This is a genomic window from Nocardia miyunensis NBRC 108239 (assembly GCF_001613065.1).
Lineage (GTDB): Bacteria > Actinomycetota > Actinomycetes > Mycobacteriales > Mycobacteriaceae > Nocardia > Nocardia miyunensis.
This window is the reverse complement of record NZ_BDBQ01000089.1, coordinates 1-56363: the sequence shown is the minus strand read 5'-3', so window position 1 is coordinate 56363 and position 56363 is coordinate 1. Positions and strand designations below refer to the sequence as shown.

Annotated in this window: 61 protein-coding genes and 1 pseudogene (1 of these 62 running past the window's edge); 28 read left to right on the top strand and 34 right to left on the bottom strand. The window is 67.5% G+C overall.

Features of this window, described 5'->3' with window-relative positions:
- The 5 genes from NM2_RS35575 to NM2_RS35555 all read right to left on the bottom strand — a co-directional run.
- Positions 1-237, bottom strand: partial view of an ABC transporter substrate-binding protein gene (locus NM2_RS35575; protein ID WP_067678396.1) — the 5' end (the start) only. The gene continues 1383 nt to the left of window position 1, outside the view; the window shows 237 of its 1620 coding nt (coding positions 1-237); it begins with the start codon at positions 235-237; its stop codon lies off the left edge, out of view.
- Between the two features lie 33 nt (positions 238-270).
- Positions 271-1566, bottom strand: a complete 1296-nt coding sequence (locus NM2_RS35570; RefSeq protein ID WP_067678393.1) for an LLM class flavin-dependent oxidoreductase — start codon at positions 1564-1566, stop codon at positions 271-273.
- Between the two features lie 23 nt (positions 1567-1589).
- The gene (locus NM2_RS35565; RefSeq protein WP_067678390.1) at positions 1590-2468 is read right to left on the bottom strand and encodes an LLM class flavin-dependent oxidoreductase; all 879 of its coding nucleotides are present in this window, start codon (positions 2466-2468) and stop codon (positions 1590-1592) included.
- A 28-nt stretch (positions 2469-2496) separates the two neighbouring features.
- A complete protein-coding gene (locus NM2_RS35560) occupies positions 2497-3453 on the bottom strand; it encodes a TauD/TfdA dioxygenase family protein (RefSeq protein ID WP_067678475.1) in 957 nt (318 codons plus the stop codon).
- Between the two features lie 162 nt (positions 3454-3615).
- Positions 3616-5580 carry a heavy metal translocating P-type ATPase gene (locus NM2_RS35555; RefSeq protein WP_067678387.1) on the bottom strand — a complete coding sequence of 655 codons (1965 nt, stop codon included), beginning with the start codon at positions 5578-5580 and terminating at the stop codon, positions 3616-3618.
- A 96-nt stretch (positions 5581-5676) separates the two neighbouring features.
- Here NM2_RS35555 and NM2_RS35550 point away from each other — a divergent pair, with 96 nt between their 5' ends.
- Both NM2_RS35550 and NM2_RS35545 read left to right on the top strand, forming a co-directional pair.
- On the top strand, positions 5677-6039 hold the full coding sequence (locus NM2_RS35550; protein WP_067678384.1) for an ArsR/SmtB family transcription factor: 363 nt from the start codon (positions 5677-5679) through the stop codon (positions 6037-6039).
- A 49-nt stretch (positions 6040-6088) separates the two neighbouring features.
- Positions 6089-6535, top strand: a complete 447-nt coding sequence (locus NM2_RS35545; RefSeq protein WP_067678471.1) for a peroxiredoxin — start codon at positions 6089-6091, stop codon at positions 6533-6535.
- A gap of 81 nt (positions 6536-6616) precedes the next feature.
- Here NM2_RS35545 and NM2_RS35540 read toward each other — a convergent pair whose 3' ends face one another.
- From NM2_RS35540 to NM2_RS35530, 3 genes are all read right to left on the bottom strand, one after another.
- Positions 6617-7177, bottom strand: coding sequence for a DUF2165 domain-containing protein (locus NM2_RS35540; protein WP_084531897.1), 561 nt, complete (start codon positions 7175-7177; stop codon positions 6617-6619).
- A 122-nt stretch (positions 7178-7299) separates the two neighbouring features.
- The gene (locus tag NM2_RS35535; protein ID WP_084531896.1) at positions 7300-8592 is read right to left on the bottom strand and encodes a cytochrome P450 family protein; all 1293 of its coding nucleotides are present in this window, start codon (positions 8590-8592) and stop codon (positions 7300-7302) included.
- A 381-nt stretch (positions 8593-8973) separates the two neighbouring features.
- Entirely contained in the window at positions 8974-9687 is a 714-nt protein-coding gene (locus tag NM2_RS35530) for a GntR family transcriptional regulator (RefSeq protein WP_084531895.1), read from the bottom strand.
- Between the two features lie 171 nt (positions 9688-9858).
- Between NM2_RS35530 and NM2_RS35525 the strand changes: the two genes are divergently transcribed.
- The 7 genes from NM2_RS35525 (at position 9859) to NM2_RS35495 (ending at position 16527) form a co-directional block, all read left to right on the top strand.
- On the top strand, positions 9859-10800 hold the full coding sequence (locus NM2_RS35525) for a polysaccharide deacetylase family protein (protein WP_067678378.1): 942 nt from the start codon (positions 9859-9861) through the stop codon (positions 10798-10800).
- Positions 10797-12119 (top strand): MFS transporter, encoded by a 1323-nt coding sequence (locus NM2_RS35520; protein WP_169816296.1) that lies wholly within the window; start codon positions 10797-10799, stop codon positions 12117-12119. Before NM2_RS35525 ends, NM2_RS35520 begins: the two co-directional genes overlap by 4 nt.
- Entirely contained in the window at positions 12116-12544 is a 429-nt protein-coding gene (locus NM2_RS35515; protein ID WP_067678375.1) for a GAF domain-containing protein, read from the top strand. The genes NM2_RS35520 and NM2_RS35515 overlap by 4 nt, the downstream gene beginning before the upstream one ends.
- A 14-nt stretch (positions 12545-12558) precedes the next feature.
- A complete protein-coding gene (locus NM2_RS35510) occupies positions 12559-14001 on the top strand; it encodes an NCS1 family nucleobase:cation symporter-1 (protein WP_067678373.1) in 1443 nt (480 codons plus the stop codon).
- Entirely contained in the window at positions 13994-14935 is a 942-nt protein-coding gene (locus NM2_RS35505) for a polysaccharide deacetylase family protein (RefSeq protein ID WP_067678370.1), read from the top strand. Before NM2_RS35510 ends, NM2_RS35505 begins: the two co-directional genes overlap by 8 nt.
- Before the next feature lie 301 nt (positions 14936-15236).
- Positions 15237-16067, top strand: coding sequence for an SDR family NAD(P)-dependent oxidoreductase (locus tag NM2_RS35500; RefSeq protein WP_067678365.1), 831 nt, complete (start codon positions 15237-15239; stop codon positions 16065-16067).
- A complete protein-coding gene (locus NM2_RS35495; protein ID WP_067678360.1) occupies positions 16060-16527 on the top strand; it encodes a nuclear transport factor 2 family protein in 468 nt (155 codons plus the stop codon). The genes NM2_RS35500 and NM2_RS35495 overlap by 8 nt, the downstream gene beginning before the upstream one ends.
- 45 nt (positions 16528-16572) lie before the next feature.
- On the opposite strand, the gene NM2_RS35490 is transcribed toward NM2_RS35495, so the two are convergent.
- The 3 genes from NM2_RS35490 to NM2_RS35480 all read right to left on the bottom strand — a co-directional run bounded on the left by NM2_RS35490 (position 16573) and on the right by NM2_RS35480 (position 19263).
- Complete coding sequence (locus NM2_RS35490) at positions 16573-17445, bottom strand: TIGR03619 family F420-dependent LLM class oxidoreductase (RefSeq protein WP_084531903.1); 873 nt, start codon at positions 17443-17445, stop codon at positions 16573-16575.
- 232 nt (positions 17446-17677) lie between these two features.
- A complete protein-coding gene (locus NM2_RS35485; protein WP_245718363.1) occupies positions 17678-18370 on the bottom strand; it encodes an SDR family NAD(P)-dependent oxidoreductase in 693 nt (230 codons plus the stop codon).
- Positions 18367-19263 carry an NmrA family NAD(P)-binding protein gene (locus NM2_RS35480; protein WP_067678350.1) on the bottom strand — a complete coding sequence of 299 codons (897 nt, stop codon included), beginning with the start codon at positions 19261-19263 and terminating at the stop codon, positions 18367-18369. Before NM2_RS35480 ends, NM2_RS35485 begins: the two co-directional genes overlap by 4 nt.
- A gap of 67 nt (positions 19264-19330) precedes the next feature.
- On the opposite strand from NM2_RS35480, the gene NM2_RS35475 reads away from it, so the two are divergent.
- Positions 19331-20140, top strand: a complete 810-nt coding sequence (locus NM2_RS35475) for a LysR family transcriptional regulator (RefSeq protein ID WP_067678347.1) — start codon at positions 19331-19333, stop codon at positions 20138-20140.
- An 86-nt stretch (positions 20141-20226) separates the two neighbouring features.
- Here NM2_RS35475 and NM2_RS35470 read toward each other — a convergent pair whose 3' ends face one another.
- Both NM2_RS35470 and NM2_RS52070 read right to left on the bottom strand, forming a co-directional pair.
- Positions 20227-21120 carry a TIGR03621 family F420-dependent LLM class oxidoreductase gene (locus tag NM2_RS35470; RefSeq protein ID WP_245718362.1) on the bottom strand — a complete coding sequence of 298 codons (894 nt, stop codon included), beginning with the start codon at positions 21118-21120 and terminating at the stop codon, positions 20227-20229.
- 41 nt (positions 21121-21161) lie between these two features.
- Positions 21162-21434, bottom strand: coding sequence for a hypothetical protein (locus tag NM2_RS52070; RefSeq protein ID WP_067678340.1), 273 nt, complete (start codon positions 21432-21434; stop codon positions 21162-21164).
- A gap of 706 nt (positions 21435-22140) precedes the next feature.
- On the opposite strand from NM2_RS52070, the gene NM2_RS35460 reads away from it, so the two are divergent.
- A complete protein-coding gene (locus tag NM2_RS35460; RefSeq protein ID WP_067678337.1) occupies positions 22141-22833 on the top strand; it encodes a type 1 glutamine amidotransferase domain-containing protein in 693 nt (230 codons plus the stop codon).
- Positions 22834-22869: 36 nt separating this feature from the next.
- On the opposite strand, the gene NM2_RS35455 is transcribed toward NM2_RS35460, so the two are convergent.
- A complete protein-coding gene (locus NM2_RS35455) occupies positions 22870-23649 on the bottom strand; it encodes an AraC family transcriptional regulator (RefSeq protein ID WP_218026051.1) in 780 nt (259 codons plus the stop codon).
- A gap of 54 nt (positions 23650-23703) precedes the next feature.
- Between NM2_RS35455 and NM2_RS35450 the strand changes: the two genes are divergently transcribed.
- Positions 23704-24732 carry a zinc-binding dehydrogenase gene (locus NM2_RS35450; RefSeq protein ID WP_084531892.1) on the top strand — a complete coding sequence of 343 codons (1029 nt, stop codon included), beginning with the start codon at positions 23704-23706 and terminating at the stop codon, positions 24730-24732.
- Here NM2_RS35450 and NM2_RS35445 read toward each other — a convergent pair.
- Positions 24729-24965 carry an MmyB family transcriptional regulator gene (locus tag NM2_RS35445; RefSeq protein ID WP_067678329.1) on the bottom strand — a complete coding sequence of 79 codons (237 nt, stop codon included), beginning with the start codon at positions 24963-24965 and terminating at the stop codon, positions 24729-24731. The genes NM2_RS35450 and NM2_RS35445 overlap by 4 nt on opposite strands.
- Before the next feature lie 188 nt (positions 24966-25153).
- On the opposite strand from NM2_RS35445, the gene NM2_RS35440 reads away from it, so the two are divergent.
- From NM2_RS35440 to NM2_RS35430, 3 genes are all read left to right on the top strand, one after another.
- Positions 25154-25468 (top strand): SDR family NAD(P)-dependent oxidoreductase, encoded by a 315-nt coding sequence (locus NM2_RS35440; RefSeq protein WP_174575721.1) that lies wholly within the window; start codon positions 25154-25156, stop codon positions 25466-25468.
- Between the two features lie 160 nt (positions 25469-25628).
- On the top strand, positions 25629-25916 hold the full coding sequence (locus NM2_RS35435; RefSeq protein WP_067678323.1) for a hypothetical protein: 288 nt from the start codon (positions 25629-25631) through the stop codon (positions 25914-25916).
- A 159-nt stretch (positions 25917-26075) separates the two neighbouring features.
- Positions 26076-27398 carry a DUF1003 domain-containing protein gene (locus NM2_RS35430; RefSeq protein ID WP_157121527.1) on the top strand — a complete coding sequence of 441 codons (1323 nt, stop codon included), beginning with the start codon at positions 26076-26078 and terminating at the stop codon, positions 27396-27398.
- Positions 27399-27408: 10 nt separating this feature from the next.
- On the opposite strand, the gene NM2_RS35425 is transcribed toward NM2_RS35430, so the two are convergent.
- On the bottom strand, positions 27409-28386 hold the full coding sequence (locus tag NM2_RS35425) for a helix-turn-helix transcriptional regulator (protein ID WP_067678316.1): 978 nt from the start codon (positions 28384-28386) through the stop codon (positions 27409-27411).
- A gap of 61 nt (positions 28387-28447) precedes the next feature.
- On the opposite strand from NM2_RS35425, the gene NM2_RS35420 reads away from it, so the two are divergent.
- Positions 28448-29023, top strand: coding sequence for a DinB family protein (locus tag NM2_RS35420; RefSeq protein WP_067678313.1), 576 nt, complete (start codon positions 28448-28450; stop codon positions 29021-29023).
- Positions 29020-29481, top strand: a complete 462-nt coding sequence (locus NM2_RS35415) for a VOC family protein (protein WP_067678310.1) — start codon at positions 29020-29022, stop codon at positions 29479-29481. Before NM2_RS35420 ends, NM2_RS35415 begins: the two co-directional genes overlap by 4 nt.
- Before the next feature lie 202 nt (positions 29482-29683).
- Here NM2_RS35415 and NM2_RS35410 read toward each other — a convergent pair whose 3' ends face one another.
- On the bottom strand, positions 29684-30574 hold the full coding sequence (locus NM2_RS35410) for an SDR family NAD(P)-dependent oxidoreductase (protein ID WP_245718361.1): 891 nt from the start codon (positions 30572-30574) through the stop codon (positions 29684-29686).
- An 82-nt stretch (positions 30575-30656) separates the two neighbouring features.
- On the opposite strand from NM2_RS35410, the gene NM2_RS35405 reads away from it, so the two are divergent.
- Entirely contained in the window at positions 30657-31055 is a 399-nt protein-coding gene (locus NM2_RS35405; protein WP_067678304.1) for a winged helix-turn-helix transcriptional regulator, read from the top strand.
- Between the two features lie 461 nt (positions 31056-31516).
- On the opposite strand, the gene NM2_RS49620 is transcribed toward NM2_RS35405, so the two are convergent.
- The 5 genes from NM2_RS49620 to NM2_RS35380 all read right to left on the bottom strand — a co-directional run bounded on the left by NM2_RS49620 (position 31517) and on the right by NM2_RS35380 (position 36033).
- Positions 31517-31753 carry a winged helix DNA-binding protein gene (locus NM2_RS49620; protein WP_067678301.1) on the bottom strand — a complete coding sequence of 79 codons (237 nt, stop codon included), beginning with the start codon at positions 31751-31753 and terminating at the stop codon, positions 31517-31519.
- A gap of 311 nt (positions 31754-32064) precedes the next feature.
- A complete protein-coding gene (locus tag NM2_RS35395; RefSeq protein WP_067678299.1) occupies positions 32065-33030 on the bottom strand; it encodes an ABC transporter substrate-binding protein in 966 nt (321 codons plus the stop codon).
- Positions 33027-33815: an ABC transporter ATP-binding protein gene (locus NM2_RS35390; protein WP_067678297.1), complete on the bottom strand. Its 789-nt coding sequence runs from the start codon at positions 33813-33815 to the stop codon at positions 33027-33029. The genes NM2_RS35395 and NM2_RS35390 overlap by 4 nt, the downstream gene beginning before the upstream one ends.
- Before the next feature lies 1 nt (position 33816).
- Positions 33817-34680, bottom strand: coding sequence for an ABC transporter permease (locus tag NM2_RS35385; RefSeq protein ID WP_067678294.1), 864 nt, complete (start codon positions 34678-34680; stop codon positions 33817-33819).
- Between the two features lie 21 nt (positions 34681-34701).
- Positions 34702-36033: an arylsulfotransferase family protein gene (locus NM2_RS35380; RefSeq protein WP_067678291.1), complete on the bottom strand. Its 1332-nt coding sequence runs from the start codon at positions 36031-36033 to the stop codon at positions 34702-34704.
- Positions 36034-36188: 155 nt separating this feature from the next.
- Between NM2_RS35380 and NM2_RS35375 the strand changes: the two genes are divergently transcribed.
- The gene (locus NM2_RS35375) at positions 36189-37232 is read left to right on the top strand and encodes a LacI family DNA-binding transcriptional regulator (protein ID WP_245718360.1); all 1044 of its coding nucleotides are present in this window, start codon (positions 36189-36191) and stop codon (positions 37230-37232) included.
- A gap of 7 nt (positions 37233-37239) precedes the next feature.
- Here NM2_RS35375 and NM2_RS35370 read toward each other — a convergent pair whose 3' ends face one another.
- Entirely contained in the window at positions 37240-37752 is a 513-nt protein-coding gene (locus NM2_RS35370) for a DMT family transporter (RefSeq protein ID WP_067678288.1), read from the bottom strand.
- A complete protein-coding gene (locus NM2_RS35365; RefSeq protein WP_067678285.1) occupies positions 37749-38267 on the bottom strand; it encodes a DMT family transporter in 519 nt (172 codons plus the stop codon). Before NM2_RS35365 ends, NM2_RS35370 begins: the two co-directional genes overlap by 4 nt.
- Positions 38268-38584: 317 nt before the next feature.
- On the opposite strand from NM2_RS35365, the gene NM2_RS35360 reads away from it, so the two are divergent.
- Positions 38585-39025, top strand: coding sequence for a hypothetical protein (locus tag NM2_RS35360; RefSeq protein WP_067678282.1), 441 nt, complete (start codon positions 38585-38587; stop codon positions 39023-39025).
- Positions 39026-39242: 217 nt separating this feature from the next.
- The gene (locus tag NM2_RS35355) at positions 39243-40061 is read left to right on the top strand and encodes a TetR/AcrR family transcriptional regulator (RefSeq protein ID WP_067678447.1); all 819 of its coding nucleotides are present in this window, start codon (positions 39243-39245) and stop codon (positions 40059-40061) included.
- Between the two features lie 181 nt (positions 40062-40242).
- On the opposite strand, the gene NM2_RS35350 is transcribed toward NM2_RS35355, so the two are convergent.
- From NM2_RS35350 to NM2_RS35320, 7 genes are all read right to left on the bottom strand, one after another.
- Positions 40243-41220, bottom strand: coding sequence for a glycine betaine ABC transporter substrate-binding protein (locus NM2_RS35350; protein WP_067678279.1), 978 nt, complete (start codon positions 41218-41220; stop codon positions 40243-40245).
- Positions 41217-41954 (bottom strand): ABC transporter permease, encoded by a 738-nt coding sequence (locus NM2_RS35345; protein WP_067678276.1) that lies wholly within the window; start codon positions 41952-41954, stop codon positions 41217-41219. Before NM2_RS35345 ends, NM2_RS35350 begins: the two co-directional genes overlap by 4 nt.
- A complete protein-coding gene (locus tag NM2_RS35340; RefSeq protein WP_067678273.1) occupies positions 41951-43237 on the bottom strand; it encodes an ABC transporter ATP-binding protein in 1287 nt (428 codons plus the stop codon). Before NM2_RS35340 ends, NM2_RS35345 begins: the two co-directional genes overlap by 4 nt.
- On the bottom strand, positions 43234-43878 hold the full coding sequence (locus tag NM2_RS35335) for an ABC transporter permease (RefSeq protein ID WP_067678271.1): 645 nt from the start codon (positions 43876-43878) through the stop codon (positions 43234-43236). Before NM2_RS35335 ends, NM2_RS35340 begins: the two co-directional genes overlap by 4 nt.
- A gap of 274 nt (positions 43879-44152) precedes the next feature.
- Positions 44153-45091: a TauD/TfdA dioxygenase family protein gene (locus NM2_RS35330; RefSeq protein ID WP_067678268.1), complete on the bottom strand. Its 939-nt coding sequence runs from the start codon at positions 45089-45091 to the stop codon at positions 44153-44155.
- 152 nt (positions 45092-45243) lie between these two features.
- The gene (locus tag NM2_RS35325) at positions 45244-45894 is read right to left on the bottom strand and encodes a hypothetical protein (protein ID WP_157121523.1); all 651 of its coding nucleotides are present in this window, start codon (positions 45892-45894) and stop codon (positions 45244-45246) included.
- A 179-nt stretch (positions 45895-46073) separates the two neighbouring features.
- Positions 46074-46703 carry a TetR/AcrR family transcriptional regulator gene (locus NM2_RS35320; protein ID WP_067678262.1) on the bottom strand — a complete coding sequence of 210 codons (630 nt, stop codon included), beginning with the start codon at positions 46701-46703 and terminating at the stop codon, positions 46074-46076.
- A gap of 566 nt (positions 46704-47269) precedes the next feature.
- On the opposite strand from NM2_RS35320, the gene msrB reads away from it, so the two are divergent.
- The 6 genes and pseudogenes from msrB to NM2_RS35295 all read left to right on the top strand — a co-directional run bounded on the left by msrB (position 47270) and on the right by NM2_RS35295 (position 52399).
- A complete protein-coding gene (gene msrB, locus NM2_RS35315; protein ID WP_067678254.1) occupies positions 47270-47725 on the top strand; it encodes a peptide-methionine (R)-S-oxide reductase MsrB in 456 nt (151 codons plus the stop codon).
- Positions 47722-48237 (top strand): peptide-methionine (S)-S-oxide reductase MsrA, encoded by a 516-nt coding sequence (gene msrA, locus NM2_RS35310; protein WP_067678251.1) that lies wholly within the window; start codon positions 47722-47724, stop codon positions 48235-48237. Before msrB ends, msrA begins: the two co-directional genes overlap by 4 nt.
- 132 nt (positions 48238-48369) lie before the next feature.
- On the top strand, positions 48370-49905 hold the full coding sequence (locus NM2_RS35305; RefSeq protein ID WP_067678248.1) for an aldehyde dehydrogenase family protein: 1536 nt from the start codon (positions 48370-48372) through the stop codon (positions 49903-49905).
- A 16-nt stretch (positions 49906-49921) separates the two neighbouring features.
- Positions 49922-50842, top strand: coding sequence for an alpha/beta hydrolase (locus NM2_RS35300; protein ID WP_067678245.1), 921 nt, complete (start codon positions 49922-49924; stop codon positions 50840-50842).
- Positions 50843-50880: 38 nt separating this feature from the next.
- Positions 50881-51030, top strand: a pseudogene (locus NM2_RS52065) (glycosyltransferase family 39 protein); the annotation flags it as partial.
- Positions 51031-51088: 58 nt separating this feature from the next.
- Positions 51089-52399: a mannosyltransferase YkcB-related protein gene (locus NM2_RS35295; protein WP_067678242.1), complete on the top strand. Its 1311-nt coding sequence runs from the start codon at positions 51089-51091 to the stop codon at positions 52397-52399.
- 151 nt (positions 52400-52550) lie between these two features.
- Here NM2_RS35295 and NM2_RS35290 read toward each other — a convergent pair whose 3' ends face one another.
- Complete coding sequence (locus NM2_RS35290; RefSeq protein ID WP_169816295.1) at positions 52551-53378, bottom strand: SAM-dependent methyltransferase; 828 nt, start codon at positions 53376-53378, stop codon at positions 52551-52553.
- A 133-nt stretch (positions 53379-53511) separates the two neighbouring features.
- The gene (locus NM2_RS35285) at positions 53512-53715 is read right to left on the bottom strand and encodes an SDR family oxidoreductase (protein WP_281182640.1); all 204 of its coding nucleotides are present in this window, start codon (positions 53713-53715) and stop codon (positions 53512-53514) included.
- A 464-nt stretch (positions 53716-54179) separates the two neighbouring features.
- Here NM2_RS35285 and NM2_RS35280 point away from each other — a divergent pair, with 464 nt between their 5' ends.
- Complete coding sequence (locus NM2_RS35280) at positions 54180-55244, top strand: enoyl-CoA hydratase/isomerase family protein (RefSeq protein WP_084531889.1); 1065 nt, start codon at positions 54180-54182, stop codon at positions 55242-55244.
- A gap of 242 nt (positions 55245-55486) precedes the next feature.
- Here the strand turns inward: NM2_RS35280 and NM2_RS35275 are convergent, their stop codons facing one another.
- On the bottom strand, positions 55487-56107 hold the full coding sequence (locus NM2_RS35275; protein WP_067678239.1) for a TetR/AcrR family transcriptional regulator: 621 nt from the start codon (positions 56105-56107) through the stop codon (positions 55487-55489).
- Positions 56108-56363 lie beyond the last annotated feature (256 nt).

Sequence of the window (56363 nt, the reverse complement as noted above, 5' to 3'; positions counted from 1 at the left end):
CACCGAACCGTCGCTGTCCCGGTAGAGCAGCGTGTCCACGATCTGACTCCAGACCTGTCCGGAGTACCAGTCGCTGGTCTCCTGCTGCTGCCACGATCCGCGCAATTGCGCGAGCAGCACCGTCACGCTGTTTCCGGAGCGGGTCGCGGCGGGTGTCCGGTTCGGCGCGCACCCGGCGAGCAGCACCGCGGCCAGCAGTATCGCCACCCAGGCGCGCATCCGTACGTATCGGCTCATCGTCTGTCGCACTTCATCTTTCGTTCAGTCCGCTCAGACCGGAGCTGCCGCGGCTACGGGCACCGGCAGTCCGAATCGTTCGCGCAGTGTCGATTCCGCGTATTCGTGCCGGAACAGCCCGCGACGTCGCAGAATCGGAACCACCTCATCGACGAAGGTGGTCAGGCCGGAAGGGAAGGCATCCGGCATGAGGTTGAATCCGTCCGCCGCGCCGTGACGGAACCAGTCCTCGATCGTGTCGGCCACGTCCACGGGCGTCCCGATCACCGCGCGATGCCCTGCGCCGCCGTGCAATTCGCGGATCAGCTGCCGCAGCGTCAGATCGCGTTCGCGCGCCAGTTCCACGATCGATTCGCGGAATCCGAGCGAGGCGGAGAAGGTGCTAGGGTCCGGCGGGCCGGCCAGTACGGCCTCGGGCAGCGGGCGGTCGAAGTCCAAGGAGTCCAACCGAACTCCGAGTGTGGATTCGAGCCGGGCTCGCTCGGGACCGGTGTCGACCGACCGGAACAGTCGCTCGAACCGTTGTGCCGCTTCGGCTTCCGTGGATCCGATGATCGTCGTCAGTCCGGGCAGGATCTTGACCTGGTCCGGATCGCGGCCCGCCTCGCGAGCCACCGACTTGACGTGCTCGTAGTGCCGCAGCCCCGCGGACAGGGTCAGTTCGGCGGAGAACACCGCGTGGGCGCTGCGCCCGGCCAGAATCCGGCCGGCCGGCGACCCTCCGGCCTGCACGAACAACGGGTAGCCCTGGGCCGACGGCGGCACACGCACACCGTGCTCGAGGTCGAAGAATTCACCGTGGTGCCGCACGACTCCGCCGTCCAGCGAGCTGTCCCACAGCGCGCCAACCACCTCGACGAATTCCTCGGCGCGGCGGTAGCGAGCGTCGCGGTCGGGCATCTCGGACAATCCGAAATTGCCCGCTGCCGCAGGCGAATACGTGGTCACCACGTTCCATCCCAGCCGTCCCCCGCTGGCGTGATCGAGTGACAGCAGGCGTTCGGCCAACTCGACCGGATCATTGAAGGTGGTGGACAGGGTGCCGATCAGGCCGAGATGTTCGGTCGCGGCGGCGACGGTCGCCAGGATCACGCTGGGCTCGAGTGCGCGGCCGGGTTTGAAGCGCGGATCCTCGCGCAGCGCCGGGCCGTCGGCGAGGAACAGCGCGTCCAGGGTGCCGCGTTCGGCGGTCCGGGCGGCCTGCGCGAAATGCTCCGGATCGACGAAGGCATCGGCCCGGATGTCGTCGAGAGTCCATGCGCCGGGGGCGATTCCGGCATCGAGGACGTTGACGTTCAAGATCACGTGCCGCGCTGGTGTGGTGCTCATGAAATTCTCCTCCTCGGGCCGGATCAGGCGGTGGGAAAGGCGCTGCGCGGCTCACCCGAGAGCACAGGCGTCGCCGCGGCGAGCCCGAGACGAGTGCGCAGAGTCGTGCCGGGCGGCGGCGCGGCCGCGGTGACATGACGACCGGCCGCGGTGACGATCTCGGTTGGTGACCCCTCATCGGCCACCACAACTCCCGCGACACCCACGCCGGGCGCATTCGGCGCTTCGGAGACGTTGCGCCACTGCAAGATCGGCGCCGAGCCGGGCACATGACTCCCGCCGAGGACGACATCGGCCCGTTCGGCGAGCGCGGGGGGAACCGGTGACTCCACGAAGATCGGCGGTTTGACCTGAGGCGGTTCGGGAATGTTCAGTGGACCCGAAATGCTGTGTGCCCCAGCGTGGTCGATATATCGAATGCGCGCGGAGTCGGTGAACACCCCGCGTTCGCGATCGTCGAGGACGGTGTCCGGCGGCCAGCTCTCCCACAGCTCGCGCACCGCGAGCACCCCGTCGAGGGCGATGTCCTCGCGCGACGCGGCGGTCCACACGCTGCGCCCGTCGGCGGCGTCATCGTCGGTCAGTATCAGCCAGCCGACGCGTCCGGCGCTCACATGATCGATCGAGCCGAGTCGCCGCGCCAGGTTGTACGGGTGGTCCCGCAACACCGAACCGCCCACCACCAACCCCACCGAACGGGTGTGCCGCGCGAGAATCGTCGCGGCGATGGAGGGATCGAACCGGGTATCGCCGGAGGCCGGGCGCAGCAGGAGGAAATCGATACCCGACGCGTCCAGCGCAGCGCCGAAATCCTCCGGGCCGCCGGGGGTGACCGCGCGGTCGAAAATCGCGGCCACCTGCGCAGCGTCCAGGGCGACGCCGACATTATGCGTGTCTGTCACGGTAATTCGGCTCTCGTCGGCGATCTGTTCAGGATCCGTAGAAGGGATCGCCCTCCAGCGATTCCGACCGCCGACCGTCCACCCCCTCCGGGATGTCACCTTCGATCGTGACCCGATACAGCACCCGGTCGTAGCCGAGATGGCCCGCGTCGGCAATGGCGAGGTGTGCGGTGGCCCGGTTGTCCCAGAATGCGACGCTGCCCGGTTGCCACCGGAACCGGACGGTGTATTCGGTGCGAGTCGCCTCCTCCCACAACGCTTCCAGAATGTGCGAACTCAGCCGGGGTGTCAGATTGCGCAGATTCTTCGTGCGCCGAGTGAACCCGGGGCTGACGAACAGCGCCCGCTCACCCGTCTCGGGATGCACCCGCACCACCGGATGGAATGTGCGCAGCGGCTTGTTCTCGAAGGCCGCGGCACGGCTGCTGCCCTGTGCCGCACGATTCTCGAAGGTGTGCTCGGCGTCCAGGCGGTCCACGAAGTCGCGCAGCTCGGATGGCAGATTCTGGTATGCGGCAACAAGATTCGTCCAGGTGGTATCGCCGCCGAAGGGCGGCAGGATGTCCGCGCGCAGAATCGAGAACGACGGCGGATTGATCAGTGCCGTGACATCGGTGTGCCAGCTCGAATCGTACGAGGTGCGTTTGCGGCCGTATTGCTGATTGTAACGACGGCTGTCGATCGGGAAGATCTCCGGAAAGCCCTCCGGCGGATTGTCTTCGTACGGGTGGGCGGGAGTCACCCTGCCGAATCGGCGAGCGAACGCGATCTGCTCGGCATGTCCGATGGTCTGATCGCGGAAGAATACGACCTTCCATTCCAGCAGGGCTTGCCGGATGGCGGCCACGTCCTCGTCGGAAAGGTTCTCGGACAGGTCGACGCCGGAGATTTCCGCTCCGGTGTATCCGGACAACGGCGACACCACTATTGTCGATGCGGACGACGAATTCTCCGTCGGAACAGCTGCTACGGATTCGACAGTCATCGGGCCGACCACCTGATCAGTTGGGGATGGGATTTCCCCAGGCTATGCGCGAGTGCGGATTTCACCTCCGGTTTGAATCGGCAAGATTTACTACACCGTCGATACAGTTCGGCTTGAAATAGCGGGTTTGCGGGCCCGTCGCGCACGGGGCCTGATCGTGGGTCACGGTCGGCCGGTGCGGACCGCCCGTTTCCATGCGGCATCCCGCAGTAGCCGCAGACCGTTGAGACCGACGATGACGGTGGAGCCTTCGTGTCCCGCCACACCGAGTGGCAGGGGCAGGGTGCCGAACAGGTCCCACAGCACCAGGATGCCGATGAACGTGGCCGCGATGATCAGGTTGGCGACCACGACGCGACGCGCTCGCCGGGACAGCGCGATGACGGCCGGGACGGTGGTGAGATCGTCCCGGACCACCACGGCGTCCGCGGTCTGCAAGGTGAGATCCGATCCCGCACCGCCCATGGCGATGCCCGAGTCCGCCGTCGCGAGAGCGGGAGCGTCGTTGATGCCGTCGCCGACCATGGCGATCTTCGCCCCTTCGGCCTGCAGCGCGCGGATCGCCTCGACCTTGCCTTCGGGAAGCAGGTCGGCGCGGATGTCGGTGATGCCGAGCTGTCGGGCCAGACGCCCGGCGGTGGCGGAGTTGTCGCCGGTCAACAGAACCGGGGGACCCCCGGTCACCCGCGCGGCGGCGGTCACGGCGGTTTCGGCTTCGGGGCGTGGCTGGTCGCTGAGGGCGAGCACGCCGGTCGGCCGGGCATCGCAGGTCACCACAACGGCGGTGTAGCCGCGGGCCTGCATGTTCGCCACCGTGGCATCGAGATCGCCTCGCCCGGCAGACAGTGACGCCGGTGATCCGACGCCGACGCGCTGTCCGGTCACCAGGGCCGAGACTCCCCTACCGGGGTGAGCGGTGAACTCGTCCACCGCGGGCAGCTCGAGCCCCCGGGCACGCGCTGCCCGGACGACAGCCGCGGCGAGCGGATGTTCGCTGGGATGTTCGACCGCCGCCGCGAGCCGCAGAATCTCGTCCTCGGTGAAAGCCGGTTCCAGACTATGGATTTCGGCCAACTCGGGGGTGCCTCGGGTCAGGGTGCCGGTCTTGTCGAACACCACCCGGTCGACGCTGCCGAGATGTTCCATGACCACCGCGGATTTGGCCAGTACGCCGTGGCGACCGGCGTTGGCGACCGCGGCCAGCAGCGGCGGCATCGTCGCCAGCACCACCGCGCACGGCGAGGCGACGATCATGAACGTCATCGCCCGCAACAGCGCTCGCTGCACGGAATCCCCTGCCAGCAGCGGGATCACGAATACCGCGATCGTCACCGCCACCATGCCGAGCGAATATCGTTGCTCGACTTTCTCGATGAACAGCTGGGTGCGGGCCTTGGTCCCGGCGGCCTGTTCGACCAGGGCGGCGATCCGCGCGACCACCGAATCCCGCGCGCGCCGATCCACGCGGATGCGCAATGTGCCTGTGCCGTTGAGGGTTCCGGCGAACACCTCGTCGCCGGCGGTCTTGTCCACCGGCAGTGGCTCGCCGGTGATGGTGGCCTGATCGACCTCGCTGCCGCCGCCGATCACGGTGGCGTCAGCGGCTATTCGCTCGCCCGGACGCACCAACAGCAGATCGCCGACCTCCAGGTCGGCCACGGCCACCGCGACCTCGAAACCGTCGGAGTCGACGCGGGTCGCGGTCTCGGGCGCCAGATCCAGCAGCCCGCGCACGGAGTCCTCGGTGCGCGCGGTCGCCAGGGCTTCCAGCGCGCCGGAGGTGGCGAAGATGACGATCAGCAGCGCGCCGTCGGTGATCTGCCCGATCCCGGCCGCCCCGATCGCGGCGACCACCATCAGCAGGTCCACATCGAGGGTCTTCTCCCGCAGTGCCCGCAGCCCGGCAAGTCCGGGTTCCCACCCGCCCGCGGCATAGCAGGCCAGGTAGAGACCCCACCACGACCAGGACGGCGCGCCCGCCAGCTGCGCGACCAAGCCCAGCAGGAAAAGCACCAAAGAAGCTGCGGCCCAACGCATCTCCGGCAATGCGAACAGTCTCGTGCGACGCACCGGCGCCCGGACTACGGCCGGGGCCGTGCGATGCGGGACAAGGATCGGTGCGGCCACGGATCACCTCCAGGAACGGGTACTGCCGACCGCCCCACAATAACAGAACATATGAAGATGTCTTCACGTATCCTGGACGCGGTAAACTGCCGCGTCATGGGACACGGAGTCGAAGGACGCGACCGGCCCGTGACGCGTCTGGACGCCGATGCCGCCGCCCACGTGGCCAACACCCTGCAAGCCCTGGCGACTCCCAGCAGGCTGCTGATCCTCACCCAGCTGCGCCAGGGCCCGCTTCCGGTGACCGAACTCGCCGACGCGGTCGGCATGGAGCAGTCCGCGGTCTCCCATCAACTCCGCCTGCTGCGCAACCTGGGGCTGGTCGTGGGTACCCGGGCCGGACGCAGCATCATCTACAGCCTCTACGACAACCACGTCGCACAACTGCTCGACGAAGCCGTCTACCACAGCGAACATCTTCGCCTCGGACTCAGCGACCGTCCCGAAACGGCCGGCTGAACGTCCGTCGCGCGCCCGATCACAACCGAAATCTCAGGAGAATCCGATGCTGCAAGCAGGCGACACCGCGCCCGATTTCGAACTTTCCGATCAGCACGGTGAATCCGTTCGACTCGGAACGGCTTTGGAGAAGGGCCCCGTCGTGCTGTTCTTCTATCCGGCCGCGCTCAGTCCCGGATGCACGCGGGAGGCGTGCCACTTCCGCGATATCGTCAGCGAATTCGCCGACCGCGGTGCGACCATCCTGGGTATCAGCGCCGACGACGTGGCCAAGCAGAAGCGATTCGACGACACCCACAAGCTGGGCTATCCGCTGCTGGCCGATGTCGGCGGGGCCGTCGCGCGAGAGTTCGGGATCAAGCGCCTGATTCCCGGTCTGCCCGCCAAGCGCGCCACCTTCGTCATAGGGCCGGACCGGAAGATCCTGGCCGCGGTGCACAGCGAGGTCAACATGAACGTCCACGCCGATAAAGCCCTTGCCGCCCTTGCGAAGTAACCGCCTCGCCCGGTGATCGGGATTGTCGCCGCGCGGCCGAACAGCTGATGTCTGCACCTCGCGGCCGCACGGCGACTTCGTCTACTTGCCGGATTCTGTTGAGCTGGAAAGTGTTTCGCGGCGCTCGGGCAGATGCACCAGGATCAGGCCGACGGCGGCGACGAGAAAGTTCTGCAACGCCGCCGAGGATGCGTCGACCTGCTTGTTCGCCCACATCCGGAACCACTCCCCCGCGACGGTCAGGAATCCGCCGACGAACAGCAGTGTCACCATGATCCAGCCCAGGCTCGCCAGCTTCGCCGAGATCACCAGGGCCGCTCGTCGACGGCGGCCGAACCCCCACCAGCCGTTCGCCGCGGCGGCGAGCAGTACGAAGGCGATCAGGTACTCCCACACGACGATCAGAATGTAGGCGATCAGCGCGACGGTGCCGTTGGTCATCGACCGCCAGTCGGTTCCCGGGTTGTGGATCGTCCGGCGCATGGAGAACACCTCGGCCACCCCGCGCCGGTTGGTGTCGGTGTCGGTGCAGTTGGTCACCGCGACGATGAGGTAGTACACCCCGGTTATCGTCGCCAGCACCACCACCGCCATGTCACGGCTACTCACCACATCCAGAAATCGCTTGCCGGGCAGGCTCATTCGTTCCCCTTCGGATCGCTTGTCGGAACTTGCGGTGGGATCGTAGCCGCGCGTCGGCACTCTCACCGTCGCTGACGACAGCACGTGTCCGCCGGCCGGGCGACCGGCCGGTTATGGCCGAGTCACGGCATCCTGAAATGCTCGTTTCGCACGTTCAGGGGGGCGGTGGCCGGGAAGACGACCGGGAGGGCGGTGAGGGCTCGATAGAACGGGCCGGGTCGCCAGGTGGGCTCGCCCTCGCTGGTATCGAGGCGGATCTCGGGGAGGGCATCGAGGAGTTGGTCGATGGCGTCCTGGGCGATCAGGTAGGCCAGCGACTGGGCCGGGCAGGCGTGCGAGCCGATGCCCCAGGCCAGGTGCGAGCGGTTGCCGGTGAGGTGGGTGGTGCGGATGGCCGGATCGTTGTTGCAGGCGGCCATGCTGATCACGACCGGTCGATGCGCCGGTAGCCACACGTCCTCGATCAGGATCGGCTGGCGCGGATAGGTGACCAGGAGATTCGCCAGCGGCGGGTTGTTGAACAGCACCTCGTCCAGCGCATCGCGCGAGGATAGATTCCCGCCCAGTACAACGCCCCCGAAACGGTCGTCCGCCAGGACCAACAGCAGGGTGTTGGCGATGAAATTGAGCTCGTACTCGATCCCGGTCTCGTACACCTGCGAGACGTGGTGCGAGACCTCCACGTCGTCCAGGCCCGCCGGGTGCTGCTGCAACTTCGAGGTGATGTCGTCACCCGGCGTGGATCGCTTGAGCGTCACCAGATTCATCAGCGCCCGGCCGAGCAACTCGCTTCCCTTGTCCGCATCCACGCCGTCGAGCATGGCGGCGGAGCCTGCGGCGACCTGCTGACCGATCTCCGGCGGGCACCCCAGCATCTCGTTGACCACCTCGAATACCAGGGGGTACACGTACTGGCCGATCAACTCCGCGCGGCCGTCCTGGCAGAAGCCGTTGATCAACGGTATCGCGATCTCCTCGACGATGTCGTGCATGGCGTACAGATCCACCGACTGCACGCTGGAAGTTATCGCCCGCCGGTACCGATCGAATTCCGCTCCCGCGCAACGACTCGCCATCGGACGCCACTCCATCAGCGGCAGGATCGGGGAGTCCTGCGGCACCGTCTGCTGCCAGGTCCGCGGGTCGGCGGGAAAGTGCTCGGGATCGTTCAGGATGCGCACCGCTGCGCGATAACTGATCACCAGCGTCGCCGGGACGCCCGGGGCCAGTTCGACCGGGGCCAGTGAACCGTACCGCTGGCGCATCTCGGCATAGGCGCGATGCGGGTCCTCGGCGAATTCCGGTGCGTGCAAGGGAATTCGGGGGCCGTCGGAATCGGTCGGTGAGCCGTGGGCGAGCGAATCGTGGGCGACAGGGCACGATCGGCCGCGCACTTGGGACTGCGGCGTACTCAAAGATCACTCCAGACATTTCGAATTACACATTTGCTGCAGTACTGCACCGTGTCGAATCGCTACTGGGGTGATCACCGTCGAACGTTCCTCGGCAACGACCGGTTGATGGTACAACCGCTCTCGCAACCGCGTACGGACGCATGAAAACCGGCCTGCCGGAATCTTTTTCCGAGTTGTCGTGTCATATCAGCAAATATGCAGGTAACGGTGTCGCAGAGTCACTCACCCGACCCGGCGGCTGTCCTCAATGTGACTCGTGGCCGATATGCGCAGGGGCACAAGATCTTTACGGCGAACGAGACATTCGGCACAGCTGGCCACTACGAATTCCACTCCTGCACAGGGGAATCCTGCGACGAAGAGTTCCCGCCGCGGGTCCGCTCAGCCGGGCAGGTGCGCGAGAATTTCCTGCCCCGTGGCGCGCATATGCGTCGCGGCGAGTTCGGCCGCGCGTGCGGCGTCGCCGGTCGCGACGGCCTCGGTGATGGCTACGTGCTCGTCGAAGATGCGGTGCCCGTCGTCGCTGTGCCGCAACAGGCATTGCACCCGCCCGCGCAGCGGAGCGAGCACACTGTCCAGGACGTCGTTGCCCGACAGTCGTGAAATCTCCTCGTGCAGTGACATGTTCACCCCGTCGGCCACCGGACGTCCACCTCCGGTGAGCCCGGCGCGGCCGACCTCGAGCAGTTCGCGCAACCGCCGCGCGCCCGCCGGGGTGATCGACTGCGCCGCCTGTCGCGCGGCCAGCGCCTCGAGGGTTTCGCAGACGTCGAACAGATGGGCCACCGAGACCGGGTCCAGGGTGCGCACCCGCACCTGTCGCCCGTGCACCGCGACATAGCCCTCCGACTCCAGCAAGCGCACCGCCTCCCGGATCGGCACCCGCGAAATCCCCAGTGCCGCAGCGATATCCTGCTCGTACAGTCGCATTCCGGGGGACAGCAGCCCCTCCACGATCCACTCCCGCAGCACATCACGCACCCGGGCGCGCAACGGCGGCGAGCCCGGACCGCACCGATGCAGCGCGCCGCGCAGTGCCGGCGGCACCTCCGGAAGCGGCGCATGGCCGGGAACGACTGCCGCGGGAAAATCCATATCCCATTGTTAACACCGGAATGCTAATTGTTTGCGCCATTCGTGTTTCCGCCATGTTTCCGGCTTCGTATACCTGCCGAAGTATACGTTGCGATTCATTGACTTCGGCGATTCGCAATTCCCAGAATATCGGCATCGAATCACGCGGACCGATACCGGAGGAACAGTTTCATGAGTCCCGACTCAATCGCCCGATCCGGTCCCGGCCGCGATTTCATCGGTTATGGACGCCGCGGCGCGCCGGTGCGCTGGCCCGGCGACGCCCGGGTCGCGATATGCCTGATCGTCAATTACGAGTCCGGTGCGGAACGCTCGTACTGGGCCGGTGACGGCGGCAACGAACCGCCCCAGGAATTCGGCTATCCACCGCCGCCGATCCGCGATCTGGGCAACGAGTCGATCTTCGAGTACGGCAGCCGGACCGGCGTGTGGCGGTTGCAGCGCATCCTCGATCAATACCGGCTGCCGGCCACGTTCCACGGCTGTGCCCGCGCCTTCGAACTGGTTCCCGAGGTCGGCGCCTATATCGCCGAGGCCGGACACGAGGTGTGCGCGCACGGGTGGCGATGGGAGGAGGTCAGCCGGTTGCCGCGCGAGGTGGAGCGCGAGCACATCGCGCTGGCGGTGGCCTCGATCCACCGGACCTGCGGGCAGCGGCCGGTCGGCTGGTACAGCAAATGCCCACCGTCGCTGAGCACCCGCGAATTACTCGTCGAGGAAGGCGGATTCCGCTATGACAGTGATTCGTTCGCGGACGACGTTCCGTATTTCACCCGGGTCGGCGACAAGCGTCATCTGGTGATTCCGTACACCTTCGTCACCAACGATTCGCTGTTCCATCCCGGGCAGGCCTATTCGTCCCCGGCGGATTTCCTGGACAGTTGTCGACGCACCTTCGACATGCTGTGGGACGAGGGCGAGCGGCGACCACAGATGATGTCGGTCGGGCTGCATCCGCGCCTGGCCGGCCAACCGGGTCGAGCGCATGCCCTGCGTGCCTTCCTGGAGCACTGCCTGGACCGCGGCGAGGTCTGGTTCGCCCGCAAGGCCGATATCGCCCGCTGGTGCTACGACAACGTCGCGCAATTCGAACCAGCCGGGGAGACAGCGTGATTCGCACATCCGCACCGGCCGACGAGACGGTTTTCGCGCCGCTGACCCGACGCCGGGTGGCCTACACGACCGCGGTGGCATTCCTGGCCTGGACGCTGGCGGTCTACGACCAGATCACCTTCGGCAATCTGCTGCCGGTGATCGGTGACGACTTCTCGTGGTCGTCGAGCACGAGATCCTATGTGGCCACGGCGGTTTCGGCGGGATCGGTGCTGATCGCGCTCACCGTCGGGCCGGTGATCGACCGGCTCGGGCGACGCCCCGCACTGTTGATCACCACCTCAGGCGCGGCGATCAGCTCGGGCCTGGCCGCCGTGGCGATCGGGCCGATCAGCCTGGTGCTCACGCGTGCGCTGTCCGGCTTCGGCGCGGCCGAGCAGTCGGTCAACGCCGCGTATCTCAATGAGATCTACGGGTCCCGGCGCAAGGGTCTGATATACGCGATGGTGCAGGCGGGGTGGCCGGTCGGGGTGATGCTGTCCGCCGGCTTGGCGGCGGTGTTGGAGCCGGTCGTCGGCTGGCGCGGGGTGTTCGCGGTGGCGACGTTCCCGCTGTTGGTGATCCTGTTGCTGCGCACCGGATTACGCGAGTCACCGCATTTTCTGAAGGTGCGGCGGCTGCGTGAATTGCAGTCCGCCGGAGCGAGTTCCGAGGCACGGGCCCTGGCCCGGCGCTGGGGAATCGAACAGCCGGGCGCGGGCCGGGTCACCTATGCCGAACTGCTGCGCGGGCGGCTGTTGCGGCCGACGCTGGCGCTGTGCCTGGCGTTCTTCGTCAAGCTGATCGCCGACTCGCAGTTGACCGTGCTGGCGACGACGGTGCTGCGCGATGTCAAAGGCGTGTCGATCACCGGTGCGCTGTGGATGGTCGTCGCCGCGAATCTCGTTGCCGTCGCCGGATATCTGGCGCTCGGACATCTCGGCGACCGGATCGGACGTCGGGAGACGGTGATCCTCGCGCAGTGCGCCGCGGCCGTGTCCACCGCCTGGCTGATCTTCGCCGCGCACGGCACGGTGAGCGTGCTGATCGCCTACTCCGCCACGCTGTTCTTCGCTCAAGGTGCTGCCGCGCCGCTGTTCACCTATCTCGGCGAGGTGTTCCCGACCCGGGTGCGCGGCAGCGGCGCGGCCCTGGTCGGTGCGGTCGGACCGCTCGGCGGGATCGTCGGGCCGCTGCTGTACGGCGGCTTGCAGGACGCCGGATGGACCGCCACGGCCGCGGCCGGATCCGGGGTGGTTGCCTGCGCCCTCGCCGCTGTGCTGATGTTCGGTTCACCGCGGGTGCCTCCCGGGGCAGTGCTCGAGGCGGGTGTGCGATGACCCTCGATCACTCGGACCGATGCCGCCGGCTGCTCGCGGACGTCGCGGCCTCCCGGGTCACCGTCCGGCTCGTCGACGAGACCGGGTTTCCCGAGCTCGTCACCGAGGAATGCGCCGCGGACGTGCCCTCCATGCGCACCGCGACCCGGATCAATCCGGCGGACTTCCCCACCTACCGGTATCTGGTCGAGACCGGCGAGATGCTGATCCAGTCCGACACCAGAACCCATCCGATCCGCCCGCCGCAATCGCTCATCGACGAATTGCACGTCTACGCACAGATATTGGCGCCGATCAGGAAGAGCGGGGAGATCGTCGGCACCCTCTCGGTCCATTTCCAGGACCGGCCCCGGCGATTCTGCGCCGCCGACATCGCGGCCGTGCGCGGCTGCCGGGACCACATCGAAGCCACCCTCGCCGAGTAGATCCAGGAGTTCTCATGTCCACCTCACCACCGCCGAGTCCCCGGCTGCACAACCCGGATCTGGCGCCCGCGACCAACCGGGAGTGGAACGGGTACAGCGTGTTCGCACTGTGGATGTCGGTGCTGCACAACGTCGGCGCGTACACCTTCGCCATCGGTTTCTTCTTCCGCGGCCTGAACACCTGGACGGTGCTGGCCGCGATGGCGGTGGCCCTGGTCGTGGTCTACGTGCTGATGAATCTCAGTGGCACGATCGGCCAGCGCACCGGTGTGCCGTATCCGGTCGTGGCGCGCATCTCGTTCGGGGTCTTCGGGGCCAATCTGCCCGCGCTGATCCGCGGGGTTCTGGCCGTGTTCTGGTACGGAGTGCAGACCTATCTGGGCTCGGTGGCGGTCTCGGCGCTGGCGCTGCGGCTCGTGCCGGGCCTGTCGGCCTGGAACGCGCACCGGCTGCTGGGCCTGTCGGCGCTGGGCTGGTGCTGCTTCCTGGCGCTGTGGGTGCTGCAACTGCTGGTCGTGCGGCACGGCATGGAAGCCGTTCGCAGATACCAGAATTGGGCCGGACCGGCGGTGTATCTGGTGATGTTCGTGCTGTTGGCCTGGGTGCTGATCCGCACGGGCGGCGCACCGGGTGTCGAGGTCTCCCCCGATCGGGTGCACGGCGGGTCGGCGGTTCTGCAGTTCGCCTCGATCGTCGGGCTGATCGTGGCGTTCTTCGGCACCTTCCTGCTCAATATCAGCGATTTCACCCGATCGAGTCCGTCACCGCGGTCCATGCGCCGGGCGAATCTGTGGGGCCTGCCGGTGAACTTCCTGGTCTTCGCGGTGACGGTGGCGGTGGTCACCACCGGGAGCGCGAGGCTGTTCGGACATCCGGTGACCGATCCGATCGAACTGGTCCAGCGCATCGACAACACCCCTGTGCTGATCTTCGCCACGATCGTGTTCACCATCGCCACGATCGGTGTCAACGTCGCCGCCAACGTGGTCTCCCCGGCCTTCGACTTCTCCAATATCGCACCGCGGTACATCACCTTCGAGCGCGGCGGGATTATCGCGGCGATCGGCTCGATCCTGGTGTGCCCGTGGGCGTTGTACTCGAGCCCGGTGGTCGTCGACTATTTCATCGGCGGGCTCGGCGCGTTGCTCGGACCGCTGTTCGGGGTGATCGCCACCGATTTCCATCTCGTGCGCCGAGGGCGCGTCGAGGTCGACGCCCTGTATATCGAGGGCCGCGGCCCGTATTGGTATCGGCGCGGGGTGAATCCGCGGGCGATGATCTCGGCCGCGATCGGCGCGGTGATCGCGATACCCGTCGCACTGATCCCGGCATGGCATGCGGCAGCGCCGTTCTCGTGGGCGTTGGGCGCGGGCATCGCCGCGGCGGTGTATGTCGTACTGTCGCGTGGCGGCGTAGCCGATCCGATCGCCACCGGACGGGAGCCCGCGCATGCCTGAACCGAAGGATCCGGCCCCAGCCGCCGGGCCGCGGCGCGATTTCGTCGGCTACGGTCCGGTGCCGCCCCGCGTGGTGTGGCCCGGCGGCGCGCGGGTGGCGGTGAGCCTGGTGATCAACTACGAGGCCGGCGCCGAATACAGCTTCGCCGCGGGCGACGGCCGCCGGGAGGCGGTGGGCGAGTTCGGTGTGGCGATCAATCCGACGCGTCCGGGAATCCGCGATCTGTGCGTGGAATCGTCCTTCGAATACGAAAGCCGTTCCGGCACCTGGCGATTGGCCCGAATACTGGACGAATACGGACTTCCCGCCACCGTCAATTGCTGCGGGCGCGCGCTGACGGAGAATCCCGCACTGGGCGAATACATCCGCACGAGCGGACACGAACCGATGGCACACGGCTGGCGATGGGAGGAACCCTGGCGACTGTCCGAAGAGCAGGAGCGCGAGGATATCGCCCGCGCCGTCGCGACCATCGAAACACTCTGCGGGACAAGGCCGGTCGGCTGGCACTCGCGCTGCACCCCGTCGGTCCACACGCGCGAGCTGGTCGCCGCGGAGGGCGGATTCCTCTACGACTCGGACGCCTACAACGACGATCTGCCGTATTTCACCGACACCGCCGCGGGCTCGCATCTGGTCGTGCCGTACTCACTGACGTTCAACGACATGCGCTTCGCCTTCCCCGGATACGCCGACCCCACCTCCTTCACGCGCTACCTCACCATGGGCTTCGACGATCTGTGGGAGGAGGGTGCGACGCACCCCCGGATGATGACGATCGGCCTGCACGGCCGCTGGGCCGGAATGCCCGGCCGGGCCCGCGCGCTGCGCGAATTCCTCGACCACGCCCTGGCCCGCGGGGACGTCTGGTTCGCCCGGCGCGCCGATATCGCGCGATGGTGGCTGGCCCACCACACCGAGTTCGAACCCTGAGCCCGCCTCGAAGTTCGAGAGTTTACTCCTCGCTCGGATCCGCTGTCCGGCAGACCAATTCGTCGATCGACAGCTGTGCCACCGCCGAGCGGTCCGTAATGGTCGACAGTATGCCGAACGAGGCCGGATCCCATCACCGGCCGACGAGCTCGCCCGGTTCGGCGAGCACCCGCTGACGCGGCGCGTCCCGCACCGAGATCCTCGGTGCTCTGCCGAACCGATTCGCTGTGACCGGCTGCCCGGGTCCCGTTCACCGGAACGCAGGCGGTCCGAGAGGGTTCGCCGCGCGATACTGGCGCTCATGACCGATGACGCAGCTGTCCCACCCGATCCCGACCTGTCGAAATACGGTCCGTGGGCGGTGATCGCCGGTGGTTCGGAGGGCGTCGGAGCCGAATTCGCGCGGCGGCTCGCGCGGGGCGGCGTGAACGTGGTGCTGGTCGCGCGCAAGCCGGGGCCGCTGACGGAGGTCGCGCAGGCCTGCCGGGACCTCGGCGTCGAAGTACGCGTGCTCGCGGTCGATCTCACCGACGGCGGAGTCGAGGCGATCGTCGAGGCCACCGCGGATGTCGAGGTGGGCCTGCTGGTCTGCAATGCCGGGGCAAATACGCACGGCATGGAATTCCTGGACGGCGATCCGCGCGAGTTCCAGCGCGTGATCGATCTGAATCTCACCGCGACGCTGGCGCTGGTCCATCATTACGGACGTCTCATGCGCGACCGGCAGCGCGGCGGAATTCTGCTGGTCGGGTCGCTGTCGGAGTACGCGGGTTCGGTGCGGCACACCGTCTACGGCGGGGTCAAGGCCTTCGTGCGGATCTTCGGCGAGGGGTTGTGGCTGGAGTTGCGTGACCACGGCGTGGATGTGCTGACGCTGGTCCTGGGCGTGACTCGCACACCCGCCATGGCGCGCGCCGGGCTGAACTTCGACGCGCCGGGCATGGTCGTCTCCGAGCCCGCGGATGTCGCGCGAGAAGGGTTGGCGCATCTGGCACACGGCCCGGTACACGTGATCAGCGGGAACGAGAAGTCCGTCGCCTGGCGCACCGGCCCGGACCGCACGAAGGTCGTACTGACCACGCACAAGGCCATGACGGGTCTGCTGAACCGCGAGCAGTCGCACAATGGATGACGCACTGGCCCGCCTCGAACAACGCCTCCAGCGCGTCGAGGACGAACTCGCGGTGCTGCGCCTGCTGACCTCCTACGGACCGCTCGCCGACGCCGGAAGCACCGACGCCGCCGAACTCTGGTCCGAGGACGGCGAATACGACGTCGACGGCTGGCGCATGCGCGGCCGGGACGAGGTGCGCGACATGATCCGATCCGATGCGCATCAGCGGATCATCGGCACCGGCAGCGCGCACTTCTTCGGCCCGCCCAGTATCGATATCGACGGTGACGAGGCCGTCGCGGTCTGTCAATCGATCCTGGTGCGCCACAACGACGACGGGTGCTACATCTGGCGCGCCGGAGCGCACCGCATCCGGCTGCGGCGCACCGCCGAGGGCTGGCGCATCGCGCATCGCATCAGCCGCCCGCTGGACGGCAGCGAGGCCACCCGGCAGGTCCTCACCGGCCGGGACGACTGAGCCTGTTCGGCCGCGATATTGTGCCGCAAGGCATCTCATCGCGGCCTACGCGGGCTGGAAGCACTCCAGCCGGGACAGCGCCTCGAGCTGTTCGAGGTACTCGACCAGCGACCGGTGCCGCAGACGTGGCTGCACGATGGTGGCCCCCGCCGCGCCGAGTTCACCGATCACCTCTTCGGCCCGCGCGGGCGCGGTGATCGGATCGAGCTCCTCCGCCGTACTCACCACCACCTCGAACTCCGGTGCGGCAGGCTGATATTCGCGCAGTCTTTCGCGCAGCGCCGGGGCGGTGAGGGCGGCGGGGATCCAGCCGTCGCCGAGCCGGGTGGCCCGTCTCAGCGCGGCGTCGCTGACACCGCCCACCCAGATCGGCATGCGCTCCTGGATCGCGCACGGATCGACCACCAGATCGGCGAATCGGAAGTACTGTCCGTCGAATTCGGGCGTCCGGTGTCCGAGTGCGGCTCGCAATGCCGCGATCGACTCGTCCGCGCGCCGCCCCCGATCGGTGAACGACGCGCCCAGCAGATCGAATTCCTCGCGGGCCGTGCCGACTCCGACACCCAGCACCACTCGCCCGCCGCTGATGCGATCCAGGGTCCCGTACCGCTTCGCCAACGCGAGCGGATGATGGTATCCGAGCACGATCACGCTGGTACACAGCCGGATTCGCCGCGTCCGGGCCGCCACATACGACAGCGTGGCCAGCGGATCCCAATACCGTGTTCCGCGTTTGCCTTTCAGCATGGCCGACGCGGAATGCTCGGCGAGCGCGACGTGCTCACTACAGGTGAGGTGATCGAACCCCAGCCGATCACCGGCCTCGGCGACTCGCGCGATCTCCTCGATCCCGGCGTCGCGCTCCCACGCCGCCGAACGCCCCGGAATGTCCAGCACCACCGGGGTACTGATCCCCATCCTCACCGCCACACCGTCTCCCGCGCTCTGTTCACCCGCTCGGCGGACCGGCCGCCACATACGCGGACATCTCCGCAGGGCACACGCTACCGCCGCACGCCCGTCCACCAGCGGGTTCGTCCGGTCAGCGGGACGATCCAACGATCAGCGCCGGCAGGACGACGGTCGCCGCCCGCGCCTGCCGATGACTTGCCGACGATTGCCTTGCAGCACAGCCGTATTCACCGACTGCCTACCAGGCTACGGGTTCGTCCCGATAGTTCACGAATCGCAGTCCCCCTTCGCCCCTGTGACGTTCGAGCGTGTCGACCACACGCGGGATGGACTCGTCGATACTCAGCGGGGCATCCGGGCCGCCGAGTCCCGTGTGCACATGACCGGGACACATCAGCACCAGCGTGTGCGCGGCATCGGCGTAACGGGCGGCGTAACTGCGCATCAGCTGATTCAATGCCGACTTACTGGCACGGTAGACGTCCTGCCCGCCATTGACATTCAGCGCGATACTGCCCTGACGCGAGGACATGACCCCGATCGTCCCGGTCGGCGCGACCAGTGCGCGCAGGGATTCGACCGCGCGCATCGGACTCAGCGCGTTGGTGACCATCACCTCGACGAACATCTCCTCGGGCACCTCGCCGATCGGGATGTTTCCACGGGTCACAGCGGCATTGACGAACAACAGATCCAGAGTCCGATCGGACAGACGTTCGCCCAATGCCGAAACCTGCTGTGGTTCGGTGATATCCACCGTCTCGATCGTGACCCGTCCGGCCGATTTCTCGGCCAGTTCGTGTAGTCCGGTGCGCTGCTCGCCCCGGACCGTCCCGATGACGTGCCAACCGCGCCGCGCGTATTCGGCGGCCAATGCCCGTCCCAGACCGCGTGACGCTCCGACGATGAGCGCCGTCCCCGGCCCGCTCACGCCCGCACCGCCGGTGCCAGCACGTATTCGCACCATTCGCGGAAGGTGGTCGGGGTCGTATTCTCCGGAGTCCGGGGCACTCCCTCGTCGATGCCGTCGTTCACCGCGCGCATCATGTCCAGGTAGCCCCGCACGATCGGCTCCGGGAGCCCGTATCCGAGCAGCGAGTCCCGGAACTGGTCGAAGGTCTGCCGTTCGTACCGGATCGGACGGCCCAGTACCTCGGACATGATGTGCGCCATATCATTCGGCGACAGATCCGCCGTCCCGAGCACCGGGACCTCGCCCGTTCCGGTCCAGGAGCGGTCGAGCAGCAGGCGCGCGCCGACCGCGCCGATATCGCGGGTGGCGGCGGTGGGCAGCCGGTGGTCCGGAGCGAGGGTGTCGGTGAACACGCCCTGATCGCGGATCGAATTCACTTGGCGCAGAAGGTTGTCCATGAAGGTGGGGTTCGCCAGCGCGCGATACGCGACGCCGCTGCCCGCGATCAGGTCGTCCATGGCCAGCGAGGCGGTCACGTGTCCCGCGCGGCCCGCAGCGGCGGTGCCGCGCCCGAGCGCCGAGACCCCGACGACGTGTCCGACTCCGTGCGCCGCGAACGCCTCGACCGCGGGCCGGGTGAACCCGGAGTACATGGCCTCGAGGCTGGGCGCCCGCGGGTCCGACGGAACCACCCAGAACACCGCGTCCGCACCCGCGAAGGCACGGTCCAGCACCTCGCGGTCACCGTGCGATCCGGTGACGACCTCGACCCGATCGCGGATCCGCTCGGACAGCCCGCTCGGATCGCGCACGATGACGCGCACCTTTTCCCCGCTCGTATCCTGCTGGGCGACAACGATTTCCAGAACCCTACTGCCGATCTTGCCGGTGGGAGTGGTGATGACGATCATGCTTCGAGTCTGGTGATCCTCGCGCGAACGGTCCAATACCCTTACCGGAAATTGATACCCTGAGGGCATGGATTTCGATCTGCGCAAGCTCCGCTATTTCGTCGCGGTGGCCGAGCAGCGGCACTTCGGCCGGGCGGCCGAGCGGCTGTACATCGCCCAGCCGGTGCTCAGCCGCCAGATCAGGGCGTTCGAGCAGGAGCTGTCGTGCACACTGCTCGAGCGCACCACCCGCAGTGTCGCGCTGACACCCGCCGGTGAGCAGCTCTATCGGGAGGCACAGGGACTGCTCGCCGCGGTCGACGCCGCGGTGCGGCGGGTGCACGACGTCGACCGCGACGTGCAGCGGCTCGTGGTGGCCTTCTCCCCCGGACTCCATGTGTCCGAGGCGATTCGGGCGTTCAGCGCGCGTCATCCGGACGTCGAGACCGACCTGATCCCGGTGCGCTGGTGGGAGCCGGACATACCGCTGCGGGACGGCCGCGCGCAGGTCGGCTATCTGCGTCGCCCGTTCGACGATTCGGGAATGCGCACGATCCCCATCGGTCACGAATCCCGGGTCGCCTGTATGCCCGCGACGCACCCGCTCGCAGCCCGCGGCGAACTGACCCGCGCGGACCTCGACGGCGAGCACATGCTCGACGCCACAACGCGCCGCACCGCCTCGCTCGAGGAGAAGTTCGAACTCATCGCCGCCGGGCACGGCATCGCGATCGTCCCGCTGAGCGTCGCGCGCGCCTACTCCCGCGCCGATCTGGTGCACCTGCCGCTCACCGACATTCCGGCCATCGAGACCTGTCTGGTCGTCCCGGCGGACCGCCGGGAGAAGCCGGTACGCGAATTCCTCGACATCGCCGCCGCGACGCTCCGGGCGAGCTGACCGGCGACGAAACATCCACCACGACGGTCGGATTCGACGAGGCCGAACTCGTCCAGCCGCTCCCCAGCCGAGAGTGCGGTTGGGGCTCAGCGCAGCTCGGCGATCACCTCCGCGAGACCGGGCATGCGTGACTCCGAGACCGAATAGTGGGTGATGGAGTAGGCGTCGCGATAGTGCCGCAGGGTGTCGGCGATATCGCGGGCCGTACCGTGCAGAACGCCGGGCAGATAGCGGTACTGCTCCTCGGTCAGGTCCGGATTGAACCGGCGCACCATCACCAGATCGGACTTGTGACCGTCCACCTCGACCCCCTGCACGGTCAGGCCCAGTTCCAGATCGGCGAAACGATCTCCGGCGGCCTCGCGAACGAACTCCACGCGCCGGGCGAGCGCGGCCTCGCCGGCGGCGTCGGAATCGATGTCCGCGCCGACGCGCACCCCGGCCATGGCAACCGTATCGGCATACTCCGCGGCCACTCGGATCAAACGGTCACCGGACCCTGCCACCAATACCGGAATCGGGTGCGGCAGCGGCGGCTGATGATCGTTCGCGAACAGCTTCCGGATCTCGGTGAGGGTCTGGGCGAGGTTCTCGATCCGCTGCCGCCCGCCCGGGAAAGGCAGTCCGGCGACCTCGAATTCGGGCTTGGCGAAATCCGGTCCCGCACCGATTCCGAAATCGAACCGCCCGTCGGTGAGCAGACCCATACTCGCCACGTCACGGGCCAGCAGGGCGGGGCGGTAGAAGCCGGAGTTGAGCACCATCGTCCCGACGCGCACCCGGCTGGTCGCCTCGGCCATGGTGACCAGTGCGGGGAACGGGGAAACCATCCCCAGATGGTCGGCGACCTGGACCACGTCGAAGCCCAGATCCTCGGCCTTGCGGGCCCGGTCCCGCCACTCACTGCCCGAGCCGGTGGTGTTTATCCCGACCGCGAACCGAAAAGGACGCGGTGTCAGGTCATTTCGATTATCTTCCACATTCGCCCACCGTAGTCTCGGGCCGGGGCGAGGGCATCCGATTAGTTTCGACGCCACCGCCACCACCGCGAACCGCAGCGACCGTGCCCGATACGAACCGCGCTGATCGGCCGGGTGAGCGCACCCATCGCGGGCAGCGTTCCGTCGATCAGCCGACCCGCGGCAACCGCTACCGCCAGCGGCGTCACCACCGCGATCAGGCACACCGTCATCCGGCCCCAGGGCGGCGTCGCAGGCGCGGGCCGCACCACCTCCACCAGCCAGCCGGGCGCGAGATCCGCGACCGCGCGCCGCGAGCCCCGCTGCCTGCCCATACCTGCATCCTCGCCCTCGGAAACCGAAAACCGCACAGCATCGCAACGATAACCAACCGCCGCCCGCCTGTCCGGCGAGATCGACACTCACGGCAGCAATTGGACAGCGAAGCATTTCCACAGCGGCGCGCGCCGTAACGGCATCGCGCGCGAATTCCCACAGGGCGGTGGGTACGGCGAAGCGTCAGGACGCGACACTGCTGACCGACAGGCGTGGCGCGGCGATCAGCTCGGACTCCTCGAACATGTTGTGCTACAACATGTTTACGACGTGATCGATCTGATAAGCCGCTTCTCGCGCCGAATCTCACAGGCCGACGATGACGTATCCGTCAGTTCCGACCGCGAACGCACCCAGCGACAAGATCGCGGTCCGGGCCCGCCACCCCGCCGACGAGGCCGCCGAACGGCGCCCACCACGGCAGGAAGATAACGTTCGTTATCCTTCTGGTCAATCGCTGTCCGACTCCACCTCGAACGACCAAACCCGATCCGCGCCTTACATATTCGGCAGTCGCGTCTCGTCCACGTCCGGCACTCGCGCCGGACCGATTCACGCATCCCCATCGGCACTGCGATGGGCACCGTAGCCGGGCCTAGTGGTTCGTCACCGCGACGCGGCACTAGCGTGGTGTCGTCCGCACACCGACGTCCCGGACGCACTGTGTCGGCCGGTCGTCATCTCGGATCTACGAGAGGAGTTCCGTTGTCGAAAATCCTGTTCGTCATGACCGGCGCCGATCATTGGACGCTCGCAGACGGCACCAAGCATCCCACCGGCTACTGGGCCGAGGAGTTCGTCGCGCCGTATCGGGCGTTCACCGCGGCGGGACACGAGATCACCGTCGCCACGCCGGGGGCGGTCGAACCGGTCGTCGATCGCGGCAGCCTGACGCCGGAGGTCAATGGCGGGGACGAGGGCGCCGCAGAGGTCGCGGCCACTCTCGACGCCGCGACCGAGCTGAAACACCCGATCGATCTGGCCACCGCGCGACCGGCCGAGTACCACGCGGTCTACTACCCGGGCGGACACGGCCCGATGGAGGATCTCGCGGTGAACGCCGATTCCGCGCGGGTGCTCACCGAGACGCTCGCCTCGGGCAAACCCCTGGGCGTGGTGTGCCATGCCCCCGCGGCGCTGTTGGCCACCGAGGCCGCGGCGGGATCCCCGTTCGCCGGTTATCGCCTCACCGGATTCACCAATGCCGAGGAGAGCCAGGCCGGATTCGCCGACAGGGCCAAGTGGCTGCTACAGAACCGGCTGGTGGCTCTGGGCGCCGACTTCCGCGAGGGCGCGCCGTGGGCCCCGCACATCGAGGTGGACCGCAACCTGTACACCGGACAGAATCCGGCCTCCTCGCAGCCCCTCGCCGACGAAATACTCACTGCCCTGGGCTGATTCGACGCCGACGCCGCCGCATGGGCCGCTGCGTGGTCACTCGTCGGTCCCGCCTGCTCGGTAGCGGCCGGGGGTGGTGCCGACGACTCCGGTGAAGGCCGCGATGAAACCGCTGGGGTTGGCCCATCCGCAGGCGTGGGCCACGTGGGTGACGTCGTGGCCCTCGGCGAGCAGGACCAGCGCGTGATGGATGCGCACCTGCGTGCGCCACTCGTAGAAGGTCATGCCGAGCTCATCGCGGAACAGGCGGCTCAGCGTGCGAGCGCCGGCGCCCACCGTGCGGCCCAGTTCGGCCAATGATGTGTTGTCCGAAGGCATTTCGTACAGCAGTCGAGCGACGCCGCGCAGTCTGTCATCGACCGGTTCGGGCAGTTGCAGCGGTTGCTCGCGCGCCTCGCGCAGTTCGTCGACCAGGACCCGATCCAGGCGTGCGCGCGCCGCGCGGTCGTACTCGCGGCGACCGGTCAGACCCAGTACCACCCCGCGGGCCAGGCCCGAGGCGGTGAAGACGGCGGGACGCTCGGGCATGAGTCGTGCCAGGGATGGCGGCAGGAATACGATCCGCATGTCGGTATCCCCGTGGGCCCGGTGGCTGTGCGTGAATCCGGCTGGGGTCCAAGCGATTCGGTTGGCCGGAATGATCGATGTGCCACGCTCGGTACGCACCGACAGCACGCCCCGCGCCGCGTACACCAGATGTCCGCGCCGATGGGCGTGTACCGAACTCATCGCCCCCGTCGGCCACAGATGCGCGCCGCCGGACGGCCACAGCCGCGATGTAGCGCCCGGCCGGGCAGGTTGGCGGGCAATGGGCACAACCCGGCATTCTATCGGTGGTCGGCCACCTCGCCACGGCGCGACAGTGGCCATATGAGTGACAACCTTCCAGTGAGCACACCGGGACAGGCGAGCGGAACCACGATGCGGGCGGCGGTCTGCGTCGGGGCGGGTGGCCCGGACATGCTCGAGATCCACGACCTGCCGATTCCGAGCATCCGAGAGGGCTGGAGTCTGGTTCGGGTGCGGGGTGCGGGCCTGAACCGCTCCGAACTCAGAACTCGCCAGGGCCATTCCCCCGGCGTGAGGTTCCCGCGCGTACTCGGTATCGAATGCGTGGGCAGCGTGGCGGCCTCGGCCGATCCGGCACTGCCCGAGGGGACGACCGTCGCCGCGGTGATGGGTGAGATGGGACGCGAATTCGACGGCGGCTACGCACAATACGCGCTGCTGCCCGACGCGCTGCTGATGCCGGTCACCACCACACTGCCCTGGGACGTACTGGCCGCCCTGCCCGAGACGTACCTCACCGCACAGGGCGCACTCGACGCGGCGGGGCTCGCGCCGGACGCCGGGGGCCGGTTGCTGATCCGCGGCGGAACCTCCTCGGTGGGCATGGCCGCGATATCGATCGCCGCCGCCCATGGCGTCGAGATCGCCGCCACGACCCGGCGACGGGACAGGATCGACGCACTCGTAGCGGCGGGCGTCGCACACGCGCTCATCCACGACGGTGCATCGCTCGCCGACGATGTGCGCGCGGTGTGGCCCGAGGGCCCCGATCACGTGCTGGATCTGGTGGGTGCCGCCACCGCGGTGGACTCGCTGAGACTGGCCCGCCGCGGCGGAACGGTGTGCGTGGCGGGCTCGCTGAGCGGCTGGACACTCCCCGACTTCGAACCGATCGCGATGATCCCGTCCGGGACCAGGCTGACCGCCTTCCACAGCGACAACCTTCGAGGCCGAGCGGGCAGAGACGTTCTGCAACGGATCATCCAGCAGGTGGAAGCCGGGGTCTACCGCCCCGCCCTCGACCGTGTCGTGAACCTCGACGAGATCGCCGAGGCCCACCGATACATGGAGAACAACGCGGCCATCGGCAAGATCGTCGTGCTGCCCTAACCGGACGTGGGCGAATCGGCGGTATCCGGGTTCACCTCGGCATCGTGAACGGGGACGGCCAGGGAGGCCAGCAGGGCGAGACGTTCGGCGTTGGGGCTGCCGGGCTCCGCGTGAGAGATCACCAGAAGCTGGCGGTCGGCGTCGGGAACGGCCACCTTCTCGTGACGCAGTTCCAGCGGACCCACCTGCGCGAGCGGATTCGCGGCCAGCACGTCGAACAGGCGCCCCTGCACGGCGGAGTTTCCGTCCGGTTCTCACTGGCCATCAGACCACGGTACGTGCGCGCGGATTCGACTTCCGCCCGTACGACCCGTATCTCACGTACGGGCAGTCCAAGACCGCCAATATCCTGTTCGCCGTCGCCGCGGCCGCACGCTGGACCCAGGATGGCGTCGCGGTCAACGCCGTCGCTCCCGGTTCGGTGCCGACCAATCTGACCCGGCATCTGGGCAGGCCCGCCGACGTCACCCTCGCGGACGACCTGCGCAAGACCGTCGAGCAGGGCGCGGCGACCTCGATCCTGCTGGCCGTTTCACCACTGGTGGGCGGCGTCAGCGGGCGATACTTCGCCGATTGCACCGAGGCCGTGCCGCTCAGGAGACGGCCCGCCATGACCCCGGTCACCGCGGAGTTCATGAACGGCGTCGCCCCCTACGCCCTCGATCCGGCGGCCGCGGAACGGCTGTGGGAGGAGTCACTGCGCATGATAGATCTCGTCTCGGTGGACGGGCACTGACCTTTCCCTGCCGAACCACTCACCCCTCATGCCCCAACGCTGCCTCTACCAGCGTTGCAGGGCAACGACGTTCGATCCGTTGGCAATCAATCCCGCTCTGCCACTAAGATTCTCACGACAGTTACCGGGCAAGCTTCACGATTGCGAAAAGAGCCTCGTCATGATTCTCGTGGCCCTTCACCTTCACGACGCCGTTCTCGCGCAGGTCGGCAACCCCACACCCGAGACTCCGCCCGTGGCGGACAAACTGATGAAGCTCGTGCGGTACTTCACCTGGTTCGTCATCATGTCCGGGATCCTCGCAATCGTCTATGCCGGAGGCCATTTCGCCTGGGAGAAGTGGACCGGCGGCGGCTCGCAGTCACCGAAGATGGTGGCGGGAGCCATGATCGGCGGCCTCGTCGCGACCAGCGCGGGAACGATCATGAACGCCGTCATCGGGACGTGAGCGGCGTTCCGGCCGCCGCGCTCCCGATGTCGGGGGCGCCCACCGCTACATCGAGATCAGCGCCTTTCTGATCTCCCCCACCGTCCGGACCCCTCCCGATGCGCCGATATACCGTTGTGGCATAGCCGATCCGGTTTCGCATCCGAGGAGACTGAACTGTTGAACAGCGCTAGCCACCCGTCCGACCAGCAGCGATCTCCGGTGTTGATGGCCGACGAGCGGATCGGCGTGAACGACGCGGTGGCGGCCGCGGTGACGCGGTCGGTGGGCTCGATGCCCACGCTGTATCTGGTGCTGGTGGCGTTCACCGTCTATGCGGCGCTGGCGACCTGGTGGCCGCCGCTGCATCGGGCCGATCCGTATCCGTTCCAGTTCCTGCTGTTCCTGAACAATGTCGCGCAGCTGGTGTTGTGCCTGGTCATCCTGGTGGGCCAGCGGGTCCTGAGCGCCGCGGCGGACCGTCGCTCGGTGCAGACCTACGAGAACACCGAGATGGTGTTCCGGCAGGTCGCGGATCTGCAGGCGCATCTGGACCGGCAGGATCGGGAGTTGAGCCGCGGTCTGAGCCTGCTCGAGTCCAGTCCGCATCCGTGGATCGAACAGCATCGGGTGCAGGATCCGCCGCAGGCCGCCGATCAGGCGGTCACGCTCAACGACCGGATCGCGGCATGGCTGACCACCCGGTTGGGCAGCGTGTGGGCGTTCTATCTGGCGGCAGGAACACAGGTCGTGTGGATCGTGCTGGCACAGAGCGGGATTCAGCGGTTCGATCGTTATCCGTTCCTGTTCATGACATTTCTGTCCTCTCTGGCTCAGCTGATATTCATGATCGTGATCATGGTCGGCCAGGATGTGCTGGGCCGCACCGGAGATCGGCGTTCCGAGCAGACCTTCCTCGACGCCCAGGCGATCCTGCACGAATGCCGCCGGATGAAGCAGCGGTTCATCGCGCAGGACCGGGTCATCGACAGTCTCGCCGGATATGTCACCGGCCAGGTCACCGAGCAGCTGGCACGGGCGATGCACGATACGAGCGAGCGCGTGGCGCATCAGGCTCGGGTGCACGAGGCCATGACCACCGGCCGGATCCCGGCCGAGGCCGATGTGCTGCGACCGTGGATGGATCTGCCCGATCGCAAACGCGAGGCGAGCCGGTTGCAGGCTCGGCGCATCGGGGAGAACCTGGCCGCGATCGGCTGTTTCATGGTGCCCACCTTCGACCGCGAGCTGGCGGCGCAGTTCGACGACGCCGAGGTGCGCAGGCTGGCCGAACTCGAATACGGCCACTGGATGCGGGACCGCATCGCCGCGCGCTTCACGAATCTGTCCGAACGGCACGACCTGGACGATGCGTTGCCGCTGCCCTGGGACGAATTGCCCGAAGCCGCACAGATTCAGCATCTGCGCGCCGCCCGGCGTATTCCGATCATGGTGGAGCAGGCCGGTTTTCAGGTGTTGCGCGCCGGTCCCGGCCCGGGATGACCTGTGCGGATCAGGTTTCCGTGCGCGCACCGGCCGCGGCGAGCCGATCCGCGAGGATGCGGCAGCGTTGCGCGAGTTCGGGCGGGTCGAGCACGGTGAACTCGTGCCCGAGCAGCAGGACGTGGACCAGGACCAGATCCAGATCGTCTGCACCGCTGAGGATTTCGCAGTTCCCGTCCGCCCGCGGGCGCACGACAGCGGCCTGGGCGGGAACCTGCGCGCGCACCGCGTCGGCCGGTGCGCGCACCAGCAGGTGCGCCCGGCGCGGATACGCCCGCACCGCGACGCCCTCCTGCACGTACGACGCCGCGGCGGGCATCTCGCGTGGCCGGAATCGCCACGTCCGCGCGGCGACCTCGGTCATCCGATCCACTCGGAAGCTGCGCCAATCATCCCGGTCCAGGTCGTAGGCGAGCAGATACCAGCGGCGGTCGGAGGCGACCAGCCGATAGGGTTCGACCCGCCGCCGGTCCGGCGCGGTCGAGGAGGGGTAACCGAATCCGGCCTCCACCTCGTCACGGCACGCGCGGGCCAGCGTCATCAGCACTCGCGGATCGACCGGCGCGCGGCCCCCGCCGAAGGATTCCACCGCACCGGCCAGCGCGGCCACCTCGTGCCGCAGCCGTACCGGCAGCACCTGGTCGAGCTTGCTCAGCGCCCGCAGTCCGGCGTCACCATCGCCGGTGACCGCGCCGCGCGCACCGACCAGCAGCGACACCGCGGTCGCGATGGCCTCCTCGTCGTCGAGCAGCAGCGGCGGCACGTCCGGCCCCGGGCCCAGGCGATAGCCGCCGCCGATACCGTTCTCGGAATGGACCGTATAGCCCAGCGCGCGCAGTCGTTCGACATCGCGCCGCACCGTGCGGGAGGTCACCCCGAGCCGGTCGGCCAATTCCGGTCCGGTCCAGATCTGGCGTTGCTGCAGCAGGCCGAGCAGGATCAGCACCCGTTCGGTGGTACCGCGCCCGTCGCCGTCGACCGTGTCCATATCTCCAGACTGCCAGAATTCGCGGACCGATTCTGTCCGCAGGTCGTGTCATGGTGTGCGCATGAGCACAGACGAACTCGACTGGAACCGTGCGCTGCGTGAGCAGTGCGAGTATCACTGGCACCACCAAGTGCGACCGCGCCTGGCCGGGCTGACCGATGCGGAGTACTTCTGGTCGCCGGTGCCCGACGCGTGGAATGTTCATCCGCGCGGCGCCTCATCCGCCGCCATTCAGGGCGGCTCGGGAGATTTCACCATCGATTTCGCCTTCCCGGAGCCGGATCCCGTGCCCTTCACCACGATCGCGTGGCGACTGGGACACGTCATCGTCGGCGTGCTGGCCATCCGCAACGCGGCGCATTTCGGTTCGCCCGCAACCGATTACCACGCATGGGAGTACGCCGGCGACGCGACCACCGCACTCGAGCAGCTCGATACGCAACTCGATGTCTGGCTGACCGGACTGCGCGGCCTCGGCGAGGACGGCCTGCGTGTCCCGGTCGGCGAGAAGGAGCCCTTCCCGGACGCGCCGATGGCCGATCTGGTGCTGCACATCCACCGCGAGCTGATCCACCACATGGCCGAGGTCTGCCTGCTGCGCGACCTGTATCTGCACACGAAGGGCGCGACCCGATGAGCCGCGAGATCCAGATCACCGTCGACGCCCGCGACCCCCGCGCACTGTCCACGTTCTGGCGCGAGGCCCTGGGCTACATCCATCCCGGCCCGCCCGGAGTCGCCCTCCCCGCCGGTGCCGATCCGCTCGCCGCCTGGGACGAATTCCTCGCCGGTCTGGGCATTCCCGAGGACCAGCGCAACACCAGATCCGCCCTCGAGGACCCCGACGGGCGCGGCCCCCGCGTGTTCTTCCAGCAGGTCCCCGAGGACAAGATCACCAAGAACCGCCTGCACCTGGACCTGCGCGCCGCCCCCGGCCGCCACGGCCCCGACCGCATGACAGCCCTGGAAGCCGAATGCGACCGCCTCGTCGCACTCGGCGCCACCCGCCTGCGACGCCACGACCCCGCTCCCCCGATGTCCGCGGGCCACATCGTCATGGCCGACCCGGAGGGCAACGAGTTCTGCCTCGACTGAAAACCCTCGGGACTCGTTGCACTGCAACATATCCCGAGCACTGATCGGGCGGTGGGGGCTGCTGCAGGATCGGGTGACAGTTGTTAGGCAGCGTGTGGGCTGCTGGGGTCATGATGGTTTCGAATTCGATCGGGGTCAACCGGCCGAGGCGGGCTTGTCTGCGTCGGCGGTGGTAGGTGCGCACGCATCAAGCGGCCGGCTGTCATCCCGGCTCGTGTTCGCGCTCGATGAACGCGAGGAGGGTTCGAGTGGCTTCCGAGAGGCGTTCGGCGTTGGCCGGATCCAGCGTTTCGATGGTGAGCGGGACGGGTTTGTCGCGGTCGATCGCGGTCAGGGGTGCGGCTGGTGGGGTGTCGATGAACTCGTGGATCGACGCGATGGATTCGGCGATAGGGCGCGCGGACAGGCGTGCCGCTGCGCGGATCGAGGCGCGCATCGCTGCCGGGAGCGGGCTGAGGTCTCCGCTCTTGGTGAAACCGGGGTGGTAGAGGACGTAGCGAATCGGGTTGTGGGGCTGGGCGGCGAAGGCGACGCCGAGCAGATCATTGGCGCGGCCGGCCTGGAGTTGCGCGGTCACCATGCCGTAGCCGTGTTCGAGTTGCAGGTCGTCCCAATGGATCTGGCCCTTGGTCATTCCGACGCCGGCGACGTTGACGATCACCCCTGATTGGCTGCGTCCCAGTTGCGGGGATAGCCCGTGGCTAAGGAGGTAGCGGCTGAGGTAGTACAGGGTGAAGGTCTGCTCCAGCCCTTCCCCCGTGACGGTTCGTTTCGGCGCCTGCCGGTTCGCGAACAGTGTGAGCGCGTCGATCCTCTCGTGACGGGCGGCGATGTCTCGGATCGCTGCCCGGGCCCGGGCCACGCTGGACAGGTCGACCTGGATGAGGTCGATCCGGTCGGTGGCGCCGATCTTGCCGGCATCCGCGAGTAGCCGTTGCCCCTTGGCAGGGCTGCTGCCCAGGACGATCACCGTGTCGCCGCGTTCGAGCCGCGCGAGCGCAAGGGCGCGGCCCATGCCGTCCGTCCCGCCGCTGACGACGATGACCCGCGGCCGGGCAGGATGAGATGTCGGGTGGGGTATCGATTCGGGCACAGCGGAGTCCTTTGGGGTAGTTACCATGAGTACGCACGTCCATCATTGGTAACCACCGCTGCGGGCGGAAGGAGGCAGTTTCGTGTCCGCTACGCACACGCCTGTTCCCTCGATGGTGAGCACGCCCTTGCCGCACCCGGTGCCGGCCGAGGAGTACGAGCAATGCCCGGTGACCGACGTGTTGCGCCGCGTCGGTGACAAGTGGTCGGTCCTGGTGATCGTCCTGCTCGGCAAGCGCCCCTACCGGTTCAACGAGCTCCAACGCGGCATCGAGACCATCAGTCAACGGATGCTGACCCGCACGCTGCGAGGCCTGGAAGCCGATGGACTGGTTCACCGCGAGGTGTTCCCGACCGTCCCTCCGAGCGTCGAGTACAGCCTCACCCCGCTCGGCGAGACCCTGCTCGTCCCGCTGTCCGCCCTCGCCGACTGGGTCGTGGAACACCGAGCCGAGATCTCGGCGACTCGCCTCTCGCACTGAGACGTTCATGTCTGGCTGAGCAGCAACCTCGGCCGCCAGTCCCCACCCCGACACAGCCTCGCATCAACAACCTTCTGGCCAGCAACAGCTAGCCGATGAGCGAGCGAGCGCGTCCTGGGAGCGGCAGCCGGTCCGATGCCGGCGTTCTCGAATGAATCGCCGGCATCGGACCGGTGTCATGCGGAATGTTCGCCAAATATGGCATTCGGGGTTTTTGCGCCCCGAATCCGAGGAGTGCGGACACGCGCACCAGCACCACCGGGAGTTCGGCCTTGCGGAAGGCCTGGCGAGCTCGGCGCTGCGGGAGATTATTTCGGCACTGGAGTGCGGAAGGGCCTGTCCTGCGGTGATACCGCGCTGCAGGTCGATGACGACCAACGCGGTGCGCGGATCGAGGCCGGTGGCGGGCATGGGTGTCCTCTCGGTGTGATACTCCCGTGCGGGCGATATCGGGTTCGGTATCAGGGTTCGAGCAGCCGCTGGAGCAGCGGGATCGCGGTGAGCAGCGTGTCCTGGTCCGCGCGGGTGAGCTTGGCGGCCATCGCCTGGGCCAGCCAGTCCTCCTTGGCGCTGCGGGCCGCGGTGAGCTGTTGTCCGGCAGCGGGAGTGATCGACAGCAGTACCTGCCGTTGATCGGTGGGATGCGGACTGCGTGTGACCATGCCGCGCTCTTCGAGTCCGGCCAGCGTGATTCGCATCGACTGCGGCGGATGTTCTCCGCGCGTGCCAGTGCGGCTACCGTCGCGGGGCCATCGGTGAGCAGGCGGCTCAGCACCACGCCCTACCCGGACAAGACGAACTGAGCCCCGATACCACGAAACCCCGGCCGCTTGGTCGGGGGTTTTCTGTGCGTCCTGCCTGCTGAATCCGCGCGCGGGGCACGAGACCGAGCTGCGGCTGCTGCCCACCCGGCGGATGCGGCGCATCGCCCCGGCATACAGTCGCTGGGACAGGCGGGCGAACCTGCCGAACGAGCGGCGGGTTCGCCCCGGACACGTTGTCGCCGTTGCTATCCGGCTCGCGGCAGGAAGTCGCGGTCGAGGAAGGTCGCGTAGTCGGGAAGAGTTACCGAGCGGTCGACCGCTCCTTGCGACTTGGCCCAGTTCCCTTGGGCGGTAAGGGTTGTGGGGAGGTTGGCGGGGAATTGGATGGTGTAGTCGAATTCCGGGAGAATCCGGCCGACCAGATCGGCGGGTAGTTGGGTGGCGGCGGCGACGGCCGAGATCGCCGGGGCGGCGCGGGCGGTGAGCTGGGCGCTCGCGTCGTTCAGGGCGGCGAAGAACGCCGACAGCGCGGCGGACTTGCCGGATACAGCCGTATCGGTGGCCAGGTAGAGGCTGTGCTGGTCGTAGGTTCCGCCGGCGAGTTCGACCGCGTCACCGCCGAGAGCCTGCTCGACCTGAGCCTGATAGGGCTGGAAGATGGCGATCGCGTCGACGTTGCGCTGCGTCGAGGCGGTGACGGCCGCCGGTGGCGCGACCTGAACGAGTTTCGCCCCGATATTCCCGTGCGACAACGCGTTCGAGGCGAAGTAGGCCGCGCTGGTGCCCAACGGGGTGCCGATCGATTTCCCGGACAGATCGTCCAGGGAGCTGATTCCGGCGCTGCGCCGGGCGACGATCCGCGAACCCTGCCACCGCGAGCCGTCCCCGACGATCCGCAGCGACGGTGTACGGGTCAGCGCCGCGGCCGCGGGCACATCGGCGGCCGTGGCGATGTCGACCTGATGCGCGGCCAGCGCCTGCAGCGCCTCCACACCGGTGGCGAAGTCGACGACCTTCACCTTCACTCCGCGCTTGGTGAAATATCCGCTCTGCTCGGCCACGGGTATCTGCGCCCACGAAGGGTCCACCACGAACCCGACCGTGAGCGTCTTCGGGTCGGAATCACCGGAGCCGGTGCAGGCGACCAGGGATCCGAGCAGGGCCAGGAGTGCGGCGACCACGGTGATCGGCCGGAGGGTACGCGATGTCATGTTCTTGCTTTCGTTGCGGGAGAGATCTTCTCGGGATCGCGCTCGATCCCGAGTTCGTGATGCAGCGTGCGGCGCAGTTCGCTGTATCCGGGTTGGTCGGCGAGGGTGTCCGCGGGCCGGGGGCGATCGAGCGGATTGGTGATGCGGTTCGTGATGCGCCCGCCGTGCAGCACGCTGATCGTGTCGGACAACCGGATCGCCTCGTCCACATCATGGGTGACGAAGACGACCGTGCGCCGCAGCCTGGTCCACAGATCGAGGAGCAGGTCCTGCATATTGAGCCGGGTCAGGGCGTCCAGCGCGGCGAACGGCTCGTCCATCAGCATGATGTCGGGCTCACCGGCGAGCATCCGGGCCAGGCCCACCCGCTGGCGCATGCCGCCGGAGAGTTGATTGGGCCGTCTCCCGGCGATCTCACCGGGCAGCCCCACCAGGTCGAGCAGCTCCTCGATGCGTCCGCACCGCTGCCCGGCGGCGAATCCCCTTGCGCGCAGAGCGAATTCGATATTGCCCGCGACGCTCATCCACGGGAACAACACGTCGCGCTGGAAGGCGACGCCCCGGCGCGGATCGGGATCCCGCACGGGTTCCCCGTCGTCGGTGACCGTCCCCGAGGTGGGTGCGATGAGTCCGGCGAGGCAGTGCAGCAGCGTCGATTTCCCGCTCCCGGATGCGCCGACCAGAACGGCGAACGCACCGTCGGGCACGGCCAGATCGATGCCCCGCAGGGTGGGATGCGGATTACCCGGGAAGTGAACCACCAGATCCCTTGTCGCGATGGCCATTTCAGCGCACCTCCTTGGCCCAGCGCAGCACGGGTGCGGTCATCGCCACGATCACCAGATCGCATACCGCGCCGAGTATTCCGAGCACGATCAGGCAGAAGATCAGTCGATCGGCCTGCGAATACAGCTGCGCCTGATAGATCCGGTAGCCGATTCCGGCGGTGGTACCGGTCATCTCGGCGACGACGATCAGCACGAAAGACATTGCCGCCCCGACTCTCACCCCCGCGACCACGTCGGGCACCGCCTCGGGGATCACGATCCGGGTGAGCGTCTGCCAGCGTCCCGCGCCCAGGCAGCGCGCGGCCTGCAGATAGTCCGGCGGGGTGCCGGCGAATCCGGAATGGCTGTTCATCCATACGGGCACGAACACGCCGAGCGCGATGACGAGGATCTTGCTGTTCTCACCGAGCCCGAACCACAGGATCGCCAGCGGGACGAGCCCGATCGTGGGCACCGGCGACAGCAGCCGCAGCACCGGTTGCAGCAGCCGACGACCCGCACCGGTGTTCGCGGTGAGGATCGCGGCCCCGATTCCGACGATGCCGCCGACCACCAGCCCCAGCACCGCCCGGCGCAGGCTCGCCCCCAGATCGGGCGCGAGCAGCCCGTCACGCCACAGTCCGTGACCCGCGCGCAGGATCTGCGCCACGGTCGGAAACAGTTGGCGCGGAAAGACTCCGGTGGCTGCCACCACGGACCACAGCAGCGCCGCCAGGACGATCCCGGCGATCGTTCCCCCGGCCACGCGCCACCGGCCGCTGAGCATTCCCGGTAATTTCCGCCACGGGCGCGCACGGTCGCGCGCCGGATTCGGCGTCGCCGGGTCCGCACGCCCGGATGTCGTCTGCAGGCTCGATGTCATCTGGTCTGAACTCTCTTCGTGCTACGTGCCGGAACGCACGGTGGTGCGCAGGTCGACCACGGCGCGCGCGGTCTCGGGCGCGCCGAGCGGCACCCACTCGAAGGGCACGGCCTGGGCGCGGTAGATCATCGGCGTCGCGGTGAGGCGGTCGATGCCCGGTACTCGCGGTTCGGCGACCTCGGGTTCGCCGCCGACGCCGAGTCCCTCATAGGGCGAGACGTACTCCCACACCACGCGCCCCTCGGAGGTGACCTGGAAGATCCGGCCCTGCATACCCTCGGTGACGAGGGTGTTGCCGTTGGGCAGGCGCTGCGCGTTGCCGACGAAGGAGCTGAAGAACGTCCACGAGGGCAGCCCGGAGTCCTCGGCGGTGTACTGCCAGACGATCTGCTCGGTCACCGGATCGATCTCCAGCACCCGCGACCCGGCGTAGATGCCCAGTGGCGCAGGCGGATACCCGGCTCCGCCCTGATTGTCGAAGACGAGGATGTTGCCCGCGCCGGGCAGCCCGTCGGCGATGAGATGCGGATTGTGCTGTCCGGAGATCTGATCGAGCGCACGTGGCACCTTGTGCGCGTTGATCCGCTGATGCTGCGCCCCCGGCGCCGCGTCGAAGTACGGACCCACCTGCCACACAATGGATTTGGTCGCCTTGTCGATCAGCGCGATGATGTTCGCCTTGCGCGAGCTGATCAGGATGTTCTCCGGATGGAACACACCGTCCGGATCCGCGCGATGCCAGCGGTTGGGCCCGAGCGCCTTGGCGCTGTTGATCTCCAGATAACCCCAGGGGTCGTGGGGGTCGCGAGCAACGGTCTCGCGCAACGCATTCCATCCCGCCTCTGAGAACCCCAGTTCGGTCAGATGGTCGCCTGCGCGCCACTCCCAGACGATCGCGCCGTCCGGATCGATCTCGTACAGGCCTTGGTCGCCGACCGGCTGCGGCCCGAGTTCGGGCACCACGCGCGGGATGGTCACCAGCAGCAGCCGGTTCCCGTTGGGCAGCAGTTCCCAGTCGTGGTTCTGCCGCGCCGCGCCGCCGGGAGCCTGCGTGCCCCATTCCCAGACGCGTTCTCCGGACCAGGTCAGTTGTCCCACAGTGCCATTCGCGTAGATGCCGCCGCGCGGATCGCCGCTGAACGACAGCCGCAGGCCGACATCACCCAGACGCCCGCCCGCCAGCGCCGGATCGATGATGCGCGGCGGCACGCCCCCGAAGGGCCACTCGTGCCGGACCGCGCCGTTGGTATCGATCAGGCGGGTGACCGAATCCGCACCGGTGAACAGGATGTAACTGTCATGAGCCGAGTCCGGGTCGTGGTAGGTGACGCCGGTGAGTCGTACGAAGGCCATGCAGTTCACTCCATCAGTCGGGTGTTAAGCATCCGGATCGCGTATGTTACGAATCTAATCGATTTGCGCCGCACGTTGTGCCCGTCGAGACTGTAAGAATCAGAACGATTTCAAGCATGGCCCGATGTGATGCGGGCGAGGACATTGGAGCGGATGTGACTGTCAAGCGCGCGACCCTCGCCGATGTGGCCCAGCGGGCGGGCACCTCCACGGCCGTGGTCAGCTATGTACTCAATGACGGGCCGCGCCCGGTGTCGGACCGATTGCGCGCCAAGGTGCTTCGCGCCCTGGACGAGCTCGACTACCGTCCCGACCACGCCGCGCGGGCCCTGCGCCGTGTTCGCCGCTGGCGGCATCTGGGGCTGCTGGTGCCCGACGTGCGGCTGCCGCTGTTCGGCACCCTGGTCGGCCAGATCGAGGTGCAGGCCCGCGAACGCGACCACCTCACCCTCATCGGCAACACCGGTTACGACCCGGAACGAGAGATCGAATTCGCCGGGGCCTTCGCCGATTCCGGTATCGACGGACTCGTCGTGGTCGGCGGCGCGAACGGCAGCGCTACCGCCGAGCTGTGCCGTCAGGCGCGTATCCCGATCGTGTGGGTGCACAACAACCGCGACAATGTCGAGTCACGCGTGGTCGGGGCCGATCACGTCGATGCCGGCAGGCTGGCCACCGCGCATCTGGTGGACGTGCATCATCGCGAGAACATCGCATTCGTCGGCGGTTTCACCGCCGAGGACGTGGCACACGGCGACCGCGAGACCGTCGCGCAGCGGTACGCCGGATACCTCTCGGTCGTCGGCGAGAGCGCCGCACGCCACATCCGCACCGATCTGACCCCCTCGGGCGTCTACCGCGCGGTGAGCCGCCATCTCGCTGCCGGACCGCCGCCCGACGCCCTGGTCGTGGGCACCTACGGTCAAGCCGCGGCCACCGTGCGCGCGGTGAGCGACGCGGGACTGCGTATCCCGCAGGACATTTCGCTGGCCGGCTACGACGCCGACCCCGCGAACACCTATACCCAACTCACTCTCACCAGCGTCCAGCAACCCATCGCCGTCATCGCCCGCGCGGCCCTGTCCCGTGTCCTGGACACCCCCGCGCGGGCCGCCGACGTCCCGCTCCCGCCGATCGAGATTCATCTCGCCATCGGCGAAAGCTGCGGATGCGCGGTTCCGGACACTGTGCGAGCGTGAGCCGGGTTCAGTACTTGGCCATGAGATACGACCCGGCGATGATCATCGCGCACGCGGCAACCCGCTGCGGATTGATCCGCCGACGCGGGAAGCCCATTACGCCGAAGTGGTCCATCGCCGTGGCCAGGAACATCTGCCCGGCGATGATCACGGCGTTGAACGTGCTGACCCCCACGCTGGAGGCGACGGTGATCATCGCGAAGATCGCCGCGCCGCCGGTGAGTCCGCCGAACGGCGCCCACTTGGGCATGGCGGCCAGATCCGCTCGCGTCGGCCAGCGCCGCGACGCACGCGAGGAGAACAGCAGTGACACAACGAGTATCAGGCCGACGCCGGTGAGCGCGACCGCGTACGAGATCACCCCGCACAGCCACACGTTCTTCAGGGCCAGTTTCATCGAGTTCTGACAGCCCGCCTCGACCGAGCGCAGTGCGCCGCCGATCAGCATGAACACGAAGACCAGCGCCATCATCGAGCGTGGCAGCGCGGGCCGGGCGGCGACCGGGACGGTGGTGGTCATCGGGAAACCCTTTCGATCGCGGGAGTCGTGGCCGAGTCCGCCGGCGCGGAGTCCTTGGCCATGAGATAGACCGCCGCGCAGATCAGCCCGGCGGCAACCAGACGCGGCGGGGTCGCGTGGCGGACCGTGAACCCCATGAGCCCCAGATCGTCCATGACCAGCGCGACGAGCATCTCGCTCACGATCACCACCGCGTTGAAGGTCGCGACGCCGACATACCGCGCCACGGTGATCATGCCGATCACCGCCACCCCGCCGACGAGGCCGCCGAACGGCGCCCACCACGGCAGATGTCGCAGGTCGGCAAGGCTCGGCCAGGGCGATTTCGACACCAGCACCGAGATCAGCAGGAAGATCGAGAACCCGGTCAGCGCAACGGCATAGGAGACGACCGCGCACAACCAGACATCGCGCACATACATCTTCTGCGTGTTCTGGCAGCCGACCTCGACCGAACGCAGTCCGCCGGCGATCAGGATGAAAAGGAATACGAACCCAAGGGTGAGTACGGCCACGAGCAGACGACCTTCGGACTAGAGCAGTCATGAACGAAATGTCACGCCCCGCCGGGGCCGGTACCCGCACAGGCTCCGATCGAGCACCCGGAGGGGCGTGACGCGTTCAATGTACCGTCAAACAACGGCACTATCAATGGCGACATATGTAAAACCCTGTCGCATACCCGGATTCGCCCACCCGACCAGCCCGGTTCGCGTAGATCTCTTGCCACATAAAACTGAAGTCGTTACAGTTAACCAACCAACGGAGGTGAGGGCGGTCACCGTCCACTCGGGGCCGCGCCGGCAACGGCGTCGTCGCGCAAGGAGAGTTCATGAGTGACTGCGAAATCCCCGGTCTCACCCCCCGATCAGCACAAGCCCTGATCGAAGCCGGTGAGGCACTGGCCCACGATGTGCGCGCCAGAATTCTGCACAGCCCGCGGCCGGTGTTCCTGTACTACATCGAGCAGACGTTCACCATCCTGCTGCGCAAGCTCCGCGAGGGCGAGGATCCGAATCCGGATACCCCCGCACAGCACCTGTGCCTGCACCTGATGATCACGCGCGCACAGACGCGGGAGCAGACAGCGGATCCCGATCTGCTCCGCCTGCATCGAGCACTGGTCGCCGACGGCGTCCACGAGGCGCTCATGCGGGCCGGTCGCGCCCCCGGCGGGGCCGCCTTCGATTTCGTCGCTCTCGGCGATGCGCTCAGCCCGACCGGGATCAGCGCGTTCTTCGCCCCCCTCGAACCCGACGACATGGTCGCCTGAACACCGCGACCGCCGGGCACTTCACCGTTCGAGCGACGGTTCGACGGCCGTAACCGAACTGTTCCCGGCGATCGCGCGCACCTCCGAGGCCGAAAAGTATTGCAGCCATCGGCGACGAACGTGGCCGCACACAGGCCGAATTCCTCCCGGTATGTTCTACGGTGACAAGTACGATCGGTGCACAATCCGAACGAGGATCACGGAGGTGGTCGCCCAGATGGCCAAGCAGGCAACCGCGGACAAACGCCCGCGGCGCGAGCGCGGATCCCTCAACCCCGAGGACATCCTCGACGCCGCGTTCGAGCTTGCCGAGCAGGTGTCCCTGGACAATATGAGTATGCCGATGCTGGGCAAACACCTCGACGTCGGTGTGACCAGCATCTACTGGTACTTCCGCAAGAAGGACGACCTGCTCAACGCCATGACCGACCGCGCGCTGCGCCGGTATACCAGCTTCGTCACCCCCTTCGTGGACGTCGAGGACTGGCGTGGTTCCCTGGCCGAACACGCCCGCACCATGCGCGCGACCTTCCTGGCCAATCCCATTCTGTGCGATCTGATCCTGATCAGGTCCCAGTTGAGCCCGCAGGCCGCGCAGCTGGGCGCACGGCAGACCGAGCAGGTGATCGCCACCCTGGTCGAGGCCGGATTCGCCGTCGAGGATGCCGTGGACATCTACTCGGCGATCCAACTACACGTGCGCGGATGCGTTGTCCTGCAGCGTCTCTCGGACAAGAACGCCGAATCCGGAGCCGAATCGAGCGCCTACTACGACACCCTGGCCATCTCCCCCGCCACCACCCCGCTGCTGGCCGAAGCCGCCGCGAACGGCTTGCACAGCGGCGCACCCGACGACCACAACTTCGAATACGGGCTCGATTGCATCCTCGACCACGCCGACCACCTCATCGGCTCCGGTTCCGCGGGCGCCGGCGGGAAGGTGGCCGCCGCGAAGTCCGCCCGGAAGACGACTGCCAAGGCGCCGGCGAAGCGGCCCGCCTCGCGCCGCACCACCAAACCCGCCCGAGCGAAATAGCTACAGCCGCACGCACTCTGATCCAGGGTGCGCGGCGAACTGTTGGGGCGCTCAGCGATTCGGTCATCCCGGCACATCTGCGCCGTGAAGGAACCTCGTTCCGGCAGTTGCAGAACGACATCCTCGCGAACTGGGCCCGTGCGGCACTATCGGGAACCACCGCATCTTGTTCTGCCACTGTCTATTCGACGAGTTTCTCACTCTTCAGCCAGTTGTAGGCGACGTCGGAGGGGTCCTGGCCCTCGATGTCGACGCGGCCGTTGAGGTCCTGCATCAGATCGTTGGTCAGGCGTTCGGAGATCGTGCCCAACAGGGTGCGCAGTTGCGGGTAGCGATCCAGGACCGCCCCGCGCACGACCGCGGTGCCGCTGTAGGGCAGGAAGAACTTCTTGTCATCGTCCAGGACAACGAGTTTCAGATTCTTGACCCGGCCGTCGGTGGTGTAGATCATGCCGAAATTGCAGGGCGAGCTCTTGGCCGTCGCGGTGTAGACGACCCCGGCGTCCATGCGGGTCACATTGCCGGACGGGACGCCGTCGGGCGTGTTGTAGGGGATCCCGTACTTCTGCAGCATCGGGATGAAACCGTCCGAGCGGCTGAAGAATTCGTCGTCCACACAGAACGTGCGGTCCGCGACCGGGAGTGCGGCCACATCGGACAGCGACTTCACCTTCAGCCGTTCCGCGGTCGGCGCGGAAACCCCGAAGGCGTAGGTGTCGTTGAAGTTGGCGGGCGGCAACCACTCCAAGTTGTGGTCCCGCTTCTCGATATCACGCACCCGCTGCCACAACACCTGCGGATCGGAGATCGTCTCGGTCTCGTTGTGGTAGTTCACCCATCCGGTGCCGGTGTACTCCCACAACACATCGGCGTCACCGTTGAGCTGCGCCTGACGCGAGGACGCGGACCCCGGCGCGCCCGTCAGATCCGTCACGTGCGCACCGGCCGCGGCCAGATACGTCGCGGTGATCTTGCCCAGCAGCACGCCCTCGGTGAAGCTCTTGGACGTCACCGTGATCTCCGCACCCGCCAGCGGCTGATCCCCGCCCGGCAACGTCGTGTGATGGAAGGTCCCCGAGGAGCTGACCAGACCGCATCCGGTCACCACCGACAACGTCACCACCAGCGCGGACACCAGCGTCACCAACCGCGTCCTCATGACACACCCCGCGGAGTCGCGGCCAGCTCGACCAATCTGCCCAGCCAATCGATGATCAACGCCAACAGCCCCACCAGAATCGCGCCCGAGACGAGCAACTTCGGCAGGAACAGCGTCACACCCGTGGTGATCAGCGTGCCCAGACTCGTCGCACCGATGAACGTACTCAACGTCGCGGTGCCGACCAGGATCACCAGCGCGGTGCGCACGCCGTTCAGTATCACCGGCACCGCCAGCGGCAACTCCACCTGGAAAAGCGTTCGCGCAGCGGAGAATCCGATCCCGCGCGAGGCTTCGATCGTGCGCTGATCCACCTGCCGCAACCCGACGATCGTATTCTGCAGAATCGGCAGGATCGCGTACACGACCAGACCGACGATCGCCGTGCGGAATCCGGTACCCAGCCAGAACGTGAACAGCACCAGCAGCCCGACCGCGGGCGCGGCCTGACCGATATTGGCGATATTCACCGCGATCGGCTCGAATCGCTTCGCCGCGGGCCGGGTCAACGCGACACCCAGGGGAATCGCCACGACCACCACGATCAGCGTCGCCACCACGGTCAGCTCGATGTGCGCCAGGATCGTGGTCCGCAGATTGTCCCAGCCCAGAGATGCCTGTTCGGTCGCGGTCAAGGTCGCGGATCGATACCAGAGGAAATATCCGATGCCGATGACGAGAATCACGACCGGCTCGAACCACACGTCGAGCGGGACGCGGCGCAACCGGCTCATGACCCCTCCGCCGCCGTCCCGGGCTCGTCCTCGGCGGCGACCACCGGCGTCGGCGCGGGATCGGTGCCGTCGACGTACGTCTCGTACGTCGACTCCGACTCCTCGGCGCGCACATCGGCGAGTTTGGCCTGAATCGTCTCGGTCACCGACCCGATGCTCAGCGAGCCGACCACCGCACCGCGCCCGTCGGTCACCAGCGCCGCACCCTGACTGGCCGCGAGCATGGCATCGAGCGCGTCGTTGAGGGTCGAGGAGCGCGCGATCACCGGCAGCCGCCGATCCAGATAGTCCGAAACCTCCGGCTTGCTCGCGACCTCCTCGAGCGTGGGCCACGAGCGCGGCCGACCGGCCTCGTCGACCACGACCACCCAGCTGTGCCCGGCCGCCTTCGCACGATCGATCACCGCCTGCGAGGGCTCGCCGATCCGCGCGGTGACCACCTCATCGCACTCGACATCGCGCACCCGCTGCACGGTCAGATAGGCCAGCTTCGCACCGGATCCAACGAACTCCTGCACGAACGGCGTCGCCGGACTGGTCAGAATCTCCTCCGGCCGCGCGTACTGCTCGATATGCCCGCCCTCGGACAGGATGAGCACCTTGTCGCCGAGTTTGGTGGCCTCCTCGAAATCGTGCGTCACGATCACGATGGTCTTGCCCAGCTCGTGCTGAATCGCGATCAGGCTGTCCTGCAACCGAACTCGCGTGATCGGATCGACCGCGCCGAACGGTTCGTCCATCAGCAGCACCGGCGGATCCGCCGCCAGGGCCCGCGCGACGCCCACCCGCTGCTGCTGCCCGCCGGACATGTCCTTGGGCAGGCGGTCGGAGAACGTCGCCGGATCCAGCCCCACCAGATCGAGCAGATATTCGGTGCGCTCGGCGATGCGCTTGCGATCCCAGCCGAGCACCCGCGGAATCGCGCCCACATTCTTCGCGACCGTCCAGTGCGGGAACAGACCACCGGACTGGATGACATAACCGATGGACTGCCGCAACTTGTCCGGATGCTCCCGGGTCACATCGCGGCCGCCGATGAGGATGCGCCCCTCGGTTGGCTCGATCAGCCGGTTGATCATCTTCAGCGTCGTCGTCTTACCGCATCCGGACGGCCCGACGAACGCGACGATATCGCCCGCCTCGACCTCCAGATCCAGCCGCTCCACCGCCGGCGCATCCTGCCCCCGGTAGCGTTTGACCACCCCGTCCAAGGTGATGGACACGCCGGTCACAGTCCGCTCCGATGCACCCGCGACGGGCGGATCGGTTACCTCATCGGTCATGACAATCCTTTTGCGATCGTGAGTCGGCCGAGCAGAACGAGCAGCGCGTCGAACACCAACGCGATCAGAACGATGAGAATCGTTCCGGTCAGCGCCATTTCGAGGGCGTTGGCGCCGCCGAGGCGCGAGAGTCCGTTGAAGATCAGCGATCCCAGCCCCGGACCCAACACGTAGGCCACGATCGCGGCGACGCCCACGATCATCTGCGTGGAGACCCGGATACCGGTCAGGATCACCGGCCAGGCGATCGGCAACTCGACGGTCAGCAGAATCCGCCATCGCGAAAATCCGATTCCCCGTGCGGATTCCACCACCGAGGCCGGTACCGATCGCAGCCCGACGATCGCGTTACCGACCACCGGCAGCGCCGCGAAGAACGCCAGCATGATGAACGAGGGCACCACACCCAGCCCGAACGGCACCAGCAGCAACGCCAGCAGCGCCAGGGACGGAATCGTCAGGGCGACCCGGCTCGAGGTCAGCGACAACGCCGCCAGCAGTGGCAGCCGATATACCGCCACCGCGATCAGCACCGCGACCACGGTTCCGACCAGGACGGCCTGAAAGGCCAGGGAGGCATGCTGATACGTCAGGAATGCCAGAAACTCGCCCCGCCCTCGAACATAGTTCCACAAATTCACGGGATTCCCATCGTCTGCCGGGCACCGGCCGGTAGCCGCCTGCGTGTGTCACCGGATCCCCAAGTCGCCAAAGGATAGTTGATCATGCCGACACATTCGCCGCGAACGCATTCCGGGCGATTCGCCGAAATCACCGATGTCCACCGGTCCCTCGCGACCCCCGCGGACTTGCCGCGCATCGACCACCACCCCCGTCGCGCTTCGATCAGCTGGACCAAATATGTTGTTGCGCAATGCTGTTCGACACATCAGCTGAAGTCTCCACGATGACCGTTCAAGCCGCGCGCGGCAACGAGACGGCCGTGGAATAGTGCTGCGCATCGCCCGCGATCACCGTGCTCGGCACACCGTCCACGCCGACGGGAACCGCACCCGCCAGCGTGATGCGCGTCAGCGTGCGGCGCTCGCTGCCGTCGTAATCGTCCACCGCGTAGTGCTGAGTTGCACGGTTGTCCCAGATCGCGACATCGCCCAGCGACCAGTCCCAGCGCACGGTGTGCTCGAGGCGGGTCACCCGATCCTGGAATATGCGCAGCAGCGCGTCGGACTCCGCGCGCGACACCCCGACGATCCGCTGTACGAAACCACCCAGCAGCAGCGCGCGTTCGCCGGTTTCCGGATGCACCTCGACCACCGGATGTTCGGCCTCGAAATAGGTCGCCTCGAACTCCCGCCGGTACGCCCGCACGGTCTCGTCCGGGTGGTCCTCGGCCGTCGCCGCGTAGTCGTACAGATTCGTGTGCCGGGCGCGCAGCCCCTCGGCCAGCAGGCGCAACGGCTCGGGCAGCGATTCGTACGCCGCGACCGTCGAAGCCCACGTCGTGGATCCCCCATAGCTCGGCAGCGAAACCGCCCGCAGCACAGAGGCTTTCGGTACCCGATCGACGAACGTGACATCGGTGTGCCAGCTGTTGGACCGCCCGAACCGCGAATCGATCGCCAGGCTCTTCGCGCCCGCCGAGGTGACGGTCGGATGGGGCGTGGTCGGCTCACCCAGCAGCGCGGTGAATTCGTACTGCCCGTCCTCGGTGAGGTGGTGCTGACCGCGGAAGAAGATCACCCGATGCGTCCGCAGCGCCTCCCGGATCGTCCGCACCGTCCGGGCATCCAGATCGCCGCCCAGCCGCACACCCTCGATTCGCGCGCCGATGTGCGCACCGAGCTTCACCACCTGCACACCGGTCTGGCTACCGGCTGCCTCGTCCACGGGCATCGCATGGCCTTTCACTCGCACCTCGGGATCGGATCATGAGGAAACCACCTGAATTGCGCCCCGACCAGCATTACAGTCATCAGGATCCGAACGTCCGCAGGACCGGAAACCCTGCGGTAGGCCTGCTGTACCCCACCCGTGGGTCCTTCCGCCTAACCGCGGTGCACAAGGTATTTGCGGGGTGCGGACGGCCGATTGCGCAGTACCGAGCGAAGTTCGCCACCCGGGCATGCCTCGCGTCGGTACAGGGCCAGTAGATCCGCCTCAGCCGGGAGCGCTGCCACCGTATCGGTGTGCAGCCGATCCACGGCCAAGTACGTCGTGAAGGACCGTTCGTGCTCGATCACGCCGAAACCGAAACAGTCCCAATGCAATGCGTCCGGGACTCCGGTCCGCACCATCTCCTCGATCGATGCGCTGTCGATGACGTCCTCGCGGACCCTGGCGACCATCTCCACCTCGTCGGGCGACAGCAGGTGACGAACCACCCGCCCGTCCGGCTCGACGGCGAACCAGCTCCGGAACACCTCGTGACGCCGCACGAGTTCGGTGATCGCCCGCGTCATCGCGGCGATCTCCGGGCGACCGGCGACGTCGAACTCCAGCACGTCCAGCCGCGCCGGGCGGCACTCGGTGCCCGCGAGCCGGTAGGCCGCGCGCATGTACCGCTCCTGCCAGCCCGGCACGGGAACACCGCAGGCGGGCGTTTCCAGCATCGCTGCCCGCGCCGAGGGCAGTACCGTCCACGTGATCAGTCGCCCGGACCGCGGCCGCCACGCGTCGAACCAACCGAGATCAACCACCGCCACCTCATCTCACGGACGACCACGGACCCGTTTTCCCGTGCCTACCCCGTCAAAATACGACAGCAATCGACTCGCTATCCAGACGTCGCCGCGAACTCTGTGATCGACACCAACGATCGGTCACATCTCCTGAGCTGGATGCCAAATGCGCGTGTCACACCAGGTCGCGGGCGGTGCTACCGCACCCCGCGGTTGCGTTCGGCCTCGGCCCACGCGGCGATCATCTCCGCGGTCATCGCGATCGCCTCGCGACGCTCGGCGCCGCTCACCTCGAGCGCCGAGGCCCGCAGCACCGCCGCGAACCCGGTATTGATCAGCACGAAGGCCATCACGTCGTAGCGGTGATCATCGCCGGGGCCGAGCAACTGGATCACGATCACCTTGGCCAGCAGCCGCAGCCGCGGCTCGAATTCCGGGATACCGCTGCTGTAGAACTGCACCCCGGCCGCTAGGGCGCGCACCAGCGATGCCTTGGCCGCGAGCTCATCGCTAACCGCCTCCAGAACGGAGGTGACCTGCTCCAGGATCGACCTGTCCCCCAGCCCGAAAACCCGCTCGGTCAGCCGCTTCTCGATACTCTCCAGCAGCCGGGCGAGCAACTCCTCGACCATGACCGAGCGATCCGCGAAATACCGGTACACGGTGCCGATGCTGACTCCGGCCTCCGCCGCGATCCGGTTCGTCGAGGTGTTCGCGATACCCCGCTCCCCGAACAATCGCGCGGCGGTATCGAGCAGATGTTCCCGCGTCGCCACCGCCCGCTCCTGCGAGGGACGCCGACGCTGCCCCGTCGCCTTCGGCGGCATCGCCCACTCCTACTCGCATCCTGTATCGGCCGACCCGAGCGTCATCGAGTCTAGCCTGCTCCTGCCGTATACCTCTCCGACTCTGAACTCCCTTGCAGCACACCGTATTCCGCTCACACCGGACGTCAGGAGGGAACCCGCGTGCGCTCCGGGCTTGGTGATGCGGTGTTTGGTGAGGGTTTGTCTGGACTTGAGTTGGGGGTGGTTTGAGACATGGCGGTTTGACATAGTTTAATGCGCATATGCCAATTTCACTGTTTTAAATTCGGAGAACTCCCGATTGGAACGTTCCAACGAGCCGACCCGTCGCAACCTCGATCGCGCGAATCCCCCACTGCGCGTTGAGCTTCGAGCCCGGTCCGGTGCCCTCCCCCGACACCGCGGCTCTCTCCCGCGGCTCTCTCCCGCCGCACTCCGCCGAGGGCAGCCACCTGCACAGTCGACCACCCCCTCCCCGGACCAGCGCCCCCGCCAAGCGATCCGTGACCGAAGTATGACGTCCCCCCACGCCGGGATTTTCCAGCCCGGTAAGCACGTTGAACAAGTAGTCGATATGAGGAGGTCATGTGGCACAGGAATACAACCGGAACCCCGAGGCTGTCGCGGCGCTGACGCCCGAGCAGTACCACGTCACCCAGGAGAACGGCACCGAGCGAGCCTTCACCGGCGAGTACTGGGACAACCACGAACCGGGCATCTACGTGGACGTCGTCTCCGGTGAACCGTTGTTCACCTCGCTGGACAAATTCGACAGCGGCTGCGGCTGGCCGAGTTTCACCAAACCGATCAGCGCGGACGCCGTGGTCGACCAGCGGGATCTGAGTCATCGGATGATCCGCACCGAGATCCGCTCGGTGTTCGGCAACAGTCATCTCGGGCATGTGTTCACCGACGGGCCCCGCGAGGCGGGCGGCCTGCGGTACTGCATCAATTCCGCGGCACTGCGATTCATCCACCTCGACGACCTCGAGGCGGAGGGTTACGGTCCGTACAAGACCCTGTTCACGAAGGAGCAAGTGTGACCGACACGAAGACAGCGATCCTGGCCGGTGGATGTTTCTGGGGCGTGCAGGACCTGATCCGCAAGCAGCCCGGGGTGCTCTCGACGCGGGTCGGCTACACCGGCGGACTCAACGACCACCCCACCTACCGCAACCACCCGGGCCACGCCGAAGCGGTGGAGATCGTCTACGACCCGGCACGGACCGACTACCGAGCGCTGCTGGAGTTCTTCTTCCAGATCCACGATCCGAGCACGAAGGACCGGCAGGGCAACGACGTCGGCTCGAGCTATCGATCGGCGATCTTCTACCTCGACGAGGATCAGAAGCGCGTCGCCCTGGACACCATCGCCGACGTCGACGCCTCGGGCCTGTGGCCGGGCAAGGTCGTCACCGAGGTGACCGCGGCCGTTCCGTTCTGGGAGGCCGAGCCCGAGCACCAGGACTACCTGGTGCGCTACCCGGACGGCTACACCTGCCACTTCCCGCGTCCCGGCTGGAAGCTGCCCAAGCGCCAGGCCGCCACGCAGTAGAACTCGATCCGGATGTGCCGTGGGGGCCGCTCCCCCACGGCTTTTCGCCGCCCGGCGACTCGGCTCTTGTTGTGCGCAGATGGGCGTAGTACCTTCCAGACAGGTGTCCATCAGCTCATCGAGGAGAAGACCATGGCGATCGTCCGCACCCTGCCGTCGGCCGACGGTGATCGTCGCCGGTTGGCCCTGGACAGCCCGGTGGACCGCCGGTCCATCGGGGAACTCGAGGTCGACCGCAGCGACGAGGTGAACGCCGCCGTCGCCCGCGCCCGCGCCGCGCAACCGGCCTGGGCCGCGCGCAGCATCGGGGAGCGCGCCGACATCCTGCGCAGCGCGGTGGGCGTCATCGTGCGCCGACGCGCGGAGATCGCCGCAACCGTCCGTGAGGAGACCGGTAAGCCCGAGGCCGAGGCGCTCGGCGTGGAAGTCGTCCCGGCCTGCGATTTCCTCAACTATTGGAGTGGGCGCGCCCGCAAGGATCTGCGGGCGCACGCCCAGAAGCTGCACGGTTACCTGCGGCCGTTCAAGAAGCTGTTCATCCAATATCAGCCGCTCGGCGTGGTCGGTGTCATCACGCCCTGGAACGCGCCGTTCGTGCTGTCGCTCAATCCGGTCGTGCAGGCGCTGCTGGCGGGTAACACGGTGGTGTTCAAACCGTCCGAGGTGACCCCGCGCGGCGGCGAATGGGTCGCGCGGGTGCTGCACGAGGCGGGCGTTCCCGAGGACGTCGTGCAGGTCCTGCGGGGGGACGGCGAAACGGGCGCCGCGCTGGTCGCCTCGGAGATCGACAAGGTCTGCTTCACCGGCAGCGTCGCCACCGGTCGCAAGATCGCGGCGGCGTGCGCCGAACGCCTGCTGCCCTGCACCCTCGAACTGGGCGGCAAGGACGCCATGATCGTGTGCGACGACGCCGATCTCGAGCGGGCCGCGGCGGGTGCGGTGTATCTGTCGATGTTCAACACCGGGCAGGTCTGCATGAGCGTCGAGCGGATCTACGTCGTCGACAGCGTCGCGGACGAATTCATCCGGCTGGTCACGCAGAAGGCCGGCGAGATCACCTACGGGCCGGGCGATACCGATATGGGTCCGCTGTTCTGGGATCGCCAGATGGACATCGTCACCCGGCATATCGAGGACGCCAAGGAGAAGGGCGCGCAGATCGTCGTCGGCGGTGCGCCCGGGGACGGTGACGGGCTCTACTTCCAGCCCACCCTGGTCGTCGGCGCGCACCACGACATGCAGTTGATGACCGAGGAGACGTTCGGCCCGATCGCGGCCGTCATGCGGGTGCGCGACGAGGACGAGGCCATTCGCCTGGCCAACGAGTGCAAGTACGGGTTGAGCGGGTCGGTGTTCACCAAGGACGCCGCCAAGGCTCGCCGCATCGCCGCCCAGCTGACCACGGGTTCGGTCGTGCACAACGACGCCGCGGTCATCTACGGCGTCCCGGAGGCGCCCTTCGGCGGACGCAAGGACAGCGGCCTGGGACATGTCAACGGCACCGACGCGCTGCGGAGTTTCACCCATGCCCAGCCGGTGCTCATCGACCGTTGGCAGCCGAAGCGGGAAAGTATCTGGTATCCATACTCGGAGAAGACGATTCAGAGTCTGGACGGACTGATCCGGTACGGCTTCGGCAACCGATTGCTGCGCCGCCTGCTGTCCTGAGTTTCGGAGCACGGCGATGACAACAGAAGATTTCCATCCCGATCTGCGCCTGGCGCGGTTCCTGCCGCACTCGGTGGTGGGGCCGCGGCGGCTGCCCGTGATCCGGCGGCTGATGCGGTTCAATCCGGTCGGTCGCGCGAACGCGGTGATCGAACAGGCCGCGCCCGGCGTCCCGGTCAGGGTGTTCCGGCCCGCCACGGGCGAGGGGCCGCGGCCCGGATTGCTGTGGTTGCACGGCGGCGGGCTGGTCATGGGTTCCGCGGCCATGGACGACTCCCTCTGCCGGGCGTTCGCCGACCGGCTGGGTGCGCTGGTGGTCTCGGTCGACTACCGCCTCGCCCCGGAATATCCGTTCCCGATTCCACTCGAGGACTGTTACACCGGATTGCGTTGGCTCGCAGGACATTCCGAGGTCGACGCGGACCGCATCGCGATCGGCGGCGGCAGTGCGGGCGGCGGTCTGGCCGCGGCGCTGGCACTGCTGGCCCGCGACCGCGGCCGGATTCATCCGGTGCTGCAACTGCTCGTCTACCCGATGCTCGACGATCGCAGCAGCGACCGCACCGACATCGATCGCAGCAGGCTGCGGATGTGGGATCAGGACAGCAACCGGTTCGGGTGGAACTCCTATCTCGGCCCGGCGTCGGTCGGCACGGCGCCCCCGCTGGCGGTCCCGGCCCGGCACGAAGACCTGACCGGGCTGCCGCCCGCCTGGATCGGCGTGGGCTCCCACGACCTGTTCCACGACGAGGACGTCGCCTATGCCGAGGGACTCCGGGCAGCCGGAGTGGCCTGCGCGCTCGAGGTCGTCCCGGGCGCGTATCACGGCTTCGATCACGTCGAGCGGGGAACCGAGGTGGCGAAGGCGTTCTTCCGGGCCCAGGTCGCCGCGCTCGCGGCCGCGTACGGCACTCAGCCCGACCGCGAAAATCCGTGAGCAGCGTCTTCACCGTGTACTGAGCCGCGTGCCTGCTCATGATGGCCACCGCCTACGCGACCGTGCGGGCATTGCGGCGCGCCTCGACGCTGTGGATCGTATTGGCCGGGGCGGCATTGGGTTTCGCGTTCCTGGCGAAGATGCTCGAGGGCCTGATGGTGCTGCCCGCGCTGGGGCTGGCCTATCTGATCGCCGCACCCAATCCGATCCGCACCCGCATCGTGCAGTTGTTCGGCGCACTGGCAGTTGTTCGGCGCGCTGGTCGCGCTGCTGGTCGCCAGCGGCTGGTATGTGCTGGTGACGCTGTGGTGGCCCGCGTCGAGCCGACCGTATCTGGCGGGATCGACCGACAACAACTTCATGAATCTGGTGTTGGGCTACAACGGATTCGCCCGCGTGCTGGGCCGCGACGGCGGCGGACATGCGCCGACCGCGGCACGCGATGCGACCGCGCACATGTCCTCCGGCCATCCCGGATTCGGCGGTCCCGGCGGACAGGTCCGCGGGGTGGAGCGGCTGTTCAGCGGTGAGTTCGGCTTCGAGATCGGCTGGTTGCTGCCCGCCGCGCTGCTGGCCTTCGTCCTGGTGCTCGTCTCGCGGGGCCGGGCGCCACGCACCGATCTGACGCGCGCGGCCGCGATCGTCTTCGGCGGCTGGATGATCATCGACGGCGCTGTGTTCAGCTATATGAACGGGATGGTGCATCCCTACTACTGCCTGTCGATCGCGCCCGCCGTTGCGGGAATGTTCGCGATCGGCATCCGGGAGATGTGGATCCGGCGCGAGACGATCTTCGGCCGGCTGGGCCTGGCGGCGCTGCTCACGGTGACGGGGGTGTGGAGTTTCGTTCTGCTGCACCGCAACAGCGGCTGGTATCCGGAACTGCGCTGGGGGATCCTGATCGTGACGATCCTCGCCGCGGTGCTGGTGGCGGTCTCGTGGACGCATCGCACCCGCCGCGGGCTCGCCGCCGCGGCACTGACGGTCGGTGTGCTCGGCGGGCTCTCGGGTCCGGCGGCCTATTCGGTGGCCACCGTTGCCACCTCGCACACCGGCGGCGGCCCGACCGTGGGCCCGGCCGAGGCCGACGCCCACTTCGGGTGGGGGCAGACCCAGGCGAGCCCGGAGCTCACCGCCCTGTTGCAGAAGACGAACTCCACCTGGGCCGCAGCGGTCAACGGCTCGTCCAGCGCGGCCGGGCTGGAATTGCAGAGCGGTAAGGCCGTGATGGCCATCGGCGGATTCTCCGGTAGTGATCCGACGCCGTCATTGGCCCAGTTCCAGGCGGATGTGAAGGCGGGCAAGATCGGCTACTACGTCGTGGAGGCCAACGGCCGTGGTCAGGGCGGTGGCCGGACCGCCGATTCGCGCTCCGACCTCAGCGGCACGGCCGACGCCCGAGCGCAGCGGACCGGCGATCCGTCCCAGATGTCAGGTGGCTCAGGCGGTTTCGGCCGCAATCAGCACACCGACATCACCGACTGGGTGACCGCCACGTTCATCCCGCAGCAGGTCGGCACCGCGACGGTCTACGACCTGAGCGGTTATCAGGGCTGATTCCTCGCACGGAAAGGCCCGGCGCGCAATCATTTTCGATGCACGCCGGGTCTTCGCTGTCACCACGCAACAGGATCTGCCGCAGATGGGCGCTGCCGACTCGTCACCTCGCTTGCAGCGCAACGGAGGCTGTGCGCCAGTAGGTTTCAGCTCACCTCTTACGACCGACCGCGGCGTATCCGGCCGCCGCGGGTTCCGGCGCACCGGAGACCAGGCGGGGCACCTCGGGCTCGACACCTCCCGGGAACCAGCGATCGATGGCGACGATGCCGGGATCCAGAACGTCCAGATCCTCGAAGAAGCGGTGCACGCCGGCGTAGTCGCGCGCTTCCATAGCGATGCCGCTCCCCCGGTACGCCTGCACCGTGCCCTCCACCATCCGCGGATCGAAATCGGTGGTGAGATGGGTCATTACGAGATACGAGCCCGAGGCCAGCGGCGCCAGCAACGTGTCGACGATCTCGTAGATGCGCTCGCCCGGAACGAAATGGCACAGTGCGATCAGGCTCAATGCGATCGGTTCGTCGAAATTCAGAGTCTGCTGGACGTCCGGCGCGGCGAGGATCCGCTCCGGCTCGGTCACATCGGACTCCACATAGCGGGTCTTCCCCTCGGGCCTCCCGACCAGCAGGGCTCGGGCGTGGGCCAGCACCAGCGGATCGTTGTCCACGTAGACCACCCGCGCGTCGGGCGTGCTTTCCTGTGCGGCCTGATGCAGATTTGGCACGGTGGGAATGCCGGTTCCGATGTCGAGGAATTGCCGCACACCGAGATCGGCGGCCAGATGGCGCACCGCGCGAACCATGAACTGCCGGTTGCCCCGGGCGACCGCGCGCACCGAGGGGATCGCCTGTTCGATCTTCTCGGCCGCGGCCCGATCGGCCGCGTAATTGTCCTGGCCGCCCAGAAAGTAGTCGTAGATCCGAGCACTGTGGGGTTGATCCTGCTGAAGATCCACCCGTCCGTCGCCGTGCGGCACGGCCCTCCTCCCATCGAACGATTCGCCTATCGTTGAGGAGTTAACCACCCCCGGGCCCGCCGCACGCCGCGACCGGGACAAATTTCCCTCGGCGAACCCCACGCCGATTCGCCAGGGGCCGGGCACAACTCGGCTATTGCGCGGTGTAACCGCCGTCGACCAGGTGGTAACTGCCGGTGATGAAGGTGGCCGCGTCACTGGCCAGGAAGGCGACCAGCCCGGCGACCTCCTCGGGCGTGCCGAGGCGTCCGAGCGCGTGCTTGCTCGCCAGGAAGGTGTGCGCCTCCTTGTCCATCGTGGCGGCCAGCAGCGGGGTCTCGATGAAACCCGGACCCACGGCGGTGACCCGGACCTTCTGCGGCGCGTATTCGAGCGCGGCGTTCTGGGTCAGTCCCAGCGGCGTGGCCCACGTTCAGATCGAAGACCAGCACCGCGGCGCCACTGCGGGCCAGTTCCAACGCCACGGCCCGGCCGATACCGGAACCACCGCCGCTCACGATCGCCGAGCGGTCCGCCACATCGTAGACAGCCATGTCCGACTCCTCTCCGAGCCGAACGCGCGATGCGTTCGGCGGATGAACTTCCGAAACGCCCTGAACTCGTCCGCGGGCTTAGCTGTGAATTTGCTGACGGCCTGACATTCGACTCCCCGAGGGAATTCACCACGCCGCGAATTCGGAGCGCGGACCCCGCTCGATCATCCGGACCGTCCATCCCGGAACGAGCTGCCCGGACAGGCTTTACGCGGACAATGCCGGACAGCCGGGCGCATCGTCCGGCGGCTGTGGAAAAGTCGAGGGCATGGTGGCTTCGGTTGGTGCGCACGGAACAGATCGCGGCGAAGGAGTACCTACTGTAGGGCTAGCCGATATCGCGGCGGGCGCGGCGCAGCTCGCCGTCGACGAGACGAGCCTTCCGTCCCATCCGCTCGTCATCGTGGACCTCGGCCTGGACCAGTGGGAATACGCCGATGCCGCGGTGGCGGCGCTCGGGCGGCGAACCGTGGTCGTGGTCGGCTTCAGCGAGACGTCATTGCCCCCCGCCGCCGCACCGGTACTCGATGCGCTCACCTGCACACTCGCCCCGGACGGGCCCGGACGCACCTGGACCCCCGGAACCGCCGACGACCTCGCGCACATCGCCGCCACCGTCACCGCCGCACCCCGTGCGGCCCTCACTCTCACGGGACTGCTCGAGGTGACCGCCCGCGCGGACGTCGAGGACGGGCTCGTGGCCGAATCGCTGGCCTATTCGATGTTGCTGGCCGGTCCGGAATTCGCGGCATGGCGGGCCGGGCGGCCGCGCCGGAGCATTCCCGAGGTGACCGATCCGGTGCTGCTCGACCGCGCGGGCGATGCGCTGACGCTGAGTTTGAACCGTCCGGATCGGCACAACGCGTTCGGGCGGGCGGTGCGCGACGGCGTACTGGCCGGGCTGGCGGTGGCCGAGTACGACGAGTCGGTCCGCGAGATCGTCCTGCGCGGAAACGGCAAATCCTTCTGCAGCGGTGGGGATCTCGATGAATTCGGCACCGCGACGGACGTTTCCGCAGCTCATCTCGTCCGGATACAGCAGAGCGCGGGCCTCGCGGTGTACCGCCTCTCGCCGCGGGTGCGGGCGGTCCTGCACGGGGCGTGCATCGGCGCGGGCATCGAGGTCCCGTCGTTCGCGGGCCACGTACAAGCCGCCGGGGACACGCGGATCCGGCTGCCCGAACTATCCATGGGACTCGTGCCCGGAGCCGGTGGCACGGTCGGGATCACTCACCGAATCGGCCGCTGGCGCACCGCATTTCTCGCGCTCACCGGACAGGATGTCGGCGTCGACACCGCACTCGCCTGGGGGCTGGTCGACGAGCGAACCTGAGCCGTCGAGGACCACGCGAGCGCACAGTCGCTGCGCGCGAACCGAATTGTGTCTTCCCGCAGCCGAGGATTTGCCCGGGACTCGCCGCAATCAGAAACGGCGACACTTCCTCCGGATGGCCCGTGCCGGATGGATGAGCAGGACTACGCTCCACGTTCCGTGCCGAAGCTACTCAATCGTTTTGCGCCACAGTAGTTTCACGCCGCCTTCCGAGCATGCGGCATCGCGACCGGGAGGCGACCTCAGAGCCGAGCAGCAGCCACCACGGCCAAGGCGATATTCGTCGCGGATTCGGCCAGCCGCTCGCGGGAGATCTCCAGCCGCCCGTCGACCCAGTCCAGGTACAGCGCCACCAGCGAACCGCTCAGCGCGGTACCGGCCACCGCCAGACCCGGCGCGTCGCCGGGCACCAGCGCCCCGATGTCGGATCCCAGGGCCGCGGCGAGCGTCGCGACGAAAACCGGTGCGCGAGAGGAACTGTGCTGCCGCAACGTGTCGTTCGCGAGTGGTTCGCGCAGCAGTACGTGCGCCCGGCGCGGATCGCCTTCGAAGTAGTCCGCGCAGATCTCCAGCGCGGCGCGCACCGTGGCGGGCGGATCCAGTTGGCGCGGAACGTCTTTCATCCGGTCGCGCAACCCGTCCTCGACCCGGTCGTACACCGCGACCAGCAGGTCGTCACGGTTCGGGAAGCTTTCGTAGAAGTAGCGCGGGCTCAGATTCGCCTCCCGCGTCACCGCGCGCATGGTGACCGCCGCCGATCCGGCCTCGCCGAGCAGATCGAATGCCACCGCCAGAATCTGCTCACGCCGATCGACGGATCGGTCCTGCAACGTCTGCCCTCGCCACAGTTTCGGTGCGCTCACCGGTTCATCGTCCCACCATCGACTCAGGGCATGCGGTCCGCACCGGCCGCGACCAGCCTGATACGTCATCAACCGGAATCATCGCTGTTCGCGAGACTGGTCGCGCCATTTGCCGGGTATCGGCAGATCGGTGACGTACCGCACTTCCGGAAACAGAGCATGGTTCCGGACTGATGTCTGGAATGTGGTCCAGATCATATGGTAGGTTCGCCGCCATGGCTCGGGTACGGCAGTGCGGTCGGACAGGGAGGTTCGA

Bases quoted from the DNA above. Each gene is read 5' to 3' on its own strand.
- NM2_RS35320 (WP_067678262.1), bottom strand. From the start codon at position 46,703: ATGCCGCCGAAGGCGACGGGGCAGCGTCGGCGTCCCTCGCAGGAGCGG.
- NM2_RS35425 (WP_067678316.1), bottom strand. From the start codon at position 28,386: ATGGACACGGTCGACGGCGACGGGCGCGGTACCACCGAACGGGTGCTG.
- NM2_RS35305 (WP_067678248.1), top strand. From the start codon at position 48,370: ATGGCGATCGTCCGCACCCTGCCGTCGGCCGACGGTGATCGTCGCCGG.
- NM2_RS35495 (WP_067678360.1), top strand. From the start codon at position 16,060: ATGGATGACGCACTGGCCCGCCTCGAACAACGCCTCCAGCGCGTCGAG.
- NM2_RS35510 (WP_067678373.1), top strand. From the start codon at position 12,559: ATGTCCACCTCACCACCGCCGAGTCCCCGGCTGCACAACCCGGATCTG.
- NM2_RS35395 (WP_067678299.1), bottom strand. From the start codon at position 33,030: ATGACATCGCGTACCCTCCGGCCGATCACCGTGGTCGCCGCACTCCTG.
- NM2_RS35355 (WP_067678447.1), top strand. From the start codon at position 39,243: ATGGCCAAGCAGGCAACCGCGGACAAACGCCCGCGGCGCGAGCGCGGA.
- NM2_RS35420 (WP_067678313.1), top strand. From the start codon at position 28,448: ATGAGCACAGACGAACTCGACTGGAACCGTGCGCTGCGTGAGCAGTGC.
- NM2_RS35340 (WP_067678273.1), bottom strand. From the start codon at position 43,237: ATGACCGATGAGGTAACCGATCCGCCCGTCGCGGGTGCATCGGAGCGG.
- NM2_RS35475 (WP_067678347.1), top strand. From the start codon at position 19,331: ATGGATTTCGATCTGCGCAAGCTCCGCTATTTCGTCGCGGTGGCCGAG.
- NM2_RS35385 (WP_067678294.1), bottom strand. From the start codon at position 34,680: ATGACATCGAGCCTGCAGACGACATCCGGGCGTGCGGACCCGGCGACG.
- NM2_RS35280 (WP_084531889.1), top strand. From the start codon at position 54,180: ATGGTGGCTTCGGTTGGTGCGCACGGAACAGATCGCGGCGAAGGAGTA.
- NM2_RS35525 (WP_067678378.1), top strand. From the start codon at position 9,859: ATGAGTCCCGACTCAATCGCCCGATCCGGTCCCGGCCGCGATTTCATC.
- NM2_RS35490 (WP_084531903.1), bottom strand. From the start codon at position 17,445: ATGGGGATCAGTACCCCGGTGGTGCTGGACATTCCGGGGCGTTCGGCG.
- NM2_RS35370 (WP_067678288.1), bottom strand. From the start codon at position 37,752: ATGACCACCACCGTCCCGGTCGCCGCCCGGCCCGCGCTGCCACGCTCG.
- NM2_RS35390 (WP_067678297.1), bottom strand. From the start codon at position 33,815: ATGGCCATCGCGACAAGGGATCTGGTGGTTCACTTCCCGGGTAATCCG.
- NM2_RS35415 (WP_067678310.1), top strand. From the start codon at position 29,020: ATGAGCCGCGAGATCCAGATCACCGTCGACGCCCGCGACCCCCGCGCA.
- NM2_RS35515 (WP_067678375.1), top strand. From the start codon at position 12,116: ATGACCCTCGATCACTCGGACCGATGCCGCCGGCTGCTCGCGGACGTC.
- NM2_RS35435 (WP_067678323.1), top strand. From the start codon at position 25,629: ATGATTCTCGTGGCCCTTCACCTTCACGACGCCGTTCTCGCGCAGGTC.
- NM2_RS35345 (WP_067678276.1), bottom strand. From the start codon at position 41,954: ATGAGCCGGTTGCGCCGCGTCCCGCTCGACGTGTGGTTCGAGCCGGTC.
- NM2_RS35540 (WP_084531897.1), bottom strand. From the start codon at position 7,177: ATGAGCCTGCCCGGCAAGCGATTTCTGGATGTGGTGAGTAGCCGTGAC.
- NM2_RS35530 (WP_084531895.1), bottom strand. From the start codon at position 9,687: ATGGATTTTCCCGCGGCAGTCGTTCCCGGCCATGCGCCGCTTCCGGAG.
- NM2_RS35505 (WP_067678370.1), top strand. From the start codon at position 13,994: ATGCCTGAACCGAAGGATCCGGCCCCAGCCGCCGGGCCGCGGCGCGAT.
- NM2_RS35450 (WP_084531892.1), top strand. From the start codon at position 23,704: ATGAGTGACAACCTTCCAGTGAGCACACCGGGACAGGCGAGCGGAACC.
- NM2_RS35480 (WP_067678350.1), bottom strand. From the start codon at position 19,263: ATGATCGTCATCACCACTCCCACCGGCAAGATCGGCAGTAGGGTTCTG.
- NM2_RS35500 (WP_067678365.1), top strand. From the start codon at position 15,237: ATGACCGATGACGCAGCTGTCCCACCCGATCCCGACCTGTCGAAATAC.
- NM2_RS35300 (WP_067678245.1), top strand. From the start codon at position 49,922: ATGACAACAGAAGATTTCCATCCCGATCTGCGCCTGGCGCGGTTCCTG.
- NM2_RS35550 (WP_067678384.1), top strand. From the start codon at position 5,677: ATGGGACACGGAGTCGAAGGACGCGACCGGCCCGTGACGCGTCTGGAC.
- NM2_RS35570 (WP_067678393.1), bottom strand. From the start codon at position 1,566: ATGAGCACCACACCAGCGCGGCACGTGATCTTGAACGTCAACGTCCTC.
- NM2_RS35330 (WP_067678268.1), bottom strand. From the start codon at position 45,091: ATGCCCGTGGACGAGGCAGCCGGTAGCCAGACCGGTGTGCAGGTGGTG.
- NM2_RS49620 (WP_067678301.1), bottom strand. From the start codon at position 31,753: ATGCGAATCACGCTGGCCGGACTCGAAGAGCGCGGCATGGTCACACGC.
- NM2_RS52070 (WP_067678340.1), bottom strand. From the start codon at position 21,434: ATGGGCAGGCAGCGGGGCTCGCGGCGCGCGGTCGCGGATCTCGCGCCC.
- NM2_RS35350 (WP_067678279.1), bottom strand. From the start codon at position 41,220: ATGAGGACGCGGTTGGTGACGCTGGTGTCCGCGCTGGTGGTGACGTTG.
- NM2_RS35360 (WP_067678282.1), top strand. From the start codon at position 38,585: ATGAGTGACTGCGAAATCCCCGGTCTCACCCCCCGATCAGCACAAGCC.
- NM2_RS35380 (WP_067678291.1), bottom strand. From the start codon at position 36,033: ATGGCCTTCGTACGACTCACCGGCGTCACCTACCACGACCCGGACTCG.
- NM2_RS35560 (WP_067678475.1), bottom strand. From the start codon at position 3,453: ATGACTGTCGAATCCGTAGCAGCTGTTCCGACGGAGAATTCGTCGTCC.